The organism is Natronorubrum halalkaliphilum (genome assembly GCF_009834785.1).
Lineage (GTDB): Archaea > Halobacteriota > Halobacteria > Halobacteriales > Natrialbaceae > Natronorubrum > Natronorubrum halalkaliphilum.
The window spans coordinates 54,914-112,584 of record NZ_WUYX01000044.1; the positions used below are offsets into that span (position 1 = coordinate 54,914).

The 57,671-nt window shown below is 62.2% G+C and carries 51 protein-coding genes, 2 tRNA genes and 1 pseudogene (2 of these 54 running past the window's edge); 26 read left to right on the forward strand and 28 right to left on the reverse strand.

Going from position 1 to position 57,671, the window contains the following annotated elements; translation table 11 throughout:
* Positions 1–273, forward strand: partial view of a serine--tRNA ligase gene (gene serS, locus GS429_RS14415; protein ID WP_160066065.1) — the 3' portion only. The gene continues 1,107 nt to the left of window position 1, outside the view; only the last 273 of its 1,380 coding nucleotides appear in the window; its start codon lies beyond the left edge, outside the window; its stop codon occupies positions 271–273.
* Positions 274–459: 186 nt separating this feature from the next.
* Here the strand turns inward: serS and GS429_RS14420 are convergent, their stop codons facing one another.
* Positions 460–2,646, reverse strand: a complete 2,187-nt coding sequence (locus tag GS429_RS14420) for an elongation factor EF-2 (RefSeq protein ID WP_160066066.1) — start codon at positions 2,644–2,646, stop codon at positions 460–462.
* A 222-nt stretch (positions 2,647–2,868) separates the two neighbouring features.
* On the opposite strand from GS429_RS14420, the gene GS429_RS14425 reads away from it, so the two are divergent.
* The 3 genes from GS429_RS14425 to GS429_RS14435 all read left to right on the forward strand — a co-directional run bounded on the left by GS429_RS14425 (position 2,869) and on the right by GS429_RS14435 (position 6,642).
* Positions 2,869–3,624 (forward strand): DUF5781 family protein, encoded by a 756-nt coding sequence (locus GS429_RS14425; RefSeq protein ID WP_160066067.1) that lies wholly within the window; start codon positions 2,869–2,871, stop codon positions 3,622–3,624.
* Positions 3,625–3,802: 178 nt separating this feature from the next.
* Positions 3,803–4,504, forward strand: coding sequence for a DUF7504 family protein (locus tag GS429_RS14430; RefSeq protein ID WP_160066068.1), 702 nt, complete (start codon positions 3,803–3,805; stop codon positions 4,502–4,504).
* Between the two features lie 65 nt (positions 4,505–4,569).
* Positions 4,570–6,642, forward strand: coding sequence for a hypothetical protein (locus tag GS429_RS14435; RefSeq protein WP_160066069.1), 2,073 nt, complete (start codon positions 4,570–4,572; stop codon positions 6,640–6,642).
* 5 nt (positions 6,643–6,647) lie between these two features.
* Here the strand turns inward: GS429_RS14435 and GS429_RS22410 are convergent, their stop codons facing one another.
* Together GS429_RS22410 and GS429_RS14440 are read right to left on the reverse strand one after the other, a co-directional pair.
* On the reverse strand, positions 6,648–6,776 hold the full coding sequence (locus tag GS429_RS22410; RefSeq protein WP_268892296.1) for a DUF7503 family protein: 129 nt from the start codon (positions 6,774–6,776) through the stop codon (positions 6,648–6,650).
* Between the two features lie 190 nt (positions 6,777–6,966).
* Positions 6,967–7,548, reverse strand: a complete 582-nt coding sequence (locus GS429_RS14440; protein ID WP_328821406.1) for a HalX domain-containing protein — start codon at positions 7,546–7,548, stop codon at positions 6,967–6,969.
* A 192-nt stretch (positions 7,549–7,740) separates the two neighbouring features.
* Here GS429_RS14440 and GS429_RS14445 point away from each other — a divergent pair, with 192 nt between their 5' ends.
* Entirely contained in the window at positions 7,741–9,813 is a 2,073-nt protein-coding gene (locus tag GS429_RS14445) for a hypothetical protein (protein ID WP_235920815.1), read from the forward strand.
* A 239-nt stretch (positions 9,814–10,052) separates the two neighbouring features.
* Here the strand turns inward: GS429_RS14445 and GS429_RS14450 are convergent, their stop codons facing one another.
* The 8 genes from GS429_RS14450 to GS429_RS14485 all read right to left on the reverse strand — a co-directional run bounded on the left by GS429_RS14450 (position 10,053) and on the right by GS429_RS14485 (position 19,524).
* A complete protein-coding gene (locus GS429_RS14450) occupies positions 10,053–10,661 on the reverse strand; it encodes a 30S ribosomal protein S7 (RefSeq protein WP_160066071.1) in 609 nt (202 codons plus the stop codon).
* A gap of 2 nt (positions 10,662–10,663) precedes the next feature.
* Complete coding sequence (locus tag GS429_RS14455) at positions 10,664–11,092, reverse strand: 30S ribosomal protein S12 (RefSeq protein ID WP_004267302.1); 429 nt, start codon at positions 11,090–11,092, stop codon at positions 10,664–10,666.
* Between the two features lie 211 nt (positions 11,093–11,303).
* Entirely contained in the window at positions 11,304–11,747 is a 444-nt protein-coding gene (locus GS429_RS14460; RefSeq protein ID WP_160066072.1) for a NusA-like transcription termination signal-binding factor, read from the reverse strand.
* A gap of 3 nt (positions 11,748–11,750) precedes the next feature.
* Complete coding sequence (gene rpoA2 / locus GS429_RS14465) at positions 11,751–12,950, reverse strand: DNA-directed RNA polymerase subunit A'' (protein ID WP_160066073.1); 1,200 nt, start codon at positions 12,948–12,950, stop codon at positions 11,751–11,753.
* Entirely contained in the window at positions 12,943–15,876 is a 2,934-nt protein-coding gene (locus GS429_RS14470; protein ID WP_160066074.1) for a DNA-directed RNA polymerase subunit A', read from the reverse strand. Before GS429_RS14470 ends, rpoA2 begins: the two co-directional genes overlap by 8 nt.
* 9 nt (positions 15,877–15,885) lie before the next feature.
* A complete protein-coding gene (gene rpoB, locus GS429_RS14475) occupies positions 15,886–17,715 on the reverse strand; it encodes a DNA-directed RNA polymerase subunit B (protein WP_160066075.1) in 1,830 nt (609 codons plus the stop codon).
* Between the two features lie 6 nt (positions 17,716–17,721).
* Positions 17,722–19,296, reverse strand: coding sequence for a DNA-directed RNA polymerase subunit B'' (locus GS429_RS14480; RefSeq protein ID WP_160066076.1), 1,575 nt, complete (start codon positions 19,294–19,296; stop codon positions 17,722–17,724).
* Positions 19,297–19,524 (reverse strand): DNA-directed RNA polymerase subunit H, encoded by a 228-nt coding sequence (locus tag GS429_RS14485; protein WP_160066077.1) that lies wholly within the window; start codon positions 19,522–19,524, stop codon positions 19,297–19,299. It abuts the gene before it with no gap.
* A 331-nt stretch (positions 19,525–19,855) separates the two neighbouring features.
* Here GS429_RS14485 and GS429_RS14490 point away from each other — a divergent pair.
* The 4 genes from GS429_RS14490 to GS429_RS14505 all read left to right on the forward strand — a co-directional run bounded on the left by GS429_RS14490 (position 19,856) and on the right by GS429_RS14505 (position 23,529).
* Positions 19,856–19,928 (forward strand) — tRNA-Asp (locus tag GS429_RS14490).
* Positions 19,929–20,487: 559 nt separating this feature from the next.
* Positions 20,488–20,560 (forward strand) — tRNA-Asp (locus GS429_RS14495).
* A gap of 326 nt (positions 20,561–20,886) precedes the next feature.
* The gene (locus GS429_RS14500) at positions 20,887–21,300 is read left to right on the forward strand and encodes a group I intron-associated PD-(D/E)XK endonuclease (protein ID WP_328821407.1); all 414 of its coding nucleotides are present in this window, start codon (positions 20,887–20,889) and stop codon (positions 21,298–21,300) included.
* Between the two features lie 114 nt (positions 21,301–21,414).
* Positions 21,415–23,529, forward strand: a complete 2,115-nt coding sequence (locus GS429_RS14505; protein WP_160066078.1) for a bacterio-opsin activator domain-containing protein — start codon at positions 21,415–21,417, stop codon at positions 23,527–23,529.
* A gap of 384 nt (positions 23,530–23,913) precedes the next feature.
* Here GS429_RS14505 and GS429_RS14510 read toward each other — a convergent pair whose 3' ends face one another.
* From GS429_RS14510 to GS429_RS14535, 6 genes are all read right to left on the reverse strand, one after another.
* Complete coding sequence (locus tag GS429_RS14510) at positions 23,914–24,663, reverse strand: protein-L-isoaspartate O-methyltransferase family protein (RefSeq protein WP_160066079.1); 750 nt, start codon at positions 24,661–24,663, stop codon at positions 23,914–23,916.
* Positions 24,664–24,893: 230 nt separating this feature from the next.
* On the reverse strand, positions 24,894–25,559 hold the full coding sequence (locus tag GS429_RS14515; RefSeq protein WP_160066080.1) for a protein-L-isoaspartate(D-aspartate) O-methyltransferase: 666 nt from the start codon (positions 25,557–25,559) through the stop codon (positions 24,894–24,896).
* A gap of 130 nt (positions 25,560–25,689) precedes the next feature.
* Entirely contained in the window at positions 25,690–26,349 is a 660-nt protein-coding gene (locus GS429_RS14520; RefSeq protein ID WP_160066081.1) for an HVO_0476 family zinc finger protein, read from the reverse strand.
* 144 nt (positions 26,350–26,493) lie between these two features.
* Positions 26,494–27,552 (reverse strand): M23 family metallopeptidase, encoded by a 1,059-nt coding sequence (locus tag GS429_RS14525; protein WP_160066082.1) that lies wholly within the window; start codon positions 27,550–27,552, stop codon positions 26,494–26,496.
* Positions 27,553–27,616: 64 nt separating this feature from the next.
* Positions 27,617–28,594, reverse strand: a complete 978-nt coding sequence (locus GS429_RS14530; RefSeq protein ID WP_235920816.1) for a DUF7351 domain-containing protein — start codon at positions 28,592–28,594, stop codon at positions 27,617–27,619.
* A gap of 33 nt (positions 28,595–28,627) precedes the next feature.
* Complete coding sequence (locus tag GS429_RS14535; RefSeq protein WP_160066083.1) at positions 28,628–29,578, reverse strand: aminopeptidase; 951 nt, start codon at positions 29,576–29,578, stop codon at positions 28,628–28,630.
* Positions 29,579–29,680: 102 nt separating this feature from the next.
* On the opposite strand from GS429_RS14535, the gene GS429_RS14540 reads away from it, so the two are divergent.
* Positions 29,681–30,613, forward strand: a complete 933-nt coding sequence (locus tag GS429_RS14540) for a phosphatase PAP2 family protein (RefSeq protein ID WP_160066084.1) — start codon at positions 29,681–29,683, stop codon at positions 30,611–30,613.
* Here GS429_RS14540 and GS429_RS14545 read toward each other — a convergent pair.
* The 5 genes and pseudogenes from GS429_RS14545 to GS429_RS14560 form a co-directional block, all read right to left on the reverse strand.
* Complete coding sequence (locus tag GS429_RS14545) at positions 30,558–31,799, reverse strand: DUF8167 domain-containing protein (RefSeq protein WP_201294026.1); 1,242 nt, start codon at positions 31,797–31,799, stop codon at positions 30,558–30,560. The genes GS429_RS14540 and GS429_RS14545 overlap by 56 nt on opposite strands.
* 1 nt (position 31,800) lies before the next feature.
* Positions 31,801–33,084 (reverse strand): DUF8167 domain-containing protein, encoded by a 1,284-nt coding sequence (locus GS429_RS14550; protein WP_160066085.1) that lies wholly within the window; start codon positions 33,082–33,084, stop codon positions 31,801–31,803.
* Positions 33,085–33,125: 41 nt separating this feature from the next.
* Positions 33,126–34,391, reverse strand: coding sequence for a CARDB domain-containing protein (locus GS429_RS22210; RefSeq protein ID WP_235920817.1), 1,266 nt, complete (start codon positions 34,389–34,391; stop codon positions 33,126–33,128).
* A 336-nt stretch (positions 34,392–34,727) separates the two neighbouring features.
* Positions 34,728–35,408, reverse strand: a pseudogene (locus GS429_RS22690) (M26 family metallopeptidase); the annotation flags it as partial.
* A gap of 10 nt (positions 35,409–35,418) precedes the next feature.
* Positions 35,419–35,952, reverse strand: coding sequence for a DUF7382 domain-containing protein (locus tag GS429_RS14560; RefSeq protein ID WP_160066087.1), 534 nt, complete (start codon positions 35,950–35,952; stop codon positions 35,419–35,421).
* Between the two features lie 76 nt (positions 35,953–36,028).
* On the opposite strand from GS429_RS14560, the gene GS429_RS14565 reads away from it, so the two are divergent.
* From GS429_RS14565 to GS429_RS14590, 6 genes are all read left to right on the forward strand, one after another.
* On the forward strand, positions 36,029–37,141 hold the full coding sequence (locus GS429_RS14565) for an ATP-binding protein (RefSeq protein ID WP_328821408.1): 1,113 nt from the start codon (positions 36,029–36,031) through the stop codon (positions 37,139–37,141).
* 32 nt (positions 37,142–37,173) lie between these two features.
* Entirely contained in the window at positions 37,174–38,001 is an 828-nt protein-coding gene (locus GS429_RS14570; RefSeq protein WP_160066088.1) for a DUF7310 family coiled-coil domain-containing protein, read from the forward strand.
* The gene (locus tag GS429_RS14575) at positions 37,998–38,462 is read left to right on the forward strand and encodes a DUF7311 family protein (RefSeq protein WP_328821409.1); all 465 of its coding nucleotides are present in this window, start codon (positions 37,998–38,000) and stop codon (positions 38,460–38,462) included. The genes GS429_RS14570 and GS429_RS14575 overlap by 4 nt, the downstream gene beginning before the upstream one ends.
* Before the next feature lie 31 nt (positions 38,463–38,493).
* On the forward strand, positions 38,494–40,422 hold the full coding sequence (locus GS429_RS14580; protein ID WP_160066089.1) for a type II/IV secretion system ATPase subunit: 1,929 nt from the start codon (positions 38,494–38,496) through the stop codon (positions 40,420–40,422).
* A 7-nt stretch (positions 40,423–40,429) separates the two neighbouring features.
* Complete coding sequence (locus GS429_RS14585) at positions 40,430–42,145, forward strand: secretion system protein (protein ID WP_160066090.1); 1,716 nt, start codon at positions 40,430–40,432, stop codon at positions 42,143–42,145.
* 223 nt (positions 42,146–42,368) lie between these two features.
* Positions 42,369–43,682, forward strand: a complete 1,314-nt coding sequence (locus tag GS429_RS14590; protein WP_160066091.1) for a DUF7125 family protein — start codon at positions 42,369–42,371, stop codon at positions 43,680–43,682.
* Between the two features lie 156 nt (positions 43,683–43,838).
* Here the strand turns inward: GS429_RS14590 and GS429_RS14595 are convergent, their stop codons facing one another.
* Positions 43,839–44,537: a MinD/ParA family ATP-binding protein gene (locus tag GS429_RS14595; RefSeq protein WP_328821410.1), complete on the reverse strand. Its 699-nt coding sequence runs from the start codon at positions 44,535–44,537 to the stop codon at positions 43,839–43,841.
* A complete protein-coding gene (locus GS429_RS14600; RefSeq protein ID WP_160066092.1) occupies positions 44,534–44,899 on the reverse strand; it encodes a DUF7857 domain-containing protein in 366 nt (121 codons plus the stop codon). The genes GS429_RS14595 and GS429_RS14600 overlap by 4 nt, the downstream gene beginning before the upstream one ends.
* Positions 44,900–45,080: 181 nt before the next feature.
* On the opposite strand from GS429_RS14600, the gene GS429_RS14605 reads away from it, so the two are divergent.
* Both GS429_RS14605 and GS429_RS14610 read left to right on the forward strand, forming a co-directional pair.
* Complete coding sequence (locus GS429_RS14605) at positions 45,081–46,094, forward strand: type II glyceraldehyde-3-phosphate dehydrogenase (RefSeq protein ID WP_160066093.1); 1,014 nt, start codon at positions 45,081–45,083, stop codon at positions 46,092–46,094.
* Between the two features lie 125 nt (positions 46,095–46,219).
* The gene (locus tag GS429_RS14610) at positions 46,220–46,621 is read left to right on the forward strand and encodes an Hsp20/alpha crystallin family protein (RefSeq protein WP_160066094.1); all 402 of its coding nucleotides are present in this window, start codon (positions 46,220–46,222) and stop codon (positions 46,619–46,621) included.
* A 126-nt stretch (positions 46,622–46,747) separates the two neighbouring features.
* Here GS429_RS14610 and GS429_RS14615 read toward each other — a convergent pair whose 3' ends face one another.
* The 3 genes from GS429_RS14615 to GS429_RS14625 all read right to left on the reverse strand — a co-directional run bounded on the left by GS429_RS14615 (position 46,748) and on the right by GS429_RS14625 (position 48,917).
* On the reverse strand, positions 46,748–47,623 hold the full coding sequence (locus GS429_RS14615; RefSeq protein WP_160066095.1) for an ATP-grasp domain-containing protein: 876 nt from the start codon (positions 47,621–47,623) through the stop codon (positions 46,748–46,750).
* A 184-nt stretch (positions 47,624–47,807) separates the two neighbouring features.
* Positions 47,808–48,338, reverse strand: a complete 531-nt coding sequence (locus tag GS429_RS14620) for a 50S ribosomal protein L16 (protein ID WP_160066096.1) — start codon at positions 48,336–48,338, stop codon at positions 47,808–47,810.
* 348 nt (positions 48,339–48,686) lie between these two features.
* The gene (locus GS429_RS14625; RefSeq protein ID WP_160066097.1) at positions 48,687–48,917 is read right to left on the reverse strand and encodes a MarR family transcriptional regulator; all 231 of its coding nucleotides are present in this window, start codon (positions 48,915–48,917) and stop codon (positions 48,687–48,689) included.
* 809 nt (positions 48,918–49,726) lie between these two features.
* Between GS429_RS14625 and GS429_RS14630 the strand changes: the two genes are divergently transcribed.
* From GS429_RS14630 to GS429_RS14640, 3 genes are all read left to right on the forward strand, one after another.
* Complete coding sequence (locus tag GS429_RS14630) at positions 49,727–50,911, forward strand: CBS domain-containing protein (protein WP_160066098.1); 1,185 nt, start codon at positions 49,727–49,729, stop codon at positions 50,909–50,911.
* Positions 50,912–51,020: 109 nt separating this feature from the next.
* A complete protein-coding gene (locus GS429_RS14635; RefSeq protein ID WP_160066099.1) occupies positions 51,021–52,043 on the forward strand; it encodes an ABC transporter ATP-binding protein in 1,023 nt (340 codons plus the stop codon).
* Complete coding sequence (locus GS429_RS14640) at positions 52,043–52,840, forward strand: ABC transporter permease (RefSeq protein WP_160066100.1); 798 nt, start codon at positions 52,043–52,045, stop codon at positions 52,838–52,840. Before GS429_RS14635 ends, GS429_RS14640 begins: the two co-directional genes overlap by 1 nt.
* A gap of 117 nt (positions 52,841–52,957) precedes the next feature.
* On the opposite strand, the gene GS429_RS14645 is transcribed toward GS429_RS14640, so the two are convergent.
* Complete coding sequence (locus GS429_RS14645; protein WP_160066101.1) at positions 52,958–53,974, reverse strand: NADP-dependent oxidoreductase; 1,017 nt, start codon at positions 53,972–53,974, stop codon at positions 52,958–52,960.
* Positions 53,975–54,111: 137 nt separating this feature from the next.
* On the opposite strand from GS429_RS14645, the gene GS429_RS14650 reads away from it, so the two are divergent.
* From GS429_RS14650 to GS429_RS14675, 5 genes are all read left to right on the forward strand, one after another.
* Complete coding sequence (locus GS429_RS14650; protein ID WP_160066102.1) at positions 54,112–54,813, forward strand: carbonic anhydrase; 702 nt, start codon at positions 54,112–54,114, stop codon at positions 54,811–54,813.
* Between the two features lie 389 nt (positions 54,814–55,202).
* Positions 55,203–55,421 carry a hypothetical protein gene (locus GS429_RS14660; protein WP_160066104.1) on the forward strand — a complete coding sequence of 73 codons (219 nt, stop codon included), beginning with the start codon at positions 55,203–55,205 and terminating at the stop codon, positions 55,419–55,421.
* Positions 55,422–55,529: 108 nt separating this feature from the next.
* On the forward strand, positions 55,530–55,724 hold the full coding sequence (locus tag GS429_RS14665) for a cold-shock protein (protein WP_005554588.1): 195 nt from the start codon (positions 55,530–55,532) through the stop codon (positions 55,722–55,724).
* Positions 55,725–55,932: 208 nt separating this feature from the next.
* Positions 55,933–56,334 carry a cupin domain-containing protein gene (locus GS429_RS14670; RefSeq protein WP_160066105.1) on the forward strand — a complete coding sequence of 134 codons (402 nt, stop codon included), beginning with the start codon at positions 55,933–55,935 and terminating at the stop codon, positions 56,332–56,334.
* Positions 56,335–56,584: 250 nt separating this feature from the next.
* Positions 56,585–57,671, forward strand: the 5' portion of a protein-coding gene (locus GS429_RS14675; RefSeq protein ID WP_328821411.1) for an NAD(P)H-dependent oxidoreductase. The gene runs 437 nt beyond the window's last position; 1,087 of the gene's 1,524 nt are visible here — the first part of the coding sequence; the start codon lies at positions 56,585–56,587; its stop codon lies off the right edge, out of view.

The following is a 57,671-nucleotide window of genomic DNA, read 5'->3' on the forward strand; positions in this document are numbered from 1 at the left end:
TCGAGCGCCTCGAACTTCGAGGACTTTCAGGCCCGTCGCGCCGGCCTGCGCTACCGGCCCGAACGCCACGAATCGGCCGAATATCTCCACACCTTAAATGCCTCGGGCGTCGCGATTCCCCGGGTTATGGTGGCGATTCTCGAGTACTATCAGAACGAGGACGGCACCGTGACGATCCCCGAACCGTTGCGGCCGTACATGGGCGGCCAGGAGGTTATCGAGGGTCACGAGAAGGTTGGCGAGTCGGCGCTCGGTGCGGGCGAACGGGAGTAACTGCAGTTAGCCACCCTCGATTCGTTCGCGTTTTCGTCAGGATCGAAATACGGGTAGCAGCTGCTAGCTGGCAGCTGCCAACTGCTTCGGGGGCCACCCCGTGGCATCTGAACACAATCCTGTGCAGAGCCGCTGCTCGGGATCGAAGCGAATAGAAATAAAAACGCGAGAGGTGCTCGGTAGCGCTTACAAGTAGTCGATAGCCGGCGGCAGCTCGAGTTTCATACCCTTGCGCTCGCGGATCTCCATGATGTGCTCTTGCTGGAGCGAGTCGGACATGACCTCGAAGCCGGCGTTTTCGGTGTTCCAGGAGGCACGACCCTCGGTCGCGGAGCGAATGTCGCTCGCGAAGCCGATCATCTCGCCGACGGGGGCGATCCCCTCGACGACCATCAGATCGCCTTCCTGGTACATGTCGTCGACGCGGCCACGACGACCCTGGATCTCGCCGGAGGCGGCACCCATGTGGTCGTTTGGCACGTCGATACGGACGTCCTGCATCGGCTCGAGCATCTTGATCGTCCCGTCGATCAACGCCTTGTGGACGGCGTTGCGGGTTGCGGGGATGACCTGTGCCGGGCCGCGGTGGATGGTGTCCTCGTGAAGCTTGGCGTCGTGGAGACGGATGAGCGTCCCTTGAACCGGCTCGTTTGCCAGCGGACCGTTATCGAGGGCATCCTCGAGTCCCTCGATGAACAGCTCCATCGTCTCGTTCAGGTGCTGGATACCCTTCGTCTGATCCAGCAGGATGTTCGAGCCGTGGATGTGTTCGACGACCTGCGAGTCGTCTTTGTCCATGCCGGCTTCCTGCAGGGCTTCGCGGCGTTCCTGCTCTGGCATGTCCATCGTGGCCTCGCCCTTCTTGATCGTCTCGACGAGGTCGTCCGAAAGCGGCTCGACGGAGATGTAGAAGCGGTTGTGGCGGTTCGGGGAGATACCCTCGACCTGATCGCTCGCCTGCTGAATCGCCTCGCGGAAGACGACAATCGGTTCACCGGTGTTGACCGGAATGCCCTGGTTCTTCTCGATACGCTGGGTGATGACCTCGAGGTGGAGTTCACCCTGTCCGGAGATCAGGTGTTCGCCGGTGTCCTCGTTGATCGTAATCTGAATCGTCGGGTCCTCCTTGGAGACCTGACGCAGCGTCTCGATGAGCTTCGGCAGGTCGTCCATGGTCTGGGCCTCGACGCTCTTCGTAATGACGGGTTCGGAAATGTGTTCGATCGACTCGAACGGCGTCATCTCGACGCCGGAGACGGTCGAACCGGCGATGGCGTCTCTGAGACCGGTCACGGCCGCGATGTTTCCGGCGGGAACGTGGTCGACCTCCTCGCGTTCGCCACCCATGTAGACACCGACGGACTGGACGCGGTTCTTGCCCGCAGTTCCGGAGACGTACAGCTCCTGACCCTTCTCGAGGGTACCGGAGAAGACGCGGCCGGAGGCGACTTCGCCGGCGTGGGGGTCCATCGCGATGTCGGTGACCATCAACACGACATCGCCGTCCTCGTCGACGAGTCGCATCGACTCTGCGAGGTCGGACTCGTCGTCGCCGCGCCAGATACGCGGGATACGACGTGGCTGTGCGTCGACCGGGTTCGGGAAGTGCTCACAGACCATGTCGAGCACGACGTCGGAAAGCGGCGTCCGGTCGTGGAGTTCCTGGCGCTTGTCGGCGCGCTCGAGTTCCATGATCTCGCCGAAGTCCATGCCGGTACGCTGCATCGACGGCATGGAAACGCCCCACTTGTAGAGGGCGGATCCGAAGCCGACGGTGCCGTCTTCGACGGAGACCGTCCAGTCGTCGATGTCGTCCATCTCCTCGGTCATGCCACGGATGAGTTCGTTGACGTCGTGGATGACCGAGAGGAGTCGTTCCTGCATCTCCTCGGGTCCTTCCTGGAGCTCCGAGATGAGGCGGTCGACCTTGTTGATGAACAGGGTCGGCTTGACGCCCTCGCGGAGCGCCTGTCGCAGCACCGTCTCCGTCTGGGGCATGGCCCCTTCGACGGCGTCGACGACGACGAGCGCACCGTCGACGGCGCGCATCGCTCGGGTGACGTCGCCACCGAAGTCGACGTGGCCCGGCGTGTCGATGAGGTTGATGAGGTGGTTCGTGTCCTCGTACTTGTGGGTCATCGAAACGTTCGCCGCGTCGATGGTAATCCCACGTTCCTGCTCGTCTTCCTCCGTGTCCATCGCGAGCTGTTCGCCGGCAGTCTCGTCGGAGATCATGCCCGCACCCGCGAGGAGGTTGTCAGAAAGGGTTGTTTTGCCGTGGTCGACGTGAGCGGCGATGGCGATGTTCCGGATGTTCTCCGGGTTATCCATCAGCCGTTCACACTCTTGGACGATCTTCTTGCGTCGGCCCATATACACCCTGTTACCGCCAGCGGGGTCAAAAGGGTAGTGTTTCGTCGCCGCCGGAATCCGCCGTTGTTCCCCGTCCGAACGCTGGAATATCCAATTTGAGTGAGTGAATCCCTCGCACAATTGTTCGGGACACGCTACTCGACGCTGACAGTATCGACACCCACGTTTCACACCCTGGCGCACAAAAGAGTGAAATTCTTCGGGCCCTTGCTACCTACACACATGGATATCCGCGTACAGGGCCCTGGTCCAACCTCCCCATTTCTCAGCGCTCGTGACCTCTTCGAAACCGAACACGACCTCTCGCTCCCGGTCTACGTACACCTTCGAGACGACCCGGACGAACGAACCTGGGCCGCCCACTACGACGACCGCCACGTCCTGAACATCTCGAGACAGGCCGCTTCGAGCGCCATGGCCCGGGAACTCGCCCTCCACGAGTTCGCCCACATGGCCAGACACGAACAGGACCACCCCTCACACACCCAGTCGACCGAAGAAGTGCTCTACCTCGCACTGGCCGGCAAGAGCGTCGAACGGCGGAAGCTCTCTCACTGCTACCAGATCGCGAACCACATGAAAGACATCTACGCCGACGATATCACACTCGCGGTCGGCCCCGGCGAGAAACTGCTCTCCTTCCTCGAGTCCAGTCTTGCGATGGCCGTCGCCGACCGACCCGAGACGCCGTCGCGGCCCGGTTTCGAACGGCTCTCCGCGAGCGCGGATCCGGAGATTACCGCAGTCAACGCGGCCTTCGCACTGGCCCTCGCCGAACGCCACGACCTCGTCGACGAGGAACACCGGCTGTACGACCTCGCACACGCGGCCGCGATGGACGCCCCCGGTATCGACTTCCAGGGGTTCAAACGTCGCTTCCGGGAGCTCGCCCGCGATCCGGACTCGAGCAGCTACCGACAGGTGCTCGTGGACGCGACCCGCGCGTACGTCGGTGGGGAGGGGCCTGCGGCGGACTGATTACCGAGTATTCGGTCGCCGAGCGGTGGCGGCTACGCAACCAACAGTTCTCTGCCGTCTTCGGTCTCTCATCCACGGATCGGTGCACCGAGATCCCGCTGTTGAGAGCCACGAAACGACAGTTCGCTTCAACCCGAACATTTAATGTTTGATCCACCCATGCCAGTAACATATATTGATGCTTTCGAGCAAGGACTGGGGTGGGGGGGCTGAGGACGAGCTGTTTACCGAAGCGTTGTCACAGTTGAAACGACGGGGGGCAAGCGTGCTTGTTGTCGGGTCCGTCCGAGCCGATCAGCGGCGAAATGTTCGTCAGCGACTCCTGGGACAGGCCACCGATCAGCCGCGCCAGCGTATTTTCGTGTCGACGACCGGCGAGTCCCACGACCTCGAGGTCTCCGGCCCGGTTCGCCGTATTACCTACGCGGCACAGGCCCGAAGTGCGGCCGCACAGAGCCCCGACTCTCACGAAGCGGAACCATCCGCACCGTCGACCGACGAGTCGCCGATCGAAGCGACCACGCTCGCCGACCTCGGTATTGCAATCTCGAGTGCTATCGAAACGTTTGAAACCGAATCGAACGGACTCGCACCTGCGGAGCTTCGCGTCGGAATCAACTCGCTGGTCCCGCTGCTCGAGGAATACGGTGCCGAACGGGTCTTCAAATTCGTTCATCTGACCAACGGTCGAACCCGGGAGACTGACGGCATGATCCACTACCATCTTCCGATGGACCGCAACTCGGACGTCGTTTCGGTTCTGGAGCCGCTGTTCGACATTCGCATCGATCTTCGGGAACAAAACGGCGAGTTTCAGGAGCAGTGGAGGATCCACGACGGCGGCCATCGCTCCGGGTGGATCACGATCGACCAGTCCTAACGACGATCTCCCTGATATACACTCTCCGTCTCGTTGCACGACCGCCCCGCTGACCTATCTACTCCATGAAACCGAAATTCGAGTCAACTGACGACGGCCTCGAAATCATCGACCGAATCGAACGCCACCGCTACCATTTGACAACACACGATCCAGTCTCTCCGACAGCAGTGGAAACGGATCGCATTCAGTTCCCGGTCGCCACGGCCGTCGAAATTACGGCCGGAATGATCACGCTCCCGACGAACGAGACGGTCTACGTTCGTGATAGCGACGGTTCGATGGTCTCGGAGGTTCGACCGAGCAAGCAAACGTCGCTCCCACACGGGACCTACACGCTCGATCTCTCAGGACCGATGAAGGTGTACGCCCGCGTCGAAAGTTCGGTATACATCTACTCGGACAGCGAACAGACGTATATCACGCTCGACGACTCGACGCGAACGGTCCTCGGCGCACGATCGTATCATCGCCGTCCGGCAGGCACGATAACGACGACAGCGGAGCCAACCGATCTGATGCGGGCCGTCTCGGCCTTTGGCTCCGCACTGAAATCGACAGACCCCGAACGCTCGTATCCGACACACCGGGGCCACCCGCCCGCCATCGAACTCGGCGACGAGTTGTCGATACCCGAAGCGTTCGAGCGGCCGGAGACCGGCATTCAAATCGAGGTGCCACCGACGCTGGGCCACGTATTCGTCGTCACGCCGCTTGCGTACTATCTCGGTGCTGAGGTCGTTCCCGGCCCGGAGCCGCGACTGCTCACGAAGAACGGTTTTACCTACGATCTCGACGGAGAAGACGGATTCGAGGCGACAGTCGAGCGCGTCCTCAAGCAGGTGTTCTTCCTCGATTGCGTCGTTCGAACCGAAGGGCCAACGCCACTGCCGCTCCGCGAGCGACAGGTCGTCGAACCGAAACTCGAGTTCGATGTCGGCGAGCTCTACCAGCGAGAGCTAGCCGACCAGGTCGAAACGTATCTATCGGTACCGTTTGCGACAGTAGCGCCCACCCTTCCCGAGTGGCGACTCGAAACTCAGTTGCAGCCGGTCGCCGAAACGGTCGAGTTTTTACCGTACCTCACCGATACGCTCGCGATTGTCAGTATTCAAGAAACGGAGGAACGGCCGGCATCAGCGACACAAACGGACGCGATCACGGCGTTCACCCGGGGCGACTGTGACTTTCACCGAAGTGCGAACTCGGTCCGCGGGACCGAATCGTCGTCGACGCCTGCTGATCGGCCGTCGATGCCGCTGATCCAACAATCGTGGAGCAGCACTACGGCGGCGGATATCACGAGTAAGACGCCGCTATCTGCGTTCCACCACAGCCTCGATCGAACTCCTCGAGACGAACCTATCGAGATCGAAGTCGTCTGTAACGACCAGGAGATGCGGGAAGAACTCGAAACGGTAAACGGCGTGTACGGAGTCCGCGAGGAAATCCCGTTCGACGTGACGGTTCATTACGATACCGAAACGGACCAACTCGCGGAGATTCTGGCAAAGAATGCGGATTTCTTTCACTTCATCGGACACATCGATGACGGCGGGTTCCAGTGTGCTGACGGCAAGTTAGACGTCTCATCAATCGAGACGGTCGGGACGAAGGCGTTCTTTCTGAACGCCTGTCAGTCACACGATCAGGGGCTACAACTCGTCGAATCCGGAAGTATCGGCGGAATTGTGACGATCGACGATATTATCAACAGCGGTGCGGTCAAAGTTGGAAGTACGATCGCTCGGTTGCTCAATCGAGGGTTTCCGCTGTATGCGGCGCTGGACGTCGTCCGAAAGGGAAACATCATCGGACAGCAATATTTTCTCGTCGGCGACGGAATGACGACGATTGCCCAATCGGAGACGGGGCCGCCCCTCGTGTGCTCGATCGAACGCGACGGAAACCGGTTCGAGACCAGTATGGAGACCTACACAAAAACGGGGTTGCGGAAAGGCGGACTGTTCATCCCGTATCTAGAGGACAACGAAGTGTACTTCTTGGTTTCGGGCCGACTCGGATCGTTCTCACTCACGAAGTCACAGGTTGCAGAGTTCCTGGATCTAGAGGACTTGCCAGTTATTACTAACGGATCGGTCGACTGGAGTAAAGAGCTTCGTCTGGACGAACTGTAGTGTACTTACGTTCCAGCGTAGGAGCCAGATGCTCCGGCTGCGGCGGTGCCCGCCTGGGACAGGGCCAGCATAATCGTAAACAGGACGCCGATCATTCGTGGGTGATTCTTTAGGTGTTGGGTTAGGTCTTCCATGCTACACCTTAGTCATAGAGAGTGAAGATTATAAATTTATTTTAATATATCATATGAGAAAACCATGATGTTATTTGATAGCATGACTGTTCGAAAGAGTTCCGGGAGAAAACGTCTCTCAAGGAAGGTGACGAGAGAAGCGACTCAGGTGTACTGCACGGCGAAACGCGAAGAAAGAGCAGTCGGTGTGCTACTCCTCGAGTAGTCGTCGGAGCGTTCGATCGAACGCGTCACTCGAGAGTTCGTCTCGGATCGCCGCTGCCCGTTTGCGGTACTCATAGAGGTCACAGACAACGGACTGGTACTGATCCGTGACGGCGAGACCGGATTGGAGTTCGCTCTCAAGCAGTGCGCGTTCGGTCGAGAGGCGGAAGAATTCGCCGATCGCCTCCTCGTAGGCCCCCTGTAAGAGCAACCGTTCGATCGTCGAATGCAGCGTCTCGTCCGAGATCGGACTGACGAGCAGTTCGTCGGCACCGCGATCGACCGGATCGTCACCCGGCACGTCATCGGCAAGGACCAGAATCTGAATGTCTGAAGTGTGCTGGCGAAACGTATCGAGAACGCCGCGAGCATCCGGGGTCTCGAGACCCCAGTCGAGAACGAGCAGATCGTATCGGTCGTCGATCTGCTCGAGAACCGAGCGATCGAAATCGGCCCTCGTAACGGAAACGGTGACGCGCGAACAAGCAGCGTCTAGCCCGGTCAGGGAACGGGTAGGATGAACGACGAACAGAGATGACGGAGAGTCCAACAACACGGTTCGTATCACTACTGCTCGAGCAGGTACTATTAAATATGAGTGGAAGCGACGAGGCTGCCGCGGTAGTCGACCGACGCGCATACTCGGGTTCGATATGGAAACACGAGGCGTGGGCCACAACGTATATTTTTACCGATACACATTCGTTTCTACAAGCACGTGGGGCGGCCAGGCAGTCCCCTCGATCGATCCTCGTTGCTAATGAAACCGAAAGTCAAGACGACGGACGCTGGCTTAGTGATTATCGATCCGATCGAGCGGCGACGATATCGGCTCGAGGCGCAGGCAGCGCTTACACCCACGCCGGTATCGACCGATCGGATTCCGTATCCGCTGGATACGGCGGTAGAGGTTTCTCTCGACGAGTTCGTGTTACCGGGCAATAACACGGTGTACACCCGTAACGAAGAGCAGGTACTGCTTGCGGAAACCCAACCGAATCAACGCACACAGTTGCCACGCGGGACGTATATTCTCGATATCTCTGTTGCGATGAAAGTCTACGTTCACGTGGACAGTTCAGTCGATATCCGCGTCGGCTCGGAAGAGACGCGAATAACGTTCGGAGAGACGGTACCGGTGACGTTCGGTGTCCGGTCGTATCACACGCGTCCGGCGAACTCGATTACGACGACCGCTGAGCCGACCGATCTGATGGAGGCCGTTTCGACGTTCGGAACGGCATTGAAGACAACGACGGCTGAACGATCGTATCCGACTCTTCGTGGGCATCCGCCGACGCTTACGCTCGGTGATGAGCTACGGATTCCCGACGGGTTGGACCGACCGGAGACCGGCGTTCGAATCGAAGTCCCACCAACGCTTCGACACGTGTACACCGTCACACCGCTTGCGTACTATCTTGCAGCGACGGTCGTCCCCGGATCGACGCCGAGACTTCGCACTGACACCGGATACTCGTACGCACTCACCGGAACCACCGACTTCGAAACGACCGTCAACCGCGTTCTACAGCACGTGTTCCTCCTCGACTATATCGTTCGGACCGAGGGAGAATCACCGGCTCCGATCGCCGAACGGCAGGCGCTTGAATCGGCGCTCGATTTCGACGTCGAACGGCTGTACGGCCAGCCGCTGGAAACGCAACTCGAGACCTATCTCGAGGTTCCGTTCGCCACGACCGAGTCCCAACTCCCCGCCTGGAACCTCGAGACACGGCTCGATCCAACTGCAGCACACGTCGAATGTCTCCCGTTTGTCGCCAACAACCTCTCAGCAGTCACTGTCTGCGACGACGACAGCGGTTCGGCTTCGTCGATGGAAACACGAGTTCAGTCAGCCGCGGAACCGCGCTGTTCGTGTCCCGAGTCCAGTTCCACTTACGGCAACGTTTCGAAACCGGAGGCAGACGACGACTCGTCGTCATCGGTTTCGATAACACGACAGGTCTGGCGAAGCGACGATGGTGACGAAATATGGAGCACGAGGCTCCCCGGAGCGTTTCGAAACGGGTTAGCCCAAACACCACGGGACGGACCGATTGAGATCGAACTCGTCTGTAACGATCCGGAGATGAGCAAAGAACTGGTGACGGTCCACAGCGCGTATCGAAACCGCAACGATCTCCCCTTCGACGTCACGATCCACCACGATCTCACCCGGGGCGATCTTGCGGACGTTCTCACTCGAGAGAGCGATTTCGTCCACTATATCGGCCACAACGATGCGGACGGCTTTCGGTGTTCCGACGGGCTGTTAGACGCGTCAACTATCGAATCAGTCGGTGCGAAAGCGTTCTTTCTCAATGCCTGCCAATCCTACGAACAGGGGCTCGAGCTCATCAACGCAGGGGGGATCGGTGGTATCGTAACGCGGACGGATATCGAGAACGATACTGCGGTCGATGCGGGATTGACTATCGCACGGCTGTTGAACTGCGGACTGCCACTCTATGCGGTGCTGGCGATTCTTCAAAAAATCGAGGATCAGCAACAGCGGTATCAGATCATCGGAAACAGCATGCTAACGGTCGCACAAGCCGAGCAGGGAGCGCCGGTATCGGGAACGGTGACCCGGGGAGCGGAACGGAACGAGATTACGATCAGCGGGTATTCGTCTTCGAACATCGGTCAAGGCGGCGTCTTCACTCCGTATATCGAGCCAGCGGATTCGTACCACCTCCTTCCTGGAAGAATGAATTCGCTCTCCGTGACGGACGCACAACTGGTGGAATTCTTCAACACGGGGGAGATGCCGATTTTGCTCGACGGTGAACTCCGCTGGAGTACTGCGATCAAAACGAGCGAACTGTGAAGCTATCACGCGCTGTACGCTCTCCAAGAGACACCCGATCACACGGTAGCTGTGCGATCAGCGCGTCGCCGGTTTCGGGTGTTATGGTAGAGACGCGGCGGCGTTCGCCTCGAGTAGTCCGAGTGTACGCCCATATCCGGTTTCCGATAGGCTGTTGGTCCTCCTAGTATGACGAAAACCGATACCGCTGTTGCTCACCGGTGGCAGTGTCGAAAACGAAAGAAGATAAAGCCGCGTTCTTAGCGTGCAGCAGCCGCGACGCGCTCTTTCTCCTCTTTCTGACTGACGGCGTACGTCTGGACGTCGTAGTTAGCCGCGCCGGTTAGCTGGCGCGCGATGGCCTCCGAAACGGAGGTCGTCGTCTTGAACGAGTCGTTGTAGACACCTTCCGCGAGGAACTTCAGCGCCTGGTCGACGCGCCGCTGGGGTGCGACGTCGACGGCCTTGGGAACCGAGATACCACCGTACTTGAGGCGGACGGTTTCCTCACGTGGAGCCGCGTTCTCGACGGCAGTGACGAGCACCTGAATCGGGTTCTCGTCAGTCTGCTCGTGAATGATTTCGAACGCATCACGGACGTGGTTGAGCGACTGTTGTTTCTTGCCCGTGTTCTCCTCGGTCTGCATGAGCCGGTTGATGAAGCGCTCGACGATCGAGATCTGGGACTTCTTGAACTGTTTGCCCGCGTGACGGCCGGCGGTGTGAGCGACCGGCGTTACCGCGATGTAGCGCTCCGTCGACGGATCGTTGTACGCGATCTCCTCAATCTCCCAGGTGCCGAACAGTTGTGCACCGACATCCGCGCCACCCGCTGGGGCATCCGGATCCGGTTGGTCTTCTGCAGCCATGATTATCGCACCGGTTTCTCTGCGTTTCCGCGAACGAGTTCCTTGAGTGCGACACCGTTGACCTTGTCAACCTTGTAGTTGACACCGGAGAGGTCACCCATCGCACGACCCTTCGCCCCACCGATACCGGCGATGGTAACTTCGTCGTGTTCGTCGATGAACGAAATGGCACCGTCGCCGGGACAGAACGCGGTGACCTGCTTCCCGTTCTTGATCAGCTGGACTCGGACACACTTTCGGATCGCCGAGTTGGGCTGTTTTGCTTCGATGCCGACCTTTTCGAGTACGATACCTCGAGCCTGTGGAGCGCCCTCGAGCGGGTCGGACTTCTCGCGAAGTCCACGGGCGCGGCGCGCGTAGTCAGAGTCGGACCACCGCTGGTTCTGGCGGTCCTTCTTGAGCTTGCGCGCGGCGTACTTGCCGTTTGCCATGAGGGTCGCTATCCGTCGAAGCCACTTAAGCGACCCGTTTCGAAGTTCCCGTTACGGCTCGAGAGCGCTCGATTGGTATCATCGAAGGGATTTCAGGCCGTTTTGGCTCCCGAGGGTGGCGCTCGTCGCGTTCGAGAGCAAAGGGAGAGACTCGAGCACCGACCGGTCGCTCCGTCCAGCAGTGGAGCGCGATCAAAAAAGCGGTCCTCCCTCAGACGAGTTGCACGTCGTCGATGTCGAAGTGCCGATCCGCGAGCGTCCGCGCGGCCTCGATCGTCCGGCCGCCCGTGCCGATTGCGACGCCCCGATCGTCGTTTGCCACCTCGACGTAAGCGACGGTATCCTGATTCTCGCTGATCGTGACGTTGTACACCGCCGCCGGGGAGAGCGCGTTCGCGACGAACTCCTCGGGATCGGCGGCGTCTTCGACCAGTCTGACCGGTTTCCCGACACGATCTTCGTACCGCGTGACGGTTCGGCCGCCGGGGCCGATCGCCTCGCTCATTTGCCCGCTCGAGACGACGATGAGGAGCTGTTCGTCGGCGTCGGCGGCCTCAGTCGCCTCGAGGACGAGACAGTCCTGGCCGTCGACGCTGGTGACGTCCTCGAACGCCGCGAGATACTGGCGGGCGTCGTCATCGAGGGTGATGCCCATCGGTTAGTCAGCCTGACTGCCGCCGGAGCCGGGCCCCGTCGATCCCATCCGGAGATCGACGTCGCCGGTGCCGAGCTTGATCGGTTTGCCGACGATGACGTTTTCGGTAACGCCGTCGAGATCGTCGACTTCGCCGTGGATCGCGGCGTTGAGCAGGTGGTTAACCGTCACCTCGAACGCCGCGCGGGCGAGGACGGACTCCTTCGAGCCCGAAATCCCGTGGCGGCCGATCGACTCGATTTCGCCCCGGTTGGTCATCATGTCGGCGACCAGCATCAGGTGCCGAACGTTGACGTCGTCCAGACCCTGTTCGGCGAGCGTGTTGTTGGTTTCCTCGATGATCGCTTCACGGGCGGCTTCGATGCCGAGGTTGCGGTGGATCTCGTGGATGTTGTTACAGGTCGTCCGCGATGCGTCGACGCCTTCGATATCGAGGACGTCGCCGAAGGCCGAGCCCTCGGTGTAGAGGACGAACTGTTCGCCGACATCGAGTTCCTCGCGACGGATAACGACCCGGGAAACCTCCTCGATCCCCTTGAAGGTGATATCGCGCAGTTCCTCGACCAGCTGGAGCAGGTCGCGGTAGGACGGTTCCTCGGGACCGAACTGGATGTCGGTTCCCTGCTGGACCGTACTTACGCCGAGGTTGTCCTCGATGATTTCCGCGACTTCTTCGGGCGTGATCATCCGCTCTTCGAGCGTATCCCGGTTGAGCGAGATCTGGACGCGCATGTCCGCGACGTTCGTGGAGACGTCACCCAGCGCGAGAATCTTCGTCGCCTCGATGTTCCAGACGACCTCGTGGGCGCGCTCGCGCTCGGTCGCGTACTCGTCCTCGAGATAGACCGTCATCATCGGCGTGTCCGGAGTCTTCCGGGCGTCGACGAGTTCGATCAGGCGTGGCAGCCCCTGGGTCACGTCGATCTCTGCGACACCGGCGTAGTGGAACGTGTTCATCGTCAGCTGCGTCCCGGGTTCGCCGATGGACTGTGCGCTTACGGTGCCGACAGGGTCGAGCGGGTCGACCCGCGTATCGAGGTAGCGGGTCTCGACGGCCTTCGCGAGCTCATCGGCGTCCTCGACCGTCGCGTCGCCGCGATCCTCGAGCGTCTCGTAGACGTTGTCTTTGAGTCGACGAGGGAGATCGGTATCCTCGACGACGGCGATCATGTCGTCGGTAACGTCGAAATCGACTTCAGTCATCGGAGGTCACCTCCGTCCCCTCGATAACGCGGCTATCCGCGTGTTCGGAGAGGTTCGTCAGCTCTCGGCTCGCTCCCGAACTGAGGAACGCCTCTCGTTCCGCCTCGGACTCGAACTCCGAGTCGAGGACGCGGCTGGCGATGTGCTCGACGTCGATCGTGTTGTCCTCGCCGGAGGACACCTTGACCGGCGACGTGCCGTCCTCGCCGAACTCGAACTGAACGATGGTGTCGCTCGTGTCTCGGACGGTCCCGTCGTACTGCGTTTCGAGTTCCGAGAGGGCGTTGATCAGCCGACGCTGCAGGTAACCGGACTTCGACGTTCGGACTGCCGTGTCGACCAGTCCTTCGCGGCCACCCATCGCGTGGAAGAAGAACTCCCGCGGGGTCAGGCCGCTGGTGTAGGAGTTCTCGACGAAGCCGTGGGCTTCGGCCGAGAGATCGTTCGGCGCGTAGTGACTGAGTGTGCGGTCCTCGTAGCCGCGGTTGATCCGTTCGCCCCGAACTGCCTGCTGGCCGACACAGCCGGCCATCTGAGTCAGGTTCAGCATCGACCCACGAGCACCCGAACTGGCCATGACGACGGCCGGGTTGTCGTCGGTGAAATGCTCGTCGGCGATGTTCCCTGCGTTGTCACGCGCACGCGAGAGCGTCTGCATGATCTTCATCTCGAGCGTCTCGTCGATCGTTCGACCCGGCAGACTCTCGAGTTCGCCGCGCTCGTAGGCCTCGATGAGCTCTTCGACGCGGTCGTTGGCGTCCTCGATCGTCTCGTCGATGCGGTCCTGTGCGTCGGCGGGGATGGTCTCGTCGTCGATGCCGATCGAGAACCCGAAGTGCATGATCGCACGCATCGCGAGCGTCGAGACCTCGTTGACGAAGACCCGGGCGCGGGTGTTGCCGTAGACCTTCGTGATGGTGTCGACGATCTCGCCGCCGAACTCGCCGACCTCGTCCTCGGCGATGGTTCCCTCGAGGAGTTGTCCGTCCTCGATGACGACCTCGTCGCCGACGGTGCCGGTGAACTCGAGGTTGAGATCGTCGGGCAGGAGTTCAGAGAAGACGTCGTGGCCGGTCCAGAACGGCTCGTCCTCGTCGTCGATCCCGCTGGGTTCGGGCAGTTCGTCGATCCGGGTGGCACGCAGCAGGTCCAGCGCCTGCGTCTCGTTGAATCGTGGGTTGTCGTGGGTCAGGAGGTACATCCCGGAGATGTGGTCCTGGATGGCACCGATGATGTTCTCACCGAATCGGGGCGAGAGCATCTGTTCCTGAACGCGCATGAGGACGCGCGCCTCGGCGCGGGCCTCCTCGTTTTGCAGCGCGTGCATGTTCATCTCGTCGCCGTCGAAGTCGGCGTTGTACGGCGGACAGACGACGGTGTTGAGTCGGAACGTCTTGTACGGCATGACCACGACCTCGTGGGCCATGATCGACATCCGGTGGAGCGACGGCTGGCGGTTGAAGATGACGATGTCCCCGTCGATGAGGTGTCGGTTGACCTCCCAGCCGGCTTCGACCTTTTCGGCGAGCTGTTCGCAGTTCTTCTCGGTCACCTTCAGGCGACGGCCGTCAGGTCGGCGGACGTAGTTCGCGCCGGGGTGGCCCTCGGGGCCGTTCGAGACGAACCGACGGGCGTCCTCGAGATTGCGTTCGGTGACGTTCATCGTCTGGGTCATCTCCTTTGCCACGCGGTCGGGGACGCCGACCTCGTTGAGCGAGAGGGTCGGGTCCGGCGAGATGACGGTTCGGGCCGAGAAGTTCACACGCTTCCCCGAAAGGGAGCCACGGAAGCGTCCCTCCTTCCCTTTGAGTCGCTGAGAGAGGGTCTTGAGCGGCCGTCCCGAGCGGTGTCGAGCCGGCGGCGTGCCCGAAATCTCGTTGTCCATGAACGTCGTGACGTGGTACTGGAGCAGCTCCCAGAGGTCCTCGATGATCAGCTGTGGCGCACCGGCCTCGCGGTTCTCCATGAACCGCTGGTTGATCCGGATGATGTCGACCAGCTTGTGGGTGAGGTCGTCCTCGGAACGCTGACCGTTGTCCAGCGTGATCGACGGTCGCGCGGTGACCGGCGGCACGGGGAGGACGGTGAGGATCATCCACTCCGGACGGGAGCGTTCGGGGTTGATCCCCAGGACCTCGATGTCCTCGTCGGGAATGTTCTCGAACCAGTCCCGGATATCGGAGGGCATCAGTTTGTTCGTGTCCTCCTCGGTGAGGTCGATATCGAGCGCCTTCTCGATGGCTTTTCGCTGGCTCTCGCGCGGGCGGAAGGAGCCGGAGAGAATCTCGTTGACGCGAGTAATCTCGATCTCGGTCTCCTCGGCGAGTTCGTCGGGCGTCGTTCGTTCGACGCCTTCCTCCTCGTCGCCCTGCATTGCGGCCGCGATGCGCTGGGAGTACTCGCTGGTGAGGACCTGCTGGACCTCGTAGTAGGTGGTCGGTTTCTCGTGATCGATGTCGTACTGAATTTCGCCGCAGAACGGACATCGATCCTTCTTGCGAGCCTGCCGGATCGCGGCCTTGGTCACGTCGTTCAGGTCCCGACTCAGCTTGCGCGATTCCGTGATATCCTCGCGGAACTCGTCGCGTTCGTCCTCCGTGAGGAGGAGTTTCGAACACTCTCGGCAGGTTCCGCGCAGGAGTCGCCGAATGAGCTTCGTGAAGCCGACGTGAATAACGGGCGCGGCCAGTTCGATGTGGCCGAAGTGGCCGTTACAGGAACCCGAGTGTTTGCCACAGGTCTTACACTCGAGTCCGGGGTCGATGACGCCGAGACGCGGGTCCATCAGCCCCATGTCGATGGGGAATCCGTCGTCGTCGTAGGTGTCGGCGGTGATGATCTTCGTCGCGCTCATCTCCCGATACTCCTCGGGCTCCATGAGCCCGAAGTTGATCGATCCGATGTCTTTTGGTGTGCTGTTTTGCATGATGGTGGCTTAGACGGCGTCGTCCAGTTCGAGTCGCGGTGCGATACCCAGCGCCTTCATCTCGTCCAAGAGGAGCTTGAACGCGTAGCTCATCTCGATCTCGTGGATATCGGTTTCCTCGTCGCAGTTCGGACAGTAGACCCGCCGTTGTTCGACGTTCTCGACCGCGCTCATCCCACAGTTTCCACAGACGTGGATGAACTCGCGGTCCGACTCGTCGAGCAGTCGTTCTTTCAGCGTCATCGCCGCACCGTGTCCGATGAACACGTCCCGTTCCATCTCCCCGATACGGAGGCCACCCTCGCGGGCTCGACCCTCCGTTGGCTGGCGAGTCAACACCTGCACCGGCCCGCGCGAGCGGGCGTGCAGCTTGTTCGAAACCATGTGGTAGAGCTTCTGGTAGAAAATGACGCCGACGAAGATTTCGGCCTCGATTTTCTCGCCGGTGACGCCGGAGTACATGACCTCCTTCCCCGCAGAGTCGAATCCGGCGTCCTCGAGTCCCTCGCGGAGTTCGTCCTCGTCCTCGCCGAGGAACGGCGTCCCGTCGACGCGCCGCCCCTCCATCGAACCGAGTTTGCCGCCGATCATCTCGAGAATGTGACCGACCGTCATCCGCGACGGCAGCGCGTGCGGGTTCAACACGAGGTCCGGCACGACGCCGTCTTCGGTAAACGGCATGTCCTCCTGTGGAGCGAGGTGGCCGATGACGCCCTTCTGGCCGTGGCGCGATGCGAACTTGTCCCCGAGTTCGGGGATCCGCTCGTCGCGCACCGAGACCTTCGAGAGCTTCGAGCCGTCCTCGCCTTCCATCAGCGTGACGGTGTCGACGACACCGGACTCGCCCGAGCGCATGGTGACCGACGTCTCCCGGCGCTTCTGGGGCGAGAGGCCACCCATATCGTCGGGCTCCTCGAGGAACCGCGGCGGCGAGGTCTTCCCGAGCAGGACGGAGTTCTCGTCGACCGTCGTCTCGGGGTTGACGAGGCCGTCCTCGTCGAGGTGATTGTAGGCTTCCTCGCCCCGAGCGCCCCGAACGTCCTGGCTTGGGATCTCGAAACGGTCTTCCTGTCCGCCGGGGTAGCGGCGTTCCTCGCCCTCGTAGGTCCGGAAGAAGTGAGACCGCGCGAGCGCGCGTTCGACGCTGGCCTTGTTCATGACCAGCGCGTCCTCGATGTTGAACCCTTCGTAGCTCATCACGGCGACGACGAAGTTCTGCGCGGCGGGGCGCTCGTCGTAGCCGATCTGCTCGGTCGTCTGGGTTTTCACCATCGAGAGCTGCGGGTAGTGAAGCAGGTGCTGGCGCGTATCCGGCCGGATGCGGTAGTTCGCGCTCGGCAGACCGAGCGACTGCTTGATCATCCCTGCCCCCATCGTAATACGGGGCGAGGCGTTGTGTTCGGGGTACGGAATCATCCCCGAACCGATCGAGAAGATCAGCGACGGATCGATCTCGAGGTGTGTGTGATCGTCGGTCAGATCGTCTTCGTCGACGGCGACGAGGATGTCCTCTTCCTCCTCGGCGTCGATGAACTCGATGTAGCCGTGGTCGACGAGGTCCTCGAACTCGAGGTCGTCGTCCTGGAGCGCTTCGATCTCCTGCTGGGAGATGCGCGGTTCGCCGTCCTCGACGACCAGCAGCGGCCGACGGGCGCGGCCGGCGTCGGCGTTGACGATCACTTCGCGGGTGCGATCTTTCACCGAGACGTTGACCATCTCGCTGACGTCACCGATGCGTCGCGCTTCGCGGATCTGTTCGGCTAGCTCGTGCGGGTCGGGGTGTGTCCCCACCAGCGACCCGTTGACGTAGACCTTGGCTTCTCGTTGTTGGCTGCTCATTGTAGATTAGTCGTCTGCGGTCGATCGTTCGATGCCCTCGAGACCCGGAATCCCCTCGACACCCATCGACGCCAGTTCGCGTTTGAGTTCCTGTTCGTCCTCGACGTTCTGGGAGAGCTCCATGGACTGTGCGAAGTTCTTCACGAGTCCACAGTTCGGCCCCTCGGGCGTCTCCGAGGGACCGATACGACCCCACTGGGTCGCGTGCAGGTCCCGCGCTTCGAAGTGGGGCTGGCTCCGCGAGAGCGGACTGCGCAGTCGGCGAAGGTGAGAGAGTACACCCATGAAGTCCGTGCGGTCGACCAACTGCGACACGCCGGAGCGGCCGCCGACCCAGTTGCCCGTCGCGATCGGGTGCTCGAGTCGCTCGGTCAGGACGTCCGAGCGGACGACCGTCGAGACCGAAAGGTTCCGGTTACGCATGTTAGCGCGCTCGAGCTGGTATTTGACGTCCCGTGCCAGCTTGTTCAGCGCGGTCCGGAACAGATCTTTCATCAGGTCGCCGCTGACCTTCAGCCGCTTGTTCGCGTAGTGGTCCTTGTCGTCGGATTCGCGTCGCCCGAGCGCGAGTTCGAAACAGGCCTCGGCCATCCGACAGAGGTAGTGGGCCTTGTTGATTCGGACGTCTTCCTCCTCGACGCCGTCCTCGTGGAGGTGTGGCAGGAGGTAGCGATCGATAACGTAGTTGGCGCGTTTGAGCTGGTAGTTCTTGCCCTGGCCCGACGCGACGCGTTTTCCGAGTTCCTCGATCGCCTCCTCTTCGCTCTGGACCTCGGCTTCCTCGAGGTTCTCGAGCATGTACTTGACGACCTCGGGGTCGTTCGAGACCTTGTGAACGATCTCCTCGTCGCTCTCGAGGCCGAGTGCTCGCACGAGCGTGACGAAGTTGATCGAACCCGAGACCGACGGGAACGAGACCTCGAGCAGGCCGTCGCGGGTCCGCTCACAGAGTACGAGCGCGCGGTAACCACGGCGCTGAGAGAAGGTCTTTGCGACCTGAATCTCGTCGCCGTACTTGGTGTCGTACTCCGCGAGGATCTTGTTGGGTGCGAGGTCCTCGCTGGTCATCAGCACCCGCTCGGAGCCGTTGACGATGAAGTAGCCGCCCGGATCTGCAGGGTCTTCGCCGATCTCGATGAGTTCCTGATCGGAGAAGCCGGCAATGTTACACTTGTCGGAGCCGACCATGATCGGCATCCGGCCGATCTTCGTCTCGGTCGAGTCAACGACGCGCTCGTCGCCTTCCTCGCCCTTGACGATCGAGAGCTCCATGAACACCGGCGCGGAGTAGGTGATGTTGCGCAGGCGAGCCTCCTGTGGATACAGCAGTTCTTCGGAGCCGTCTGCCTCCCGAACGCGTGGGGTCACGACACGAACGTCGCCCAGTTCGACGTGGACCGGTTCCTCGCCCTCCTTGTCACCGATGTCGGTATCGATCGTTTCTTTCTCGTCGACTACCTCCTGCATCCCCCGGTTGAGGAAGGCGTTAAACGAGCGGTAGTGGTGTTCGGCGATCCGCTCTTTCGAGAAGTAATTGCGCGAAATCTCTCGTCGTTTGTCTCGGTTGAGTTCTATTGACATTTATTCCACCACGAGCCGATAGATGATCGCTTCATCGGTTGTCCGTGAGTTCCGAACGATTTTGATGACGTCTCCGATCTCCGCCTCGTCCGGCAGGGCGGAATCGTTGCGCTTGATTTTCGGCAGGTCTGTGCGGTCGATGTCGTACTCGGAGAGCACCTCCTCGAGGGCCTCCTCCTCGAGAACGGTGTGCTCCGGAACGAGTTCGTGTTGGCTTACGTCTACCATGTGTTAGGGTTGGTGTGCGTGTCGGCTATCGGGAGAGAAGCGGCTGTCACGAGATACTACAGGCAGATACCGGCGGGACGCATTTAACGGTTTCTAACTCGCCTCAGAAGCACGGCTATCCGACCGGGGGCGAACCTGACCGGAGGGACCGATCACATCCGACAGTACCCCAGTATCAGTTAAATTCCTTGTGGAGCATGCGATAAAGTGGCACAGATACGGAGGTGAAACCCGGCGACTCGAGCGTATTTCGTGGCCCGATTCACCGTACCATACGGGGGTCAATTGGAAAGCCTTAATACTCCGACGGGGGAACGAAGAGTTGCAGGTTGCCCGGGTGGTGTAGTGGCCCATCATACAACCCTGTCACGGTTGTGACGCGGGTTCAAATCCCGCCTCGGGCGTCTTCTTCCGCGAACAATACCCTCGAGCGACGCGTGGCGTATACCCAATCGTGAGCGAATCAAACGAAAACAAGGGATTCGAAAACAACGAGTCGGACGCCCGGACCGGTCGAACGGAGTGAGACCGCGGCCCCGAACGTCTCTACCGCGAACATCGCTACTGGGTCCAAATCCCGCCTCGCGTTTCTATCGACGCTACGTCTCGAGAGCGCAGTTATACTGTCGGACAGACGTCAATACGACGCCGATCGTGAATTCGGGGTCGTCGGCACGGTGACGACCCCAGCAAGACGATCGGATTCACGTAGTTCTGTTCAACAGTATTAGATGCAAAGCACTGGAGCATCACCGAAATAGCAGTGACAATTTCAGTTACGGGCAAACCAACGTGGTGATTTCCTACTGTGAGATCGTACCAGAAGGACGGTCTGAGAACGTCCGATCACGGCCTCCGAACACGAAACGTAGGGACGGAGTGACGGTCGTGTCACTGAACGATGAGAGCAGGTAGAGAGCAAAACCCTTAATACTCCGACGGGGAAACGAAGAGTTGCAGGTTGCCCGGGTGGTGTAGTGGCCCATCATACAACCCTGTCACGGTTGTGACGCGGGTTCAAATCCCGCCTCGGGCGTCTTCTTCCGCGAACAATATCCTCAAGCGACGCGTAGCGTATACCCGCTCGTGAGCGGATCAAACGAAGGTTCGAAGATTCGCTATAGTAACAACTGGAACTGTTTATACACCTATCGTACTCGCTCACGGGTCGGCCACTCCCCGTCTGCTCACGGCGGCGTGCCGCCGTTCGCACGGTTCGCGGGATCGTTGATCCCGCGCTATTCGCGTCTCCGCGGTTCTCGCGTCCTCAAACCGCGCTCCCGTCGTGCGATCCGGTGTACACTGACTTCCAGCGGCTACCATCGCCGATGGTTTTTATCGGATAACAGCGCCAACTGTCGGGTGCGCAATTCGAAGGATGTGGGCGATGAAACCGAGTCGAAGGCGCTTTCGACGCTAATCGAGTGTGGATACAGCGTCTCGATACCGTTCGGCGATAACGATAGCTACGACCTTATCGTGGAGGACGATGGTGACCTCTATCGCGTTCAGTGTAAGACGGGTTGGTCCAACAAAGACGAGACAATGCGGTTTAATACTCATTCTCAGACGGCGAAAGGAGGAGCGTATCACGAACGTTCATACCACGGCGATATCGACGCATTTCTGGTCTATTACCCGGAAAACAGTGCGTTCTATTGGATCGACACAACTGATGCGACCGAGCAAAAGATGGAACTCCGGTTCGAATCCGAGATCGATCACCCATCGATAAACTGGGCGGAACGATACGAGTTCGACGGGGAGATACCCTAGTTACGCCCCGCGTGACAGTGACGACCGGAAGCAGCCGGTACTCGAAAACACTAATTATTTAGTATCTACTCCGTATTCCATCAGAAGACTACAGCAACTGCCGCCACCGCTACAATGACGAAACCGATCACCGTCCTCATCGTGGATAACGAACCGGGGTTTGCCAACCTCGCCGGCGAGATGCTCGAGCGCGAACGCGACTCGATCGTCGCCGAGTCAGCAACGAAGGCCGAGGAGGCTCTCGAGGCGCTCGAGAATCGCCAGATCGACTGTATCGTAAGCGATTACGAGATGCCGACGATGACCGGCCTCGAACTGCTCGAGCGAGTCCGCGACGTAGATCCGGATCTACCGTTTATCCTCTTTACCGGACGAGGGTCCGAAGAGATCGCCAGCGAGGCAATCGCTGCGGGCGTAACCCAGTATCTCCAGAAGGAGGCCGGGAAAGAGCAGTACGCGCTGCTTGCAAACCAGATTACGAACGCAGTTTCCCAGTACCGGACCGAGACGGAACTGCGCGAGAGCGAGCGCCGCTACGAGCGGACGTTGACGACCCTCCACGAGACGACGCGAGATCTGATGCGTGCGGGCACGAAGCGCGAAATTTACCAGTCGGCGGTCGAAACGGCGGGCGAAATTCTCGACGTCTCCGTCGCCGCAGCGTACACGTTCGAACCGACGGCGGGCATCCTCGAACACGCGGCATCGACCCGAGAGTCACGGGAGTTCGCCGATCCGGAGATGCAGTTCGAGCACGGCGAGGGACTCGTCTGGGACGTGTTTTCGGAGGGCGAGAGTAGCTACTACGAAGATGTGACACGCGAGTCCGAGACACCGGCCGGCAAAACGCCGAGTCGGAGCGAGTTGATCGTTCCGCTCGGCACTCACGGCGTGTTAGTCGCAGGGACGGAGGACATCGACGGTTTCGACGAGACGATGAGCGAGTTGCTACACATCCTGGCGGCGAACACGGAGGCGGCACTCGACCGTGCTGAACGCGAGCAACTGCTTCGAGAGCACGACCGAACGCTCACCCAGCAAAACGAGGAGTTGACACGACTGAACCACACCAACGAAATCGTTCGCGAGATCAACCACGGCGTCGCACAGGCATCGACGCGGACGGAGATCGAGACGACGGTGTGTGAGCGATTGGCCGAAACCGAGCGCTACTGTTTCGCCTGGATCGCTGCGAGCGACGACGACCCACCGGAGCCGACGTCCTGGGCGGGCGTCGACGCGGCGTTTATCGATCAGATTCGAGCGGACGGAAACCGCGCTCCCGAGATCGAACTGGTCAGGGAGACGGTCGAAACCGAACGCGTGCAGGTCGTACAGAACGTTCTCGAGGCCGACGGCTGGGATCGCCGGCGAAAGGAGGCGTTGACCTACGGCTATCAGACCGTCCTCGCCGTCCCCCTCGCCGACGACGATCGTCGATACGGCGTCTTGCTCGTCCACGTACCGGGAGCCGATTCGATCGGCGACAGCGAGCGAGCGGTACTCGGCGAACTCGGCGAGACGATCGGCCACGCGATCCGATCGGTCGAACGCACGCGGGCGATGTTGACGGACAGCCGTCTCGAACTCGAACTCGCGTGTCAAGACTCTCGACTCCTGCTCAATCGGCTCGCCGATCGGGTGGACGGAGCGGTCACAATCGAGGGCGTGATCGACCGGGACGATGAGGTCGTCATGTTCGTCAGCGCCCCGACGACGGCGGACCTCGCCTCGTTCGACCAGTGGGCGTCGATCGAGACGCTGTCGGTCGTTTCCGAGGGCGAAGACGAAATCCTGTTCGAGGTGACGGTAACCTCGTCACCATTTTTGGATATCCTGCGGACCTACGACGTTCAGTTGCGGACCGCGACGGCTCAAGACGGGATGTCGACGCTCGTCCTCGAGGTGCCCCAGCGGGTCGAGACCCGGTCGTTAATCGAGGCGATCAGGGAGAGGTATCCCGAGACGGAACTCGAGGCACGGCGCGAAACGACCAGTGCGCGGTCGGCCCGACAGCTCGATACGCACCTCGAGGAGCGACTCACCAGCAAGCAGTTCGCGGCGTTACAGGCGGCACATTACAGCGGATTCTTCGAATGGCCACGAGAGAGCACGGGCGAGGATCTGGCGGACGCGCTCGACATCTCGTCACCGACCTACCATTATCACTTGCGCGCAGCCGAGCGAAAGCTCGTGACGCTCGCGTTCGACGGACAGTCCAGGAAGTAGTGGGCCGAGCCGGAGATTGCTCCCTTCCCAACCGATGAGTCGTCTCGATGCTTGGCGATCCGCGATACTCCGTCGGTCTCTTCGATCCGACTCCCGCTTTTCGTTACCTCGAGTCGACTGCTGTACCATCGAGTGTGGAGTAGCTATTGGAGTGTGAATCCGCGTTTCGGTGATTTTCTAAATAATTAGTACTGCTGCCAACCAGCCACTAATTGATTAGAAACCATAGTTAACCCCCATCAGTCCGTACCCATAGATGGCGATCTGCGTTAGTCTGTCGCCACCCCCAATCCCCCACCCCCCACTTTTCGCCGGTGTTACACCGTGAGCGAGAGCTCTCCCGATCGAGATCGGGCAGAGACGCGGCTACTGGACACGACAGGGTTACCGTGAGCCGACCGACTCCTCCCACTCGATCCAGTCCTGTTCCCAGCCGCGTCGCGATTCGGCGCGGCGCATCGCGTGTTCGCGATCCTCGCGGGTCATCCGGTTGCGTTCGACGGCACCCGACTGTTCTCCCTCGACCAGCAGCGGATCGAACGTGACGGCGTCGAACTCCGTTCGCTCGCCGTCGGCGTTGACCGCCTCGAGTCGCTGTTGCTGGGTTCCGCAGGGAAAGACGAGTCGACCGCGCTGAGTCAGTTGATCGAGCAGCGCCCGCGGGGGATCGACGGCGGCGGCCTCGAGCAGGATGCGGTCGAACGGCGCGTACTCGGGCAGCCCGTTCGCGCCGTCACGCCGGTCGACGAGCACGCCCTCGTACCCCGCTCGAGCGAGGTTTTGTCGGGCTTCGACGACGAGCGGTCGGGAGATATCGACGGCGTGGACGTTCGTTTCGCCGACGACTTCCGCGACTACGGCGGCCGTATACCCGACGCCGGCACCGACGATCAGCACCGCTTCGTCGCCCTCGAGCGACAGCGCCTGCAGCAAGCGAGCGACCGTACTCGGGGCGAGCACGCGCGTGCCGAGGGCGTCGTGATCGCGATCGGCGTAGGCGGATCGGTCGTCCTCGAAGAATTCGTGTCGGGGAACGTCCCGCATCGCGACGGCGACGGTCTCGTCCTGTAGGACGTCCTTGGCGGCGGACTCGAGGCCGTCGACCATATCTTCTCGCAGTACCGCGGGGTCCATAGTCGAGATATCGCTGCGGTGGTTATCAATGACGCGCTTGCGCCACCCGGTCTGGGGTCGCGAATTCGACTGCTATCTGCGGGTTACGCTGGGTCGATGCGTCGATGGGGGACTCGTATATACTACGGCGAGTCCCGTGTCTCGAGTGCCGACTGATCAGTTCCCGGTCGTGTCCGCCAGTCTCCGGCCTTCGGTCTCCGGTCTCCGATCGTTGGTCTCCCGTCTCCGAGCTAGCCGCGCATCTCGACGAACCGAACCCCGCCGTGTTCCTCGCGCTCGAGCGTTCCGTCCTCGCGTTTCGTGGCTTCGACGAGCGTCTGGAAGCCGGAGCCGATGGGTGCGAGCAGTCGGCCGCCGGGCCGGAGCTGGTCGACGACCGGATCAGGAAACTCGGGTGTGGCACACGTGAAGTAGGCCGCGTCGTACGGTGCGTACTCGGACCAGCCGTCGCGACCGTCGCCGATTCGGATCGACACCTCGTCGTACCCCGCCCGTGTGAGTTGATCGCGAGCTTCGGCGGCGAGTTCGTCGCTGTACTCGACGCTGTAGACGTGCTCCGAGCCGACCATTTCGGCCGTGACTGCGGCGTGATACCCGCACCCGGTGCCGATCTCGAGGACGTCGTCACCGGGCGCTACGTCGAGTTTGTCGGCTATGATTGCGACCATGTGCGGCGCGCTGATCGTCTGGCCGTCACCGATCGGCAGTGGCCGGTCCGCGTAGGCGCTGTTTCGACGGTCCGGCGGGACGAAAGCGTGGCGCGGGACGGACGCGAGCGCCTCGAGCACCCGATCGTCGGCAACCCGTGAAGCGACGGTCTGGACCATTCGCTTGCGAGCGGACTCGTAGTCGTCGTCGGTAGCGCCGTCGGAATCAGAGGTGAATCGATCGAACATGCTCGAGTCTATTCGCTCGCTGACAATAGGCTGTGGGGCACCATGTGAATGCCCTGCAAACGCGAACGACCGTTCAAAATTAGAGCGCCGGACGCTCCCTCGAGAATCCGTCGAATCGGAACCGAGTCGACTACCAGGCCGACCAGGCGCTGGACTGCTCGTCGTAGGCGTAGACGCGTTTCGTGTCCTTCGCGAGGACCGTATCGCCGGGTTCTTCATAGCGGTCCCGACGGTAGCCGGAGGCGTCCTTGCGCACGACGAAGGCGTCGATTTCGAACTCGTCGTCGCCGAACTCCTCGGTCGAACCGACCTCGAACTCGTAGTCGCCGGGAACGTGAACCGTGATGCTCCGGCTGTCGTTTCGCGAGCCGTCTTGCGGGTGGACGGTGACGTTGACCGCGACGTTGTCGACCTCGCGGGTCCAGACGGTTTCGATATCGTCGACGTCGGCCGCTTCTCTGCGCTTCTGGCCGTCGAGTTCGAGGCTCGTAACCCGAACCGTCGACAGGACCTCGTCCGTCTCGAGAATGAACTCGTCGCCGGTCTCGATGGTCTCGCCTTCCGGCGTCGTCACGTTCGCCGTGAACGACTCGCCTTCCTGTGAGACGACGACGTCGAGGGTTACCTCGCGCTCTCGTTCCGGTTGAATCTTGTGGACGTGGCTGCACTCGCTACAACGAACCGTTACGGTCCCGCCGCCTTCCGTCACCGTCAGGACTTCGTGGACCGTCTCGAGGTCCGACGAACAGGACGGACAGGGCGTTGGGACCCGGTCCGGAATATCGTTCATAACGCGGTCTAGACGCTACGTGCCTAAAAGCCGATTGAACTTGGTCCCGAGATCGAACGGAACCGTCCTCGAGCGGTCCGCACCGAGCGGAGCGTCGTGAGCGGGAGCCGGAGAGGAGAATTGACACGGTGGGCCGGTCGTGGCCTACTCGGCAACAGTACCGTTGACCGGCCTCACTCGCTGTCCTGCGTGCACGTACGCCGCGTCGTGGGATTCCGTCTCAGTCCGCGGATGGTCGGTGCCGACGTCTGCAAATCGGATCGGCAGCCCCGCCCCGAGGAAGAAGTTCGGGTGATCCTGAACGTGGAAGTGAAGGTGGGGTTCCGTCGTGTTTCCGGAGTTGCCACAGCGGGCGATCCGCTGGCCGCGTTCGACTCGGTCGCCCGGGTCGACGGCGACGCTGCCTCGCTCGAGATGAGCCAGCACACTGTACTCGTCGTCGGCGTGTCTGAGTATCACGTTGTTGCCCAGAATGCTCCGCTGGAAGGGGTCCATTCGGCCGTCGGTTCGGTGATAGTCGCGGTGGTCGTTCCGAACGCTCACGACGACGCCGTCCGCGGGTGCGAGGATCGGTTCGCCGAAGCAGTAGTAGTCTTCGGGCAGGCTGCGCTCGCCCTCGTGAGTTCGCCCGTCGTCGTCGGTGATGACGAAGTCGTAGGCGTACCGTTGGGTGAGTATCCCCCACGAGTGGGAGTACTCGCGATCCGGACTACCGTTGACGACGGTCCAGGACCCCTCGAGCGGAAGTCGGTAGTCGACGTCGCTCTCGTAGGTCGCCGGCGAGGGGAGTCGTCCGCGGTGGCGTGCGAGGATCGGGATGTGACCGACCATCTGTAAGATCCCCGTTAGCAGGAGAATCGGCTGGAATTGCAGGAGCAACATCGACGCGAGCGCGCGGGCGTTGGTCGCCCGATCGCCCATATCGATCCAGTCCGTCGGCTCCGGCGTGTCGGTCTCGTCCGTCCCGTTGCCCGTCACCATTCCGAACAGCGTGGTGGCGAGACCGACGACGAGCGGCCACAGCCCGGCGAGGAAGAACAGCGCGAAGAGCTGGAGCGAGGCGAAGCGCTCGAACAGGTAGCCGGGAATCGAGAGAAAGCCGAGCAAGAAGACGTACATCGGATCGGGAAACGAGCTTCGAATCGCGGCCAGCCGACCTGGTTCGGGTTCCACGTCCGGATCGATCGGATGGTGAACTGTCATACTGACTCGAATGCGGGTACAGGGGGATCAAGGTTTGGCGAAGAAGATTTCTATAGTCAATCTGTTACGTCTGCGACTGGGAGCGGTCCGTCTCCGACCGGGACTCGAGGTCGGGATCGAGATCGAGATCAACGACGCGAGCCGACTCGTCGATCGTCGCCCGAACCCGTACGTCGTCGATCGAAACCGACAGCCGAACGCGGAGCGGCCCCTCCTCGAGCACCGTGACCTGGTCGACCCGATCGACGACCTCGAGTTCCCACCAGTACCGGGTACTGATCGGGCGCCCTCGTCGATAGTACAACGACTCGATTTCGGGATGTGTGAGCAGGACAAAGCCGGCCGGTGCGTCCCAACTGGCGGCACAGGAGTCACAGTAGGCGCTGAATCGGGCCGACCGTTCGGCCCCGTCGGTTTCGACGAGACGGATCCCCGGCTCGACCGCGGAGTAACACGCCGAGCAGGTTCCGCCGGCCACCAGTTCGTACGACTGGAAGGCGAGCGTCGTCGTCAGTTCGACCAGTTCCTCGATCGAGCCGCTGGCGGCCGCGTTCGGCGGGACCGTCCAGAAGAACAGCAGGTGATCGTTCTCGCACGCGACCTCGAGGACGCCGTCCCGGTAGCTCGCGCGAGCACCCGTTCCACAGCGGCTGCAGGTGCTGTCGAGGGTGACCGGTCCGAGTCGCTTCCGGCCGGTATAGGTGCCGGCGATGATCGCGTTGATGACGTTCGAGCCGGCGTAGGTCAGTCGATAGCCATCCTCGCACTTCTCGACGAACATCCCTCGAAGCTGCTCGAGGTGGTAGCGAAACTGCCCGGAATCCCTGATCCCGGTCGCCTTCCGAAGCGTGGAGAACTGCACGGTCGTCTCCTCCGGGTTCGCCAGATACCGCTCGAGAAACGCCTGCAGAATCTCGACGCGAGTCGAATTGCCGAGCGCGGCGAAGGCGTCGGCGGGGTCGATATTTGCATCTCCGGTCTCGCACTCAGCCTCGACCGAGTCGCTCCGGGCTACTTCGCGGGTATCGTCAGTCTCGTCCATTTCCGTGTTTACGGCTCGCGCGGCTCGCGTTGCTCACTCCGCTCGCGGAAGTTTCACTTCCGTCCCGTCCGCAGACACCGTCGGCTCCCGCAGAATCCCGTCGAGGTGGATTGGCGCTTCCGTCTCCCCGCCGATTCCGGCGTTGTCTCCGATGGCGATGTGGACCGTCCCGCCCGCTTTTTCGTCCAGCAACACGGAGCCGACGAGTTCGGTGACGGCCACGTTCGTCCCGATTCCCAGTTCGGAGAGGTTGTACGCCGCGTCGCCGACCTCCTCGGCCGCGCCTTCGACCGTCTCGCGGATCTCCTCGTCCGAGATCTGCGTGACGAACCCGTCTTCGACCTCGAACGTGAGTTCGTGACCGTCCTCGAGTAGCCCGTGGGGACGCATCGTGCCGTCGACGACGAAGGTGCCCGTCGCGGTTTCGGGGCTAACGAACACCTCGCCGGCCGGCAGGTTGGACATGACACCGGCGTCGTGGACGATCCCGGTGTCCGAGAGCCACTCCCGGTCGCCGATGCCGAACGTGATGTCCGTCCCGGCAGGGGTTGTGACCCGAACCTCGTCGGCACCGGCGACCTGTTCGACGACGTCCTCGCAGTGGGCCGCGATCGACTCGTAATCGGCGTCAAGCCCCGCGGTGAAGACGTCCTCGGTAATCCCCGGCAGCGTCGCGACCCGAGCCCCGGCCTCGTTGGCCTCGGTGCGGGCCCGCGTGTGACTCAGGCTCTTCGTCGTCGGCGCGAGGACGACGTCCGCACCGGCCATCGCCGCTGCGACGGGTGCGGGCGGCTCGCTCCCGTGGGTCGCACCGGGCGGGTAACGGACGATGACCGCATCGTCGGTGATCTCGCTGGCGACCTCGTACAGCACATCGCCGATGGGCTCCCGCTTGTCGTCAGTGACGATCGCACAGGACTCGGCCTCCTCGAGGGCCAGACACTGACGAACGGCCGTTTCGGCAGCAGCTCGAAGCTCGGACATACGGGAGTGTGTGGGTGAGAGCCCGAAAGTTGTTGCTATTGCTCGTTCCGAAAACGACTGCGGTACCGTTTTAGTGTCGGCAGCCATCTCTCTACAGGGACGATGACCACGTCGACGGTCAACGATATTTTCTTCGACGAATCGACGAACGAGGCGATCAGAGAGGGCCTCCCTCCCGCCGTAATTACGTTCTTCGAGTACGTCACGCACCTCGGAGATGGAGCAGTGCTGATCGTCTTCGCGACGTTGCTGTACTGGTTCGGTGCCGAATCCCGTCGCGAGCAACGGGCGCTCGTGATCGCGATCGGACTCGGTGCACTCGCGATCAGCGCCGGGATGAAAGGGATCTTTCTCCGACCGCGTCCCGAACTGGCAGGCGACTACGGCGGATACAGTTTCCCGAGCGCACACGCGATGGGGGCAGCAGCGTTCTACGCTGCGCTCGCAGCCGTCGCCGACACCGGAACGCGGTTGCAGCGGTACGTCGTCGCCGCAATGATCATTACCGTCATCGCAGTGTCACGGGTCGTTATCGGCGTTCACTTCGTCGGTGACGTCGTGGTCGGCGTCGGCATCGGACTGCTCTTCGTCGGACTCGTCGTCTACGGTGAGACCGCCACACCTGCTGCCATCTTCGCTACTGCAGGTGCCATCGCGATCGTCGCGTTCGCCCTCGGTTCGCGGGAGTTCACCACGCTAACGATCGGTGCAGCACTCGGCGCGGCCGTCGCCTGGCAGTACGTTAAATCTCGATCGGCGAAGCCGCGCGGAGCCGCAATCTTGCTGTTGGCCTATCTCTGTCTCCCGGTGATTCTCGCGCTTCGCGCCGTGTCCGCCTTCTGGCCGAATCACGCGCTTCTCGCCGGTATCGAGATCGTCGGCTATGCGGCCGTGACCGCCGCCGTCCTCGTCGTTCCGATCGTCGCCGAGCAGATGAACGATTGGCCGCCGGTCGAGTGGCTACAGACCCGGCTCCCGTTCAGCGGTCGGACGATCGATCAGCAGCAGATCCTGGCGACTGCGGACGACGAGTAGCCATCTCCGCATCGACCCCGTCGTCCGCGCCCGGTGAACCACCGCCCACATCTAGCGTCTCGAAAGTCTCGAGATCACCGGGCGTCCCGAAGACGTAGATCGTGTCACCGGCCGCTAACGGTTCGTTCTCCGCCGGCAAGGGGATCACCTCGCCGGCACGGTCGATGACGAGGACGGTTCCGGGAACCCAGCCGGCGAACTCGCCCTCGAGTGAGCCTCCGTCCTCGACAGTGATCGACGCGACCGTCTCGTCCGCAGTTCGAATCGCCGCGCAGAGCCCGTCGGCACCGCTCGGTGTCTCGGGTCGAATCGTAAGCCGGTATCGACTCCCGGGTTCGAACGCGTCCGCGTCATCGGCGTCGACGACCAGCGTCGTGACCGAGCCAGCACTCGACCGAAGTATCCCCGTCGCGACGAGGCGACTCGAGTCGCCGTCGGCCGTCCAAACGGTGACCGGATCGCCGGTACTCGCCTGCGCCGAGCGGTCACCGGCGACCGCGACGGCAACCCGATCGGGACCAAGCGTGGGACTGAGACCAGTCCGGCGATCGCCGAGAGCGAGCGCAGTCACGCTGCCGTCTTCGCCGAGTTCAGCGCGAGCGTAGCCGACATCGTAGTCGGCCTCGAGGCGGCGGTCCAGTCTGGTACGGCGTTCCGAGATCGAGAGACCGCCCGGGAATCGAAGTTCACGACTCTCGAGCTCTCGTTTGACGGCCTCGTCAACGGGCGGGTAGCCTTCCGCGTCGTCGATCGAATCGGGCAGGGGTACCGTCGCGCTCAGTCCCGCCGATTCGACGAGATCCGCAACGGGACCGCGAGCATCGATCGGCGTGATCCCGTAGGCGCCGCACGCGAGGTGATCCCCGAGGCGGTGGCCGACGGCGGCAACGGCGGTACCGACGACCATCATCCCGAGGAGGTAGCTGCCCGTCGTATAGTGTCCCAACGGCGAGTCTGCGATCACCCGGCCGTGGCGAACCGCCTCGATCGCGAGCGCGCCCGTAGGCAACGCGAGGCCGGCGAGGGCGGCCGGGCCGGCCGGCAGCTGGCGGACGGTCGAGGCGCGATAGGCGAAGGCCAGTGCGAGCGCGCCGACGCCAGCAAGGAGCCCGTATCCGAGGATCCCCAGCAGTGCCGTTCGCGTCCACTCGAGCGTCGTCCCTATCGCCGCGAGCGTACTCAACATCTCAGTAACTCACCTCAAGAGTGGGGTTGGATCCGTTGCTCGGTCCGTCCCCGAACGCCATCGCACCGTCACCGATGACAAACGCCTCCATCCCGATCGCGAGCGCGTCCGGTTCGGGCTCGAACTGCCACTCGTGACCGCGAGTCGAGTCGATACCACTCACCCCGGGACGTCTGACCGCGAACGCCGTAAGGTCGCTCTCGCCGCGTATCGCGTCGAGTACCGACTCGGTCAGCGTCATCCGCCGAATCACCGCCTTGCTGCGTTCGAGCAGCGAGAGCGCATCGAAGACGCGGGTCGTCCCCCGTGAGGTGACGACGACTCGAACCCGATCAGCGTCCAGGAGCGTCTCCGCGTCGGTCGTCGGAACGGCGACAGTCACGCAACCCTCGCCACCGACCGCCACGGCGTCTGCGCTGTGTCCAGAATCCGCACTGCTGGTGCCGCCGTCGCCCTGAAATCCGTCGGAAGCGGATTCCGGTGTCGGTGGTCGAACACCGTCGGCCGCGAACGCGTCCACAGTAGCACTGAGCACCGTTCCGGAGACGGTCATCGAATCGCCACTCACGAGGACGGCGTCGCCCGGTGCCAGTCCCGCGGGGAGTAGCGCTCGAGTCGAAACGGCGCGCCACCCGTCGGGAACTTGCGTTGCGACGCCGCTTGCGGGCGGAGCCGCGGTGATCGACGCTCGGCCGCGTCCGTCGATGGCGACCGACACCGCCTCGAGATCGTAGCTCGTTCGCAGCCGATCCCCGAGGCGCGTCTCGAGCGCCGAAAGCGGTAGGTCCGCCGGGAGTCGCCAGGCACCGTTCTCGAGCGTTTTCCGGAGCCCCGGACCGAGCGGCGGATAGCCGTCGAACTCGCGGACGCCGCCGCTCGATCGAATCGTTACCTGCCCCATCGCGTCGACCGCGTCGATTGCATCCGCCGCGAGCGGTTGCGTTCGTTCAACCGAGCCAGCGGTGGCCCGCGGCAGATCGGCAGCGAGCTGTCGTCCCCGACTCGTCGCGTACAGTCCGAGCACGCCGACGGACCCAAGCCCGAGCACGAGTCCGGGCTGGACCGTACTCGCGTCGGCGATGTCGGACACGTACAGCGTAGTGATGGTGAGCAATACAGTGAGTAGTCCACCGGCGATGCTCGGAATTCGTTCGGTCGCGAAATACGCAGCCCCAAAACTGATCGCACCGACGAATGCCGCGACGGCGATACCGAACAGAAGCGCGATCGATACGCCCGTGAGAATCTCGACCGGCGCAATAACGATCGGAAGTGTCGAATTCATGTGTGTCGTGGATTTCTCCGTGCAGTCCGTTCCAACCGGTTCTACGTCCGCCGTCGAAGCGGTCCGAGAGCCGCCGCAATCGCGAGGGAAGCAGCCGCGATGACCGCGCCAAATCCGGACACGCTATCCGAATCATCTGAATCAGCGTCCGCTTCCGACACCGCGACCGACGCGGACGCCTCGTCGGTGTCGGTCTCGACGGTGTACTCGGACTCGCCGGACGCTGTTTCGCTCACCGACAGCGAGAGCGATTCGCTTTCACCGGCCTCGAGCGTGAGGGCGTCAGTCACAACTCGCCCGTCGTCGTCCGAGACGACGACCGACTGCGTGCCCTCGACGCCACCGGTGTTCTCGACCATCACCGAGAGGTCGAACTCCTCGTCGGGTTCGACGGTGTCGGGCGTTTCGACGGCAGTAATGTCGAACTCGGGTGGGTCGGTGACGTGGCTCGTCCCCTCGAGGGTCTCGCTGTCGACCGTCACCGCGTGCGCGATGGTGAGCCCGATATCGACGTCGGTCTCGTCGGAGAGGACTGCCGTCGAACCGTCGGGATCGACGGCGACGGGTTCAGTGGTGGTGCGGTCGCCGTCGAGTTCGTACGCAACCGTGTCGATCACCGTCTCGTCGGCCGCGTTCTCGAGGTCGACCGTGAACTCGTAGGGAGCGCTGGAGCCGACTTGTTCGGGGAACGAGACACTCTCGAGCGAAACCGTGCCGGGCTCGACAACGGTGATCGAACCGAGATCGGTTCCGTCGACCGCGACGTCGTACTCATCGCCGACGGCTCCGTCGGGCGTCCATTCGAAGTCGACGTCGGTCGTATCGTCGGCCTCGAGCGAGACCGACTGCGTGTCGACGACCTCGCCGTCTGCGGTTAGCTCGACGGTGTCGCTGCCCGGTCCGCCGTCGTTCTCGTAGGTGGCCGTGGCAGTCAGCGGGCCGTCTTCGACGACGGCGCTGGCGTCGACGTTGGCGTCCTCGAGTTCGATGTTCGGCGGCTCGACGACCTCGAGTTCGGTACTGTCGCTCTCGCCGGCGACCGTTGCGGTGATCTCGGTTGTGCCTTGCTCGCTAGTGTCGACGACACCGGTATCGATATCGGCGATACCGCCAGCGTCGTAGTCGGCGACTTCAGAGGCGGTGACCGTCGAGCCGTCGTCTAAGGAGAGTGTCACGGTGGCAGCTGTCTGCTGGCCTTGGCCGACTGTCGAGTCGTCCAGGGAAATGGAAACGTCTTGGACTTGCCACTCGAGGACTGGGTAGTCGTCTGTGAGTGTCCAGAAGTTGTCGAAGTCCAACCCCGCCATATTTGCTTTGGCATCCGAACCCGTCATTTCATTAGTTCGCAATGCTGTCCCCTCGCCCTCTGGATAACTACTTAGTTGACTGTTCCAGTAGCCATCAGTCACGCTACCATCGTCATCCCATGCGAGCCCGTCTGTTGAGTCTCCTCCAGAAACGTCACCTGTAGAATACGAATCGGTAACCGGACCTGAATTCAGTCCAGTTAGACCGCCGAGATAGCCTTCATCGTCTTGATCTATAGCATCGCCGGTCGCGTATGAATTGCGAATCGTAGAAAACCTAAGCAAGTTCCCAGAGATTCCGCCAGTCTCCCCAGAATCACCAGCAACATCACCCGTTGTGTACGAATTGGTAATCTGAATACCGCCAGCAAAACCAACCAGGCCTCCAGCATGATACTGCCCTCCTGTAACATCGACGGTAGAACCAGATCGATCCAACGTATCGCCAGCATCTCTACCGCTGCTTGCGACTAATCCTGCCGCTTCTCGGTCACCCTCAACTGTCCCACCTGCGTATACAGAGGAAACATAGCCCCCCTCTAAACGGCCAACTACTGCCGCAGCACTTTCGCCTCGAACTTCTGTATTCTCGAGGGAAAGATCCTCAACAGTACCCTGAAGGCTACTGAAAAGTGCGATATACCCTTCATTTGGTCGATCAATCGAGAGTCCCTCAATTGTGTGACCTTGCCCATCCAATGATCCGGCAAACGGATCTGACGCGACGTATCCTCGATTCACTCCTCCAATTGGCTCGAAACCGGCACCTGCGTTCCACGTCTCAGTCTCACTCGCATCAATGTCAGTTCCAAGGACGTAGTGTGCATCATAGTCCGCATTCATCGCCTGCAACTCCTCAGAGTCAGAGATCACATACGGGTTCTCCTCTGACCCATCTCCGTCCATACCGTCAAGAGTAGATTCATCAGCTGCGGCAGAGGCCGCAAAAATGATGGTCAGCGTTAATACGACCGTCAGAGTGATCCAAATCGGCCTTGTGTTCTTCATTTTAAGCATTGGTTTTATATTAGGTAGTGTCGGCAACCCGAATTTCAGGATTTGGCTGTTCGTCAATATAATTACTATCTGCCGGGGGAATCACGTCGATTTCCAATGTCCCTATATCTTGATCAGCACGGAGATCTGGCTCACTGTCAAAAGTGATTTCTACAATATTCGAATTGTCATTAGTCGCTGCATCAACAGGTTCAGATAGTTGTGCTGAACCAGCTGTGACAATCACAGTCGCATCTTCAACAGTTCCGCCGTTTTCATCGATGACTTCAACCTCAATGTCGCCTGAGAATCCCTTTTCAATCATCTGATCATCCGAATCAGGAATGTCAATAGTTACCTCAGTATCGCCAACAGATCCAATCGTTCCGAGCATATTCAACATCAACGCGAGCGCCGCCACACCGACGACCAGCGCGATCACGAGTCGGATCGGGAGTCCTTCGATTGCACGATCGTCTCGAGCGAACGACGATCGGAATCGCGTCGATCGTTCGAGTCCATCAGACCTGTCGGCATCATCCGACAGCAATCTGTTCGGAAGCATGTCCCCGCTTGGGCTCGCCTTCCTACTTAAATGATAGACCGGGGATTCAAACCGGAAGCCGAGCCACGGTTTCGGCGTGAGCTTCGTAATCGGACGCGGCGACGACCTCGAGGCCGGCCCCGTCGGGCACCTCGGAGCCTACCGGGCTCGAGACGGGAGCAAGGGAGCGACGCTTCACCTCGACTTCGACGGCCCACACGCGATGTTGATCGTCGGCAAGCGCGGCTACGGAAAGTCCTACACCATGGGCGTGCTCGCGGAGGGACTCGCTCGAGCGCGGGGTGTTACGCCGGTGATTATCGATCCGATGGGCGTCTTCGATACACTCGCGGCGTCGACGCCGGGCGAGGGCGTCCCCGCGACGGTCGTCGAGAAACCGACCGTCGCGCCGACCGCGCTCGATCCCCGCTCGTGGTGTGCACTACTCGGTCTCTCGCCCGAGAGCGGTCCGGGCGGGCTCGTCTGGCAGGCCGCACAGGAAACGTCGACGCTCGAGTCGATGGCAGATCACATCGAGGCCACCGACGCGCCGGTCGCCGACAAGCGAGCGGCGGCCAACCACCTTCGGCTCGCCGACGCGTGGGCCGTCTTCGACCCCGACGGCCTCGACGCTACCGATCTCGGCAGTTCCGAGGTGACGATCATCGACGTCTCCGGGCTCGAGTCGGCGCCGATGAACGCCGTCTGTCGGGGCGTCGCGGAAGCGCTGTACCGCGCACGCGTGACCGACGCGATCGATCGGCTCCCGTGGTTACTCCTCGACGAGGCCCACACGTTTTTCGACGGCGTGGCGGAGCCGGCTCTTCGGACCATCCTGACTCGCGGACGCGCGCCCGGTGTGAGCCTCGTCTCGGCGACCCAACGGCCGAGTGCCGTCCCGTCGGTCGGTATCTCTCAGTCGGACGTCCTGCTCTCCCACCGGCTGACCTCCCAGGCGGATCTCGACGCACTACAGGACGCCCAGCCGACGTACATGAACGTCTCGCTGTCGGATGCAGACCGGTTGCCGGACGACCCCGGAGAGGTCCTCATCATCGACGACGCGACGGAAACGATCCACTCGGCGCAGGTCCGTCCCCGCGACACGCCACACGGCGGTGACAGTCCGCGGGCAAGCGACGTCATTGTGGACGACAAACCCGACGACGCGACCGCCCTCCGCGATTCGAACGGTTCCGATCGCGGCTGACGTTTAAATACAATAGGGCGGCCAACGACGATATGAGCGATATCGAGCGGATCGACCAGCGACTCGCCGCAGTCGAGCGTGCGGTCGTCGACGGCGACGCCGAACTCGACCGGCTCGCCGATCTCGCGACGCTCGCCGAGGACGTCGAGCACCTCGAGGATAGGCTCGACGAACACGAGCGGCGGCTCGCAGAGTTGGCGGGAACCGTCGATGCGATCGGCGGCCTCGTCGGAAACGTCGAGACCGTCAACGAAGGCGTCGAGCGCCAGGCCGACGCGGCCATCGCCGCCGTCGATCGACTCGAGAATCGGATCGACGAACTCGAGCGGTCACTCGCGAAGGGACCGGTGGCGGACGGACGAGTGGTCGGCGACGCCACTAGCGCCCGTACGGAGATGGAAATATCGGCAGCCAACAGCACTGGTGTCGGCGATCAGACCGACGGATCGGGCCACGCGTCAGGGACGAGTACGAACGATTCGACGGGACCCGTGGCGACGACGGCCGGGGCCGACACCCCGTTCGAAGAGCCCGGAGACATCGAAGCGACCGCCGAAGCGCTTCTCGATCCACCGGGCCATGGAGGACGAGCAGAAGTCGACTGCGGCACAGTAGCCGATACCGGAGACGGTACGAACGCCGATGTCAGTGACACCACCGAAGCCAGCAACGCAGACGAAGCTGCATCCGGTGGACTGACCATCCAGCGGGCGATCGAACGACGAGTGGCCGGTTCGGACGACGCAGTTGCTGACCGTCAGCCAACCGATAACGGAGAATCGAACGATCAGGACCCGTCGACCGACGCTGACGACGACTCGGGTACGCTGCTCGCGTCACTTCGAACCAGACTCCCGTGATTCGGTACGTACTCGCAGCGTTGCTGACGGTCGCACTTATCGTACTCGCGGTACCCGCCATCGACCGGGGAGCGACGGTAAACACTGAGCGCCAGGTCGACACGAGCCTCTCGTCGATCGACGACGAAGCGACAGCGCTGATCGAAACCGAGGAGGTGACTCCCGACGGCCATCCCGACCCGCAGCGAATCGTCACGGTATCGCTCCCGCGGAGTACGCTGACGACTGCAGGGGTGGACCATTTCGAACTGGTTCCGCACGAAAACGGGAGCTACACGCACGCGAGGTACGTCCTCGAGGACGGCGCGACTCGAGAAGCGGTCATCGACGAAAGAATCGTCTGGAACGATCCCGACGGAAACGAGACGACCGAAATGGGCGGGTCCGGAGACCAACGCCTCGCACTCGTCCTGCTCGAGGACGAACACGGCGAGCCGAGACTCATCGCACGCCATGTCTGAATTTAAATCGGAACGCGCGGCCAGTGCCGCCATGGCACAGGATGGAATCGCAAACGCCCTTCGCCCGGTCCTCGAGGGTCTCGGGTTCGGTCGTCTGCTCGGCGATAGCGACTCGGCGCAGGCATGTACGTGCAGTCTTTCCGCCGAAGACGACCTGGTAGTGATCGACACGAGCGACTGCGATGGCGAACTCGCGACTGCGTCCGCGTGTCGGTACACCGTCATCCACGCGCTCACCGACCGCGAGGTGTCGGACATCCGCAGCCGATCGAACGGAATCGAACGACGGTACGACGATCGGGGCGTCGAGCTCCTCGGCGCGGCCGGTCGATTCGTCGAACTGCTCGGCGAGCGCGACGAACCCCTCGCCGAGGCCGCCGCGCACAATCCGCTCGAGGTCGCTGCGGAACTCGAGACGCGGGTCGGACCGGTCGCGGACATCGGCGTCGAATCCGGACTCGCGACTGCGGCGGCCGGGATCGACAGCTACGAATCGGTTCTGACGCCGACCGTCGGGCTCACCATCGGACACTCTTTCGCGGATCGACGGATCGACGACCGGTCTCGGCTTCGGGACGTCGAAACGCTCGATACCGGCAGCGAGGCGCGTATCTACGAGCGGCCCGACGACGTTCCGTTGTACGCACTCGACGCTGTCGACGGGAACCTCTCCGACGCGGAACGAAACCGCCTCATCGAAGGCTACGAGGCCATCGCGGAGGGGACCGTCGAGGGCGACCGCGCGGCCTCGCATGCGATCGAGTACGCGACCGACGAGCCGGCGGATCCGTTGCTGACCAGGGTGCTCTCGAAGCATACCAGTGGCTACGGCGTCCTCGAGGACCTGTTCGCCGACGAACGGGTGACGGACGTCTACGTAACGTCGCCGGTCTCACGGAACCCGATCCGGGTCGTCGTCGACGGGGAGTCGATGACGACGAACGTCCACCTGACGACCGACGGGGCGCGGGCGTTGGCGTCGCGGGTCCGCCGAACCAGCGGCAGAGCGTTCTCTCGAGCAAATCCGACGGTCGACGCGATGGCGACCCTCGAGAACGGAACGGGCATCCGCGTCGCAGGCGTCACTGATCCGGTCGCGGACGGTGTCGCGTTCGCGTTTCGCGAAGAGGCCGACGACCGGTTTACCCTTCCGGGTCTCGTCGCGAACGGTACGATGCCGGCCGAGGTCGCGGCGTTTCTCTCGGTCGCCATCGAACGCAACGCGGCCGGACTGATCGCCGGAACGCGCGGATCGGGGAAGACGACGCTCCTCGGTACCCTTCTGTACGAACTGACGCCGGATACGCGGACCGTCCTGATCGAGGACACCCCCGAACTCCCGGTCGACCCGCTGCAGTCGGTCAGCCGGGACGTGCAGGCGCTCCGGACCGGAACCGGCGACGGTCCCGAGATTTCGCCGGACGAAGCCCTCAAGACGGCGCTCCGGCTCGGCGACGGAGCTCTCGTCGTCGGGGAGATTCGAGGCGACGAAGCGCGGGTCCTCTACGAGGCGATGCGGGTCGGTGCGAATGCCAACGCCGTGCTCGGGACGATTCACGGCGACGGGGCCGATGAAGTCTACGAGCGTGTCGTCTCCGATCTCGACGTCGAGCCGTCGTCGTTCGGTGCGACGGACCTCGTCGTCACCGTCCAGGCGTACCGAACGTCGAGCGGCCGCGACCGCCGCGTTGCCAGAATCGAGGAGGTCATTACCAGCGGCGAGGACATCTGGTTCGAGCCGCTGTACGACCTCGACGACGACGGCCACACCGTTTCGACCGGACGGATCGACCGCGGAGAGAGCCGGATCGTCGATCGACTCACCGGGCCGGCCGAGGAGTACGCATCGGTCCGGCAGTCGATTTCGGAGCGTAGGGAACTGCTCTCGAGGCTTGCCGCCGACGGACGGACGAGTCCGCGGGAAGTAGTCGCGGCGTACGCCGATCGGGGGAGAGAGTGATCGCTGGATGACGCTACCGGCGACGCTCATTCGAAATTTGGCGGTCCTCTACCCCTACGACGTCGACGGGAGCGGCGACCTCGCCGACTCGCTTTCGTTTATCGACTCGCCACACGACGACGAGACGGTTATTCGAGCGGGCTACGGAGCAGGGATCGTCGGCGCGCTGCTTCCGTTACCGTTGTTGCTTACTTCGGCACCGCTCGCGTTCGTTCTGTTTTTCGTGCTGGTGACGCCCGTCGCAGCGATTCACGCAATTCACTCGCTGCCGCATCTCCAGGCGGCGCTTCGCCGAACCGAGGCGCTCGGCGACACGCCGAATCTCATCGGCCGCGCCGTATTACGGATGCAGGTCCAGCCGGCGCTCGAGAGCGCCGTCCGGTTTGCCGCCGACACCGGGCGAGGGCCGCTGGCGACCAGCCTCAACGCTCACATCGATCGCTCGATGGGGACTGCGGACACGGGGCTGCTGTCATTCGCGGAGGAGTGGTCCGAGTGGTTCCCCGCGTTGCGCCGGTCGTCACACCTGCTCGCGACGGCCCAAGATGCCCCGGACGGCGAACGGGCGCGAACGCTCGATCGGGCGCTCTCGGCCGTGCTCAACGGCACCAGAAATCAGATGGCGGACTTTACCGCGTCCATCCGAGCGCCGACGACCGCGCTGTTCGCCTTCGGGATCATGATCCCGCTGGCGCTGATCGCGCTCGTCCCCGCCGTGCCGATGGTCGGCTTCTCGGTCAACATCTGGATTATCGTCCTGCTGTACAACGTCGTCCTCCCCGCCGGACTCGTCGCTGCGAGCCTCTGGTTGCTGGTTCGACGTCCCGTCGCGTTCCCGCCGCCGAAAGTCAGCCACGATCATTCGGACGTCCCGGATCGGCTCCGGCTTCGTGGACTGTGGGGTGTGCTTGCGGGCCTGTGCGGGTACGCGATCACGACGACAATCGGTCCCGCCCATCTGGCCCCGGTCATCGGACTCGGGCTCGGTCTCGGCGTCGGCTTGCTCGCGGTCTTCCAACCGATCCTCAAAGTGCGGAACTACGTCCGCGACATCGAGGAACACCTCACCGACGCGCTCTACATCGTCGGTCGGCAGGTCGCCGAGGGCGAATCCGTCGAATCGGCGGTCGAACTCGCGGCCGAACGGGTCCCCGCCGAGACGGGCGAGGTTTTCGAGCACGCGGCCGGCGTCCAACGACGGCTTCACGCGGGCGTCGAAGCCGCGTTTCTCGGCGAGTACGGCGCACTCAGGGACGTCCCGAGCCCTCGAGCCCGCGGGACGGCCGCCCTGCTCGCGATCGCCGCCGACGAAGGCAAACCGGCGGGTCGAGCGATCGTTTCGATGGCCGATCACCTGGAGGAACTCGACGAGGTTGAGGCCAAAACGAAACGGAGTTTAGAACAGGTGACGGGAACGCTCGACAACACGGCGGCGTACTTCGGGCCGCTGGTGGCCGGCGCGACGGTCGCGATGGCCGCGATGATGTCGAGCGAAGACATGGTCAACACGGCGGACGTCGATGCGGCCGCGTTCCCCGCCGAATCGCTCGGCATCGTCGTCGGCGTCTACCTCGTGACACTGTGTTTCGTCCTGGTTCCGCTCTCGATCGCCCTTCGGTACGGGGTGGATCGAGCCCTCTTCGGCTACCATATCGGCCGTGCGCTCGTCTCGTCGACGGTCCTGTACGGCGTTTCCGTCACCGTCATCGAGATGGCACTCTGAAGGCGAAGCACGAGCGAACTCGAGTGAACAGGGCGCTCGAGACGCGTTCCGGACCGAACGCCGCAGCGACGCCAGCCGTCCGGACGGCCCGCCGACGGTGGCCGCGACTATAGTAACAACTGGAACTGTTTACACACTAATCGCACAGCTTTCGTCCGATCGGAAGTGCACTGACTTCCAGTAGCTACTATAGGTTCAAAAAGGATGCCGCGCCAGACCCGGTATGCTCGCTATCGCCGGTGCGAAAGGCGGCTGCGGAAAGACGGTAACGACGCTCGGACTCGCAGAAGCGTTCGCCAGAACGGGAACGCCAGCCGTTGCGATCGACGCGGATCGCCAGCTACCGAACGCACACGTTTCCGGGGGCGTCGACCGCGAACCGACGCTCGCGGCGCTGTCCGACGAGAACGGCATCCGATCGATCGCACAGACGAGTCCGCGAACGCCGGACGCCGGCATCGTGCCCGCGCCGGGGCCCGCCGAGAAACTCGATTACGAGGCGGTCCTCGGCTCGCTCGAGACAGGGGCGATACAGACGCTCGTGGACTGTCCCTCCGGCGCGGGGCCGGACGTCGTCGAGCCGCTCTCGGCAGCCGACGGAGTGATCGTCGTCACGACGGACGGTGATCGAAGCCTCACCGCAGCCGAGACGACGGTCGAGATGGCGCGCCGCCTCGGCGTGCGAGTGCTCGGCACGGTCCTCAACGGCTGCGAGACGGTCCCGTCGACCGTCGAGTCGTGGGTCGACGTGCCGGTACTGGGCCTGATACCGGAGGCCGAATCCGAGTCGCCGTTGACCGACGACGCCACCACGTCGGCCTACGAGGAGATCGTCGAGGTCCTGCAGACGCGAAACGCGACGAACCGGACGCCGCCGGCGTACGACGACGACCTGTTAGCGACGGGTATCGGCCCCCTCGATCGGCGGCTGGGCGGGGGACTCGCGCCCGGCTCCGTCGTCGCGCTGACCGCCGAGCCGGCCAGCCAGACGGAACAACTGCTCTACGAGACGACTGCGCCCCGCGGGACGCTGTATCTCTCGACCCAGCGCTCCGCAGCCAACGTTCGGCGAGCGCTCGAGATCGCATCCGTCGAGACGGGGAACCCGACGATCCGGCAGGTCAGCGGGACGACCGTGCTTGCGGATGCCGCGGAGATTATCGACAAGTTACCGGAGGGGGCGACGCTCATCATCGATCCGGTGAACGGACTGGAACGACGGGACCGGAGCGCGTACGTCTCGTTCCTGAACGAGCTCAAAGACCGAATGGTCGAGACAAACAGCATCGCTCTGTTACACGGTCTGTGCGGCCCTGATCGGCCCGCAAACCGAGCGGCGACGATCCACGCGACAGACGCCGTCTTCGACGTCCGGACGGTCGAATCGGGGGACGGAGCGGGCGTCGACCACTACCTGTCCGTCCCGAAATTCCGGCCCGACTGCGCGTTTACGGAGTCGATCGAACTCGTGTTCGACGAGGAAGGGCCAATGCAGATCGTGGCGAGCGAGGACGACGATCGGGCGAACGGACGATAACCTGGGGGCAACAAAAACGGGAGTGGCGAATCGATGTATCGGCTGGACGAAGGTCAGTGCCCGAGAAATCGGACTCATACGGTTTGCTGTACCGATGTACCGGTGGGACCGCAAGCCGTCCTGCGGTCCATCGGAAATGACTGAGAATAGATAGTATCAGAGAACGCCGATACGATCTGAGAGCCGCTTTTCGGCTCGTTCGATCGAACGGGCGACCGATTCGAATCCGTCGATCGCGTCACAGTCGGAGTGGACCTCCCTGACCGGTCGTCCCCGTTCCATCGCGTCGTCGACGGCAGCGTGCTCCTCGATAACCGACGTCGGAGCGCCGAGTTCCCGTTCGACGCGAGTCACGACCTGATCGGTTACGTCGGTTGGAGCCCGGTTGAGAACGATCGCCGCGATCGGCGTTTCCAACTCGAGTGCGACCCGTCGAGTCCGAAGCGCATCGACGAACGCCGATTCGGACGGCGTGGTGACCAACACCGCAACGTGGACGCTCCGCAACTGGACGCCGACATCGCGTGCCAGCCCCGCCGGACAGTCGATGACGACCCGACCGCACTCCCGTTCGAGTCGATCGACCACGTCGGTGAGTGCTGCGAGTTTCGATGCGCGAGCACCGGCGAGGGTTCGCCCGCACGACAGCACGCGAACCGACCCAAACGACTCCACGGCCTCGAGCGGATCGGCCCGTCCGGCGAGAACATCGTGCAGGTCGGGACCGCGTCCTCGGGGGAGATCCGCCGTCGCGAGATCGGCGTCGACGACAACGGCATCGAGTTCCCCGGCGAGGTTCAACGAGACGGTCGATTTGCCGACACCGCCCTTGCCACCGCCGACTGCGACGATCACGGTCCCGGAGTGAGGATATCGGGTGTCGGTGCCCAGCCGTCCAGTGTGGCGAGTACCTCGTCGGCCGTCGCGGTCCTTGCGTCGGAGACGCGCGACACCGCGAGAACCTCGAGTGGCGGCTCCGTCGGCGGGGCCGGACTCGCGAACCCGACGCCGCGGCAACGGTTCGATTCGACGGTTCCCTCCCAGATGTCGTCGCTCCACTCGGGTGCTCTGATGCCGTCGTGTCGTGGCGGCCACGTCGGTCCGTCGAGTTGGCTCTCGAGCCGGATCGTCTGCGGGGTCGTCCGCGTATTTGAGACGGTCGCCGTCACGAACGTTACACCCGCGCGTCGATCCGTTTTCCAGTCGACCGCTACCATGTCGGTGTGTTCGCTCGTATTCACATATAAAGTCCAACACGGTCTGGCTCAATAGTGTGATCGGGGACGGACCCGACAACCGGCTGTACGGTCGTGAGAGTATCTCAAACTCGTTTCCGAGTTACAATCGACCGCGAATCCTCGAAACGGTTATCCCACTCGATAGTGGATTCTCGAGTATATGATACAGGTCGCGATCAACGGCTACGGAACGATCGGCAAACGCGTCGCAGACGCCGTCCGGGAACAGCCCGACATGGAAGTCCTCGGCGTCGCCAAGACGCGACCGAACTTCGAAGCCGAGACGGCCATCGAAAAGGGGTTCCCGCTCTACGCCGCCGTCGAAGAACGCGCCGACCAGTTCGGGGACGCCGGCCTCGAGATCGCCGGCCCCGTCGAAGAACTGGTTGAGGACGCGGATATCGTCGTCGACGCCACGCCCTCCGGCATCGGTGCACAGAACAAGGAACTGTACGAGGAGTACGACACCCCGGCACTGTACCAGGGCGGCGAGGACGCCGACCTCGTCGACGTCAGCTTCAACGCTCGTTCGAACTTCGAGGACGCCGTCGGCGCCGACCACGTCCGCGTCGTCTCCTGTAACACGACCGGGCTCTCGCGGGTTCTCGCGCCGCTTCGCGAGGCCTACGGCGTCGAGAAAGTCCGCGCCACGCTCGTTCGTCGCGGCGGCGATCCGGGCCAGACCTCCCGGGGTCCGATCAACGACATTCTGCCGAACCCGGTCACGATTCCGTCCCACCACGGGCCCGACGTCGAGACCATCTTCGACGACCTCGATATCGACACGCTCGGAATGAAGGTTCCCGCGACGCTGATGCACATGCACAGCCTGAACGTGACGCTGTCGGAGGAGGTCGACGCGAGCGAGGTCCGGGACCTCTTCGCCGAGGAATCGCGCCTGTTCCTGATCCCCGAGCGGATGGATATCGACGGCAGCGGGAAACTCAAGGAGTACGCCCACGATTCGGGTCGTCCGCGCGGCGACATCTGGGAAAACTGTATCTGGGAGGAATCCATCTCGACCGTCGGCGCCGATCTCTACCTGTTCCAGGGGATTCACCAGGAGAGCGACGTCGTACCGGAGAATATCGACGCGATTCGGGCGGTACTCGGCGAAGCCGACGCCGAGGAGAGCATCGAAACGACGGACGGAACGATTGGAATCGGTCTATAGCGTCCCGGCACCGCGACAGAACCCGTTTCGACACTCGTTTTCGACTTCCGTTTCTTCGATTCCGATCACCCCGAACAACTAGTGACGACAGAAAGTTTTTGCCTCGCCGTCCACTACGGATTCGCATGCGCCGAGACGACCGCGACGAACCCTTCGACGACCTGTTTCGCGAGATTGAACGCATGATGAACGAAATGATGAACGGAGCCGACGCTAACGTCGACTTCAACTCCTCGAGTGACGTCGAGAACGGCTTCGGGATGGACACCCACGTCGATATCCACGAAGCCGAGGACGAACTCCGCGTCGTCGCCGACCTCCCGGGCGTCGAAAAGGACAATATCGAACTCGAGTGTGACGGCAAAACGCTGACAATTTCCGCCACGAGCGATCATCGTCAGTACGACGAACGCGTCTCGCTCCCACAGCGAGTCAACGAACACACCGCATCGGCGACCTACAACAACGGCGTCCTCGAGGTGACGTTCGACCCCGCAGAACAGTCGTCCGGTATCAGTCTCGAGTAACCCGAGTACTCTATCACGGCAGTCGCGGTCGCGTCGCTCGTTTTCATACGGATTGCTGTAACTATGTACCGCCAATCACCAGGGACGGGGTCGGTGATCGGCGGTCATTGACTACAGTAAACCGTATCAGTCCCGGTCGGCAGTTTCACGGATCGCACCCGCAAGCCGATCGTAAAATCCCGGTTCGTACTTCGTCTCCTCGTCGATCGTCGGTCGGGCGTTCGTCTCGTTGACCACCAGTCGGTCGTCGGTTTCGAGCAGGTCGACGCCGAGAAACGGAATCTCGAGTTCGCGTGCGACGGCTTCGGCCAGTTCGCGCCACTCAGCGGGCAGGTCCACACCGGTTGCCGTCGCGCCGCGGTGAACGTTGTGTTTCCACTGGCCCTCAGCAACCGCATCGGCGGGTAGCCGACGTTCGACCGCGCCGACGTACTCGCCGTCCAGCACCATCACCCGGTAGTCGGTCGCGTCCGGGAGATACTCCTGTACCAGAAACGACCGATCGCCGGTCGCGCGGTAGTCGTGAACCAGCGAGAGGTAGTCACAGATGCCCAGAAACGAGTCGAGGTCGTGGGCCTTCGCAACGCCGACGCCGCGAGTCGTCGAGTTCGGTTTGACAACGACCGGCGGCTCGAATCGGCCGAAGACGTCGGTGAGTTCGGACTCCGAGACGTCGTTCGAGACGTAGACCGAGTTCGGAACTGGGAGCCCGGCCCGCTCGAGACGGGCGATCACCTCGGCCTTGTTTCGCGAGGTCAACACCGTCTCGTGGTCGTTGAGCCACGGGATGTCCAGCAGGGCGTCGGCGACGCCGCCCTCCATCAGCCGGCCGGGATAGACGTAGCCGGCGTCGTACTCGCCGGGAGACCACGGCGCGTCATCGCCCAGCGGTACTACGCGTTCGCTCGCGGGGACGTGATGAACCTGTATGCCACGCTCGGCCAGCGGCTCTCGTATCCGCTGGAACGTCTCCTGATCGTTCGCGACCGCGAGATCGATCATACTCAGGAGTCGGGATGGAGGAAATAAAAAGATGCCTCGAGACGAGCGATGTGGGTGGCCGGGAGTACGTCTCTCGCGTCTGCTCGAGCAGTCGGCGCGAAGCGTCGCTCAGGAGTGAGCGAACGGAAGAAGGCGCTCAGTCACGAGAGAGCGTTGCTCTCTCGAACGACAGAGCAAAGCTTCGTTACGCGATCAGCTGCTCTTCGCCCTTCTCGACGACGATACGGCACGGCGGCGAGATCTTGTTGTACGCGCGGCGGAGCGCGTCCTTGGCGAAGTCGGCGTCGTCGACGTCACACCAGATCGTGAAGATGCGCTCGCCGGCACCCATTCGTGCGGCGGTGCCGACGATTTTCCCGAAGGACTGTCGCATCCCGTCGGAAACACGGTCTGCACCCGCACCCGTCGCCTGCTTGTTCTCTCGGATGACCTGATGGGGGAACTTCCGGAGGATCATCTTGTAGTTGCCCTCACCGGCGTTTTTCAGCATGTGACGGTTAGCCGAGAGACGCGAGGCCTCGAGGCTGCCGTGACGGAGCTGAACCTCCTCTTCGGTGACGAGGCTGATCTGGACGGGGTAATCCTCAGGATCGGCGCTGATGTCGCCCATCTTGTGCTGTGCGATCTTCGAACCCGGGATGCCAGTGATGTACTCGCGTCGCGTGTAGGCTGGCTTATCGATTTCCCGGTACATTGAGGCGGGTTTGTCTGACATGGCTGTAGTTACTTACGAAAACGCAGGCCTACCGTGCGGATAAAGGCTTCGAACCACGCGTTAGGGATGGGGGTCGGTCGCCTGCCGGGACGGGCCTCGAGTAGCGCCGGCGAGGAGCAATCAAGTCGGAGAGACGGACGACAGATAACTGATTATAAGATGTGTTTTTCCGTGCGGGCACGCGACTGCTGACCTGGCCGTGCGTACTCGACGGAGAGTACTGGAACCGTGATTCGTCGATGCTGACGCGTCAGATCGTCGAATTCCGATACCGTATCCAATACGCCGGCGCAGTTCGCGGTAAAGCGGCTCGCGACGGCTACAGCGGACAGTCGTAGAAGAATCCGTTTACGGCCGCGGCACGTACTCGCCGTCGCGCTTCTCGATCAGTCCCTGGCTCGAGAGCGAATTGCAAACGCTTAGAATCGCGATCTTCTTCATCGTGAGAACCTGACCGAGCTCGTCGACCGTTGCCCCGCCCGTTGCCTCGAGGTAGAGGTAGACGAGTTTCCCCTGGGGGGATGCGAGGTCGGTCGGAAGCTGGCTGATTTCGTTGTTGGCGCGGACCTGTTCTATCATCGTACCAACACCAACGACAAACTGGTGTATAAATCTATGGTGCAGACGATCTATATTGACTAGCCAGTAATCTTGTGATTATATGTATTGATATCCAGTGGGACGGTCGGTTTGAGTTTGATAATAGCTTACATTTAGGTGTGTACAGACCTGAGAGACACGTATACAGAACAGAATTGAAACGTGATAAACAGTAGAGATGGGTGAGATAACGCTCGCGAGCTATCGGTGAGTTCAATCAACTCGGTTATAAGTGACTGGTGGGCTATACTTTCACCCCCGATTCTATCTTGGGTAAGGAATATTAATATCGCCAGACGGTTAGCGACGGAATTGGGACTTAGTGCCCTGAGAGGCCCGAAATAGGGCAAATCAAATTATACATCGATCGCACCGTGATCAGCCCATCGAACGGGCTCTGACGACCAGTAGCACCCGGGCGTAACGAAGTACCGAAATCGGAACCGGTAGCTCACCGTGTGGTGGGAGTGAGAACCTCGATCAGGCGACCGCTATCGCGTCATTCGGGTCTCGGGTGTATCCTCATACTGCTGGACAGAACTACTCGAAGATCGGTCGCGCTACTGCGGCCGTCATCCCCGAGGACGGCCGCGAATTCGCGACCGACTTCTCAGTGACTGCTGTCCGACAGTATCAGTCCAGTAGTCACTATCCTACCAGCAACTCGAGCGATCGGAACGGCTGGTCGGGTCCCGAACGTAACTCTCGGCGTTGCACTCGCTCGAGAGTAAGCGGCGAAAGGTCATCCCAGCAGCGTATTTAAGGCCCTTCCACAGGAACCATAACGCATGATGAAGAGTTTCCGGATCGGCTCCCTGTTCGGGATTCCGATCAAACTGGATCTCACGTTCTTGCTGGTACTCCCGTTGTTCGCCTATCTGATCGGGGTACAACTCGAGCCGGTTGTTGACATTCTCAACGCGACGATGGCCGCTGGAATCGACGTCGATGCACTCACTACCGAGTGGTGGCATCCCTACGCCGTCGGCCTCGCCGCGGCGATCGGGCTCTTCGTGGGCGTCGTCCTACACGAACTCGGCCACTCGCTGACGGCCCAGCGCTACGGGTTTCCGATCGATTCGATCACGCTCTGGCTGTTCGGCGGGATCGCCGCGCTGTCGGAGATGCCCGAAAACTGGCGGCAGGAGTTCTGGATTGCCATCGCCGGACCGATCGTCTCGATCCTCGTCGGCATCGGTTCGTACGCCCTCTTTCTGATCACACCCGAAACCATCGACAGCGTCCGGTTCGTCCTCGGCTATCTCGCGGTGTTGAACATCGCACTCGCCGTCTTCAACATGATCCCCGCCTTCCCGATGGACGGTGGCCGGGTCCTTCGTGCGTTCCTCGCTCGCAGTCAACCGTACGCGAAGGCCACCCAGCAGGCTGCGAGCATCGGTAAACTGTTCGCTATCGCGATGGGGCTGTTCGGCTTGCTGGTGGCGTTTAACATCATCCTCATCGGACTCGCCTTCTTCGTCTACATCGCCGCCTCGAGTGAGGCCCAGCAGGTGACCATGAAGGCGGCCTTTCAGGACGTCACCGTCAGCGACATTATGACGCCCACGCGCGATCTGCACACCGTTGAACCGGAAACGTCGCTCTCCGAACTGATCAGCCGAATGTTCACCGAACGCCATACGGGGTATCCGGTCATCGAGAACAGCAGTTTCGACGACGGTCGGCTCGTCGGCCTGATCACCCTGTCGGACGCTCGAGAGATCGATCCCGTCGAGCGCGACGCCTACACGGTCGAGGACGTGATGTCGACCGACCTGAAGACGATCTCGCCCGACTCGGACGCGATGACGGCGATCGAACGGATGCGCGAGGACAATATCGGTCGCTTGCTCGTCGTCGAGGACGGGGACCTCGTCGGCCTGATCTCGCGATCGGACGTGATGACCGCGTTCGACATCGTCCAGAAGAGCGGCTCGGTCGATCCGGCGAATCGACCGCGCACTGCGGACTGATCGATCCGACCCGCTGCCCGATCGAACGAACCGGCAAAAACAGCCGTAACGGCCGTCTCGGGTGTCGAGACCAACATTCTTAACCGCAACCGGGGCTGACACTGCGCCGATGCCACCGGCCATCGAGACGACCGATCTCGTGAAGGAGTACGGCGATTTGCGCGCCCTGCAGGAACTCTCGTTGACCGTCGAGGAAGGCGAGTTCTTCGGCTTGCTCGGCCCCAACGGCGCGGGCAAGACGACGTTTATCAACACCCTGGTGGGTCTGGTCCGCAAGACCGGCGGCGAGGCGCGCGTCTTCGGTCACGACGTCGAGGACGACTACCAGCAGGCTCGAGATGCGATCGGGCTCGCACCACAGGAATTCAACGTTGATCGGTTCTTCCCCATCCACGAAGTGTTAGAGCACAAAGCCGGCTACCACGGCATTCCCGAAGACGAGGCCGCCGAACGCGCCGACGAGGTGCTCAAGCGCGTGGGGATCTACGACAAGCGAGACGAGCGCTTCGACTGGCTCTCCGGCGGAATGAAACGCCGGCTGCTGCTCGCACGTGCGCTCGTCACCGAGCCCGATCTGCTGATTCTGGACGAACCCACGGCGGGCGTCGACGTCCAACTGCGACACGACCTCTGGGAACTCGTCACCGAACTCAACGAGGAGGGGACGACGATCCTCCTGACGACCCACTACATCGAGGAAGCCGAGCGACTCTGCGATCGCGTCGCGATCATGAACGAAGGCCGGAAGGTAACTGTCGCGACGCCGGACGAGCTGAAGACCCGCGGGACCGATACGATCTCGGTCCGCCTCGAGTCGCCGCCAGCCACGACACCCGAACTCGACGGGTACGCCCACGAGGTGACGGTATCGGGTAACCAACTCGAAGTTCGCGTCGACGACGGCGGGTCGACCGCACCCCGACTGTTGAACGACCTCGAGGCGATGGGCCACGAGATCGCCGACCTCGAGATTTCGCGCACGTCGCTCGAAGAGATCTTCGTCGATCTGACCGGAAGCGAGGATCGAACAGTGACGCGCTCGTCAGCGTCGTCTGCGGACGGCGACGTCGAGGAGAACTGCGACGTCGAACAGGAACGCGAACGCGAACCGGAACAGGAGGGAGTCGTCTGATGCTTTCGGTCGGGTTCAAGGCACTCTTCCAGCGCGAAGTGCTGCGGTTCGTCCGCCGGCCCAAGAACACGTTCATGCCGCCGGCGATCACGAACGTGCTCTACTTCGCCGTTTTCGGGCTGATCCTCGGCGGTCGAATCGACCAGATCGCCGGCTTCGATTACATTCTGTTCATCGTCCCCGGACTCATCGTCCTCGGTGCCATCTCGAACGCCTTCGAGAACGCCTCGTTCTCGATCTTTCACGGGCGGTGGAACGAGTACATCCACGAGACGCTCACCTCGCCGCTATCCTACGTCGAGATGGTCGTCGCCTATATCGCCGCGAGCGCGGTCCGCGGGCTGATTGTCGGAATCATCATTGCTGCCGTCGGACGGCTGTTCGTCCCGATCAGCATCGAGCACGGCCTGTTCCTCGTCGCCACGATGATCGTCATCACGGCGCTGTTCGCCGGGCTCGGAATCGTCGGCGGCCTCGTCGCCCGCGACTTCGACGATCTGACCGTGATGAACCAGTTCATCCTCCGGCCGCTGGTGTTCTTCGGCGCGGTCTTCTACTCCCTCGAGACGCTCGAGCAGGCCTGGCAAGTTCACGTTTCGCTGCTGAATCCGATGGTCTACATGGTCGATAGCGTCAGGTACGGGCTGCTGGGCTACTCCGATCTACTCGAGGTCGCTCCGGCCGCCTACGCCGAGTTCGCGCCGTTTGCCGCCCTCGGCGTGCTCACCGCCCTGACCGTCGCCGTGATGGCGCTCGACGTCTACCTGTTCAAGATCGGTTACGGACTGACCGACTGATACGGACTGCTGCGTCGATGGACCGGTTTGATCGTCGGATGGATCACGGTCGCGCCGGCAATCACGTACAGCGGCTCCTATACGAACGGGTTCAGCCGGTCGGTACAATCACCGCGCTCAGCCGTCGTACTCTCCGACCTTGACCAACTGCTTCCCGGCGTTCTCGCCCTCGAACAGTCCGAGGAAGGCGTCGGGAGCGTTCTCGAATCCGTCGACGATGTTCTCGCGGTAGCGCAGGTCGTCGTTCCGGATGAACGTCGAGAGCCGCTCGAGTGCCTCGCCCCAGCGGTGTTCGTAGTCGCTAACGAGGAACCCTTCCACTTTCGCGCGGCTCTCGATGAGTTTAGCGAGCTTTCGGGGCCCGGTCGGCACCTCGGTCGCGTTGTACAGCGCGATCTGGCCGCAGATCGCGATGCGGGCGTCGACGTTCAGCCGCGGCCAGACGGCGTCGGTAATCGGTCCCCCGACGTTGTCGAAGTAGACGTCAACGCCGTCGGGACAGGCGTCGTCTATCGCGGCGCTGAGATCGTCGGTCTCTTTGTAGTTGATCGCGGCGTCGAAGCCGAGGTCGTCGGTGAGCCAGTCGATCTTTTCCTCGCTTCCCGCGGTGCCGACGACGCGCGCGCCGCCGAGGCGAGCGAGTTGCCCGACCACGGAGCCGACCGCGCCGGCCGCGGCGGAGACGACGACCGTGTCGCCGGGCTTCGGGTTCCCGACGTCGTTCAGTCCCCAGTACGCCGTCACACCGGGCATTCCGAGCACGCCAAGGGCCGTCGAAATCGGTCCGTGGTCCGGGTTTACCCGGCGGAGTTCACCCGCGTCCGCGACGGCGTGTTCCGCCCAGTTGAGTTCGCCGGTGACGACGTCGCCCGCCTCGAACGCGTCGGCGTTAGACTCGAGCACTTCGCCGACGACGCCGGCTTTCATCGGGTCGCCGACGTCCCACGGCTCGGCGTAGGACTCCGCGTCGCGCATCCGTCCGCGCATATAGGGGTCGACGGACTGGTAGAGCGTTTCGACGAGCACCTCGTTCGGGCCGGGGTCGGGCCGGTCGACGGTAACGAGTTCGAAGTTTTCGTGAGTCGGTTCGCCGACCGGACGGCTCTCGAGTCGCCACTGTCTGGTTTCTGCCATACCGACCCATGGCGACGACGGAAGGTGAAGATTGGGCTCCCGGAACCGGTTTGACTCGCAGCGACGTCGCTTTCGAACCCATCACAACGTCTGAACGAACGGGAATCGTTTTGGTGGAGATCCCACGTTGTTCATATATGTGCGCGGCTCACGACGTGTTACACGAGTTACTTGCCGGAAACGAGCGTCACACCGAAGAACTTCCCGAGGACTACTTCAGGGCGGTTCAAGACGGCCAACATCCCGATATCGTCTCGGTCTGTTGTTCCGACTCTCGAGTGCCCCAGGAACGGATGTGGGGCGTCGATCACCCCGGAACGGTCTTTACACCCAGTAACATCGGCAACCAGGTCTGGGACGATGACGAGGGAACACGTATCGTCGACGGTGGCGTGCTATACCCGATCCATCACGCCGGAACCGACGTCGCCGTCGTCGTCGGACACACCGGCTGCGGAGCCGTCACCGCCGCCTACCAGGTCGCGATGGGAGCGGAACTGCCCGGACCACGCGGCGTCGACAAGTGGGTCGAACTACTCGTCCCGGTCATCGAAGAGGCTCTCGAGAGCGAGACCGTCGATACCGAGGCCGACGAGCAGACGGTGATCAACCAGTTGGTCGAGTACAACGTCGACCACCAGGCGAGTTTTCTGCGGGATGCGTCGGCCGTCCCGGACGATGTCGACGTCTACGGCTTCGTCTACGACTTCCAGGGCATCTACGGCAATGAACACGGCCGGGCCTATCTGGTCAACGTCAACGGCGAGACCGATCCCGATCGGATCGCCGCCGAGATTCCGGACGCGTACGAGGACGCGACCCGCAGTCTGTTGTTCTAAGTTAGTCCCGTCCGGAGAATCGTCTCGAGTCCGAGACGGCTTCGGGACTCGAATCGCTGGGACGTTAGTACCCGCCCGCGTCGTCGAAACAGCGACCGCACCTGCTTACGTTCGAGTCACTGGCCGCTCGTTCGACCGAAACCAGCCGTAACTGATCGTGCGCCACGTGCGACGTTGCGCCACAGCGCGTTCCGAAGTCGGAATGGCCGTCTTTGTGCTTGTGTATCATGTCAGTTGTCTCGTTGATTACACCATCCATGGTAAGCGATACCGCGACACAGTTCCATAAGCGTACCACCCCAGTTGTTAGGGACCGTTCGCGATGACTCGAAGCGATGGACCGAACTCAGGTCGGTATCGTTTTGCTGGTTGCGTCGAAACATCGGCCTATGCGGGAGTTTCTCAAAACCGATACGGGCTTTTACTACGCAATCGGTCTCTTCACCATCGCGGTCTTTCTCGTAGCGCTGGCAGTGCTCGCGGTGGTAAACCCCGGGGGCATCGGGGCGCGAGAACTCGGCGGACTCGTCGTCGGCTTTTTGCTGTTTATGCTGGTCTATTTCGTCTCGGTATCGGTCCACCGACTCGAGGAACGGGACGAGCTGTGACCAGTTCTAAACCCCTTATGTCTACTTTGCGCACCTCTCATACACTCGGAACGGCGATTGACACGAGTCGCAGCGTTTATACGCCCTTGGCTGCTCTCTTTAGAAGCAATGGCGAAAGGAACCGTTGATTTCTTCAACGACACTGGCGGCTACGGATTCATCGAAACTGAGGACGCGGACGACGACGTGTTCTTCCACATGGAAGACATCGGCGGCCCGGACCTTGAGGAAGGACAGGAGCTCGAGTTCGACATCGAGCAGGCCCCTAAGGGCCCGCGCGCGACGAACGTCGAGCGCCTGTAAGGCGAATTCGCGGAGGTATCGGCACTTCAGAACTGTATTTTACACCGACGAGCGACGGCGCTGAGCCGGCAGGTTCTACCGTCGACTGCAGCGGGCAGTAGACAGCAACCGACAAACAATCAATGTACGCGCCGTCTCGCGCTCGAGGACGGGCGGGTAGGACTTCGCCAACGGGACGATTTTGTAGTTGGCCCGTCGATTGGGAGGTATGGCCGAGTCCGAGCCTGAATCCGAATCCGAGTCCAACCCCGACCCGCTGCTTCGCCGCAGCGACGATATCGAGTACGAGACCGTCGACGCGGCCGACGGCCTCGAGAAGGGCGTCCTGATCAGTGACGACCACGGTGCGCCGAACTTCGCGATCCGGCGATTCGTCCTCGAGCCCGGAGCCGAGGTACCGGAACACACCAACGAGGTCGAACACGAGCAGTACGTCCTCGAGGGCGAGTATACCGTCGGCATCGGTGACGAGGAGTACGCGGTCGAATCGGGCGATTCCCTGCTCATCCCCGGTGGCACAGTCCACTGGTACCGAAACGAGGGCGACGATCGAGGCGCGTTCATCTGCGCCGTCCCCAACGGCGACGACGCGATCGAACTGGTCGACTGAGACGGATTGCTGGAACTATGTACCGCCGATCACCAGGGATGGGATCGGTGATCGGCGGTCATTGACTACAGTAAACCGTATGAGACCGGCTACTGTACGTCAGTCTCGGCCCCGGCCCAACCACAGCCGCCGTGTTGTACCGGTACATCGGTACAGCAGCCCGCGTGAGCCGAGACCGTCGCAACCGTCACCTCACTGGCCGTAATCACGGACCAGATATATACCGCGATTCGTTGAACCGCCGAGCGTCGTGAACGTCCTGTGTATTCTCGGCCATCCCCGACCCGATAGTTTCTGTGGCGCGTTGGCCGACGCGTATCGCGACGGCGCCGACGAGGCGGGCGCCGCCGTCCGCGAACTCGCCGTCGCCGACCTCGAGTTCGACCCCGACGTTCACGCCGAGAGTCCGACCGACCAGCCCCTCGAGGACGACCTGCAGACGGCCCAGCGAGACATCGAGTGGGCCGACCACCTCGTCTTCGTCTACCCGAACTGGTGGGGGACGATGCCGGCGCGGCTCAAGGGCTTTTTCGACCGCGTCTTCGAGCCCGGATTCGCGTTCGCGGAGTACGAAGACGGCGAGGGTGCGGGCCACGAGGAGTTGCTCGACGACAAGACCGCCGAACTGATCGTCACGATGGACATGCCGCCGTGGGTCTACCGCTGGATCTACCGCCAGCCGGGCACCAACGCCGTCAAGCATGCCACGCTGGGCTACGCGGGCGTGCGGACCACGCGGGTGACGGAGCTCGGGCCGATCGAGTCCTCGACGCTCGAGGAGCGCGAGGAGTGGCTCGCGGAGGTCGAAGCGTTGGGTCGCGGACTGGGGAGCGGGCCGGAGTCTCGGACGGCGCGGGCAACGCGGAAAGCCGGGGCGTGGCTGGGCGCACTGCGGCTGCAGTTCTACCCGATGGCCTGGCTCGCCTACACGATCGGCGCGCTGGCTGCGGGCGGCTCCAGCGGCGTCTTCAGTTCGAACGCGTACTGGCTTGGGCTGGGGTTCTTGGTCTTCCTCGAGGCGGCGACGGTGTTTTCCAACGAGTACTACGACTACGAGACGGATCGTCAGAACACGTTCGCCGGACCGTTTACTGGCGGATCGCAGGTGCTGGTCGACGACGCGCTCTCGTTTCGCGAACTTCGGACTGGCATCGGCATCGCGGTGGCGCTCACGGGTGTTTTCGGCGTCTCGACGGTGGCGGCCAGCGCTGGTTCGACGGTCACGACGGCGAGCGCGATGGTCGGTCTCGCAGTGCTGGCGCTCGGTTATACCGCCCCACCGCTGGAACTGTCGTATCGAACGCTCGGCGAGGTGACCGTCGCCTGGACCCACAGCG

Excerpts from the sequence above, each read along its gene's own strand:
- GS429_RS14635 (WP_160066099.1), top strand. The coding sequence starts at position 51,021 with ATGCCACCGGCCATCGAGACGACCGATCTCGTGAAGGAGTACGGCGAT.
- GS429_RS14590 (WP_160066091.1), top strand. The coding sequence starts at position 42,369 with ATGCTCGCTATCGCCGGTGCGAAAGGCGGCTGCGGAAAGACGGTAACG.
- GS429_RS14660 (WP_160066104.1), top strand. The coding sequence starts at position 55,203 with ATGCGGGAGTTTCTCAAAACCGATACGGGCTTTTACTACGCAATCGGT.
- GS429_RS14425 (WP_160066067.1), top strand. The coding sequence starts at position 2,869 with ATGGATATCCGCGTACAGGGCCCTGGTCCAACCTCCCCATTTCTCAGC.
- GS429_RS14435 (WP_160066069.1), top strand. The coding sequence starts at position 4,570 with ATGAAACCGAAATTCGAGTCAACTGACGACGGCCTCGAAATCATCGAC.
- GS429_RS14430 (WP_160066068.1), top strand. The coding sequence starts at position 3,803 with ATGCTTTCGAGCAAGGACTGGGGTGGGGGGGCTGAGGACGAGCTGTTT.
- GS429_RS14580 (WP_160066089.1), top strand. The coding sequence starts at position 38,494 with ATGGCACAGGATGGAATCGCAAACGCCCTTCGCCCGGTCCTCGAGGGT.
- GS429_RS14630 (WP_160066098.1), top strand. The coding sequence starts at position 49,727 with ATGATGAAGAGTTTCCGGATCGGCTCCCTGTTCGGGATTCCGATCAAA.
- GS429_RS14445 (WP_235920815.1), top strand. The coding sequence starts at position 7,741 with ATGAAACCGAAAGTCAAGACGACGGACGCTGGCTTAGTGATTATCGAT.
- GS429_RS14460 (WP_160066072.1), bottom strand. The coding sequence starts at position 11,747 with ATGGGCATCACCCTCGATGACGACGCCCGCCAGTATCTCGCGGCGTTC.
- GS429_RS14650 (WP_160066102.1), top strand. The coding sequence starts at position 54,112 with ATGTGCGCGGCTCACGACGTGTTACACGAGTTACTTGCCGGAAACGAG.
- rpoB (WP_160066075.1), bottom strand. The coding sequence starts at position 17,715 with ATGAGCAGCCAACAACGAGAAGCCAAGGTCTACGTCAACGGGTCGCTG.
- GS429_RS14665 (WP_005554588.1), top strand. The coding sequence starts at position 55,530 with ATGGCGAAAGGAACCGTTGATTTCTTCAACGACACTGGCGGCTACGGA.
- GS429_RS14645 (WP_160066101.1), bottom strand. The coding sequence starts at position 53,974 with ATGGCAGAAACCAGACAGTGGCGACTCGAGAGCCGTCCGGTCGGCGAA.
- rpoA2 (WP_160066073.1), bottom strand. The coding sequence starts at position 12,950 with ATGACTGAAGTCGATTTCGACGTTACCGACGACATGATCGCCGTCGTC.
- GS429_RS14540 (WP_160066084.1), top strand. The coding sequence starts at position 29,681 with ATGACCACGTCGACGGTCAACGATATTTTCTTCGACGAATCGACGAAC.
- GS429_RS14560 (WP_160066087.1), bottom strand. The coding sequence starts at position 35,952 with ATGCTTCCGAACAGATTGCTGTCGGATGATGCCGACAGGTCTGATGGA.
- GS429_RS14620 (WP_160066096.1), bottom strand. The coding sequence starts at position 48,338 with ATGTCAGACAAACCCGCCTCAATGTACCGGGAAATCGATAAGCCAGCC.
- GS429_RS14625 (WP_160066097.1), bottom strand. The coding sequence starts at position 48,917 with ATGATAGAACAGGTCCGCGCCAACAACGAAATCAGCCAGCTTCCGACC.
- GS429_RS14615 (WP_160066095.1), bottom strand. The coding sequence starts at position 47,623 with ATGATCGATCTCGCGGTCGCGAACGATCAGGAGACGTTCCAGCGGATA.
- GS429_RS14450 (WP_160066071.1), bottom strand. The coding sequence starts at position 10,661 with ATGGCTGCAGAAGACCAACCGGATCCGGATGCCCCAGCGGGTGGCGCG.
- GS429_RS14470 (WP_160066074.1), bottom strand. The coding sequence starts at position 15,876 with ATGCAAAACAGCACACCAAAAGACATCGGATCGATCAACTTCGGGCTC.
- GS429_RS14520 (WP_160066081.1), bottom strand. The coding sequence starts at position 26,349 with ATGAACGATATTCCGGACCGGGTCCCAACGCCCTGTCCGTCCTGTTCG.
- GS429_RS14505 (WP_160066078.1), top strand. The coding sequence starts at position 21,415 with ATGACGAAACCGATCACCGTCCTCATCGTGGATAACGAACCGGGGTTT.
- GS429_RS14610 (WP_160066094.1), top strand. The coding sequence starts at position 46,220 with ATGCGCCGAGACGACCGCGACGAACCCTTCGACGACCTGTTTCGCGAG.
- GS429_RS14670 (WP_160066105.1), top strand. The coding sequence starts at position 55,933 with ATGGCCGAGTCCGAGCCTGAATCCGAATCCGAGTCCAACCCCGACCCG.
- GS429_RS14550 (WP_160066085.1), bottom strand. The coding sequence starts at position 33,084 with ATGAATTCGACACTTCCGATCGTTATTGCGCCGGTCGAGATTCTCACG.
- GS429_RS14485 (WP_160066077.1), bottom strand. The coding sequence starts at position 19,524 with ATGGTAGACGTAAGCCAACACGAACTCGTTCCGGAGCACACCGTTCTC.
- GS429_RS14535 (WP_160066083.1), bottom strand. The coding sequence starts at position 29,578 with ATGTCCGAGCTTCGAGCTGCTGCCGAAACGGCCGTTCGTCAGTGTCTG.
- GS429_RS14605 (WP_160066093.1), top strand. The coding sequence starts at position 45,081 with ATGATACAGGTCGCGATCAACGGCTACGGAACGATCGGCAAACGCGTC.
- GS429_RS22210 (WP_235920817.1), bottom strand. The coding sequence starts at position 34,391 with ATGGCGGGGTTGGACTTCGACAACTTCTGGACACTCACAGACGACTAC.
- GS429_RS14510 (WP_160066079.1), bottom strand. The coding sequence starts at position 24,663 with ATGGACCCCGCGGTACTGCGAGAAGATATGGTCGACGGCCTCGAGTCC.
- GS429_RS14420 (WP_160066066.1), bottom strand. The coding sequence starts at position 2,646 with ATGGGCCGACGCAAGAAGATCGTCCAAGAGTGTGAACGGCTGATGGAT.
- GS429_RS14640 (WP_160066100.1), top strand. The coding sequence starts at position 52,043 with ATGCTTTCGGTCGGGTTCAAGGCACTCTTCCAGCGCGAAGTGCTGCGG.
- GS429_RS14515 (WP_160066080.1), bottom strand. The coding sequence starts at position 25,559 with ATGTTCGATCGATTCACCTCTGATTCCGACGGCGCTACCGACGACGAC.
- GS429_RS14585 (WP_160066090.1), top strand. The coding sequence starts at position 40,430 with ATGACGCTACCGGCGACGCTCATTCGAAATTTGGCGGTCCTCTACCCC.
- GS429_RS14570 (WP_160066088.1), top strand. The coding sequence starts at position 37,174 with ATGAGCGATATCGAGCGGATCGACCAGCGACTCGCCGCAGTCGAGCGT.
- GS429_RS14545 (WP_201294026.1), bottom strand. The coding sequence starts at position 31,799 with ATGTTGAGTACGCTCGCGGCGATAGGGACGACGCTCGAGTGGACGCGA.
- GS429_RS14600 (WP_160066092.1), bottom strand. The coding sequence starts at position 44,899 with ATGGTAGCGGTCGACTGGAAAACGGATCGACGCGCGGGTGTAACGTTC.
- GS429_RS14455 (WP_004267302.1), bottom strand. The coding sequence starts at position 11,092 with ATGGCAAACGGCAAGTACGCCGCGCGCAAGCTCAAGAAGGACCGCCAG.
- GS429_RS22410 (WP_268892296.1), bottom strand. The coding sequence starts at position 6,776 with ATGGAAGACCTAACCCAACACCTAAAGAATCACCCACGAATGATCGGC.
- GS429_RS14480 (WP_160066076.1), bottom strand. The coding sequence starts at position 19,296 with ATGTCAATAGAACTCAACCGAGACAAACGACGAGAGATTTCGCGCAAT.
- GS429_RS14530 (WP_235920816.1), bottom strand. The coding sequence starts at position 28,594 with ATGGACGAGACTGACGATACCCGCGAAGTAGCCCGGAGCGACTCGGTC.
- GS429_RS14525 (WP_160066082.1), bottom strand. The coding sequence starts at position 27,552 with ATGACAGTTCACCATCCGATCGATCCGGACGTGGAACCCGAACCAGGT.